The organism is Parablautia sp. Marseille-Q6255, assembly GCF_951230155.1.
Taxonomy (GTDB): domain Bacteria; phylum Bacillota; class Clostridia; order Lachnospirales; family Lachnospiraceae; genus Choladousia.
Genome location: NZ_CATNVD010000019.1, coordinates 1 through 57671, shown reverse-complemented (window position 1 = coordinate 57671; position 57671 = coordinate 1). Strand labels below are relative to the sequence as shown.

The window sequence follows — 57671 nt, the reverse complement described above, 5'->3', positions numbered from 1 at the left end:
GGGTCCCTGTCATTCCTGTCCCGGCAAAAGATTTCCGTCTACATCGTACTGCTTGCCAGTTGTCGGATCTGTCCATGCCACATACGCATCATCATTTCCGTAAATCGTTATATCGTCATCTCCTGTATTTCCTGCATCCGCTGCAGGCGTGCTGCCTGCGTCTGTCTGCCCGGTACTGCCTGTATCCGCTCCCTGCGGATTTCCATCTGCTCCGTTCGCGCCCGCGCCCAGACCGCTCAGATCAGCAGCAGCCGCATCCGGGTCTGCCGGATCTGTGGAAGTAATATACCCCTGTACACTTGCCGCCTTATCCGGGAAGTGCTTCACGATCTGGTTAAACGCGGCGTCCGCCTGCTTCGTATCTCCCTGGAAGTAATATGCCATCCCCAGATAAAGCAGTGCATCCGCATGATTTGCGTTTGTGCGCTCCGGGTCATTCTCTACTGCTTTTTTCAGCTGTTCTGCGGCTGTCGCATAATCGCCGCCCGCATAGGCCGTCGTACCGGCGGTATAATACTGCGTAAACAGACTGCTCTTTACCTGACCGCTCAGGGAATCATACAGCGTTTTTGCGTTATCTGTGAAATCCTCGCCATTTAAGTTCGCGATCATACTGGCTGCGCCCGCCTGGTCTCCTGTCACGTAGAGATTCGCGACTGCCATCAGATCCTCATAGCTTTGTGCCTTTGCAAGCGCATCGTCTCTGTCCTTTTCCGCAAGCTCGGCCTGCTCTACATAGCCGTCGATCTCGTCCTGCAGTTCCTGTACCTTTACAGACTCTGTGGCAAGCTTTGTATTTGCATCTGTCACCTGGCGGTTTGCCTCATCATTGACAGCCTGACGGTTCGCCGGCACGACGAGGAACCAGACGATCGCTCCGCCCAGCAGGATCCCCAGGATAATATTGATCATTGTAGCGATCGTAGAGCTGTCGCGGAATGTCGTCGGCTGAATGACCATCTCCGTACCGCTCATATAGCGCAGGGTGCCGGATATCCGGTCCTCCGTATCCTTTTCCTGCCGCTTGTACTTTTTCCCGAAGTTTGTCCCCTTTCCGGTCGCCTCCTCGATCTCCTGTATGTAGCGCAGTGTCGTTGTATTCGTTGTATCGATACGCGCCGCCTTTTTCAAAAGCTTTCTGGCGCGCTCATACTCCTGCCGCTTCATATACAGCAGCGCAAGGAGCTGATACGCCTTGACCAGCTTCGGATTCTGGCTGATCACCTTCTTCAGCTGGATGATCGCCATGTCCTCATTGTCCTCGCGACAGTACATCACGGACTGGTTATACTTGCGGATCGTCTGATTGATCGTATCAAGACGGTTTTTATTATTCTGGAGCTGATCCAGGTAATAGTCCGCCTGATTTGCCTCCGGCTGCAGATTTTTGCTGACTACCCACTCGCACAGCGCGGACACTGCCTCGCCCGTCTCATAATAACAAAGTCCGAGAAGGTTCCTTGCGTCTGTGTTGTTTTTGTTGAATTTCAGACTGCGCTTCAGACAGGTGATCGCTCCTTTCATATCCCTGATCAGCGCCTTTTCCAGCCCCTCATTATACAGCAGATTGGAAATCCGCACGATCCTTTTCTGGATCGTCACATCGGCTCCGCAGCCCGGACAGTAGTCGATCGCGGCCAGAGGGGTATTACAGTATATACACCTCATGAATTCCCCTGCCTTTTGTTCTTCTTTTCTTCCTTGAGCATTTCCTTCAGAATATCTGTCACATCCGTCAGATCGCGGCTGTAGATCGCATCTTCTGCCTCGTTGACGTCCATGCTCGGATGAAATTTCTTCAGTTCTTCCTCATAATTGATCATATGTAACTCTCCTTTTATCTGCGGGCGAGGATCGCCTTCAGCTCCCCGATCAGATACAGGGAACCGACACAAAACAGCATGCTGTCGCCGCGTCTTGCAAGTGCCGTTTCAAACGCTTCTGCGACGTCCTCCCTGACAAGGACCTCCGTCTTTGTATACTTTCTGAACTCATCTGCCAGCTCCTGTGCAGAAACGACACGCGCCCCTCCGACCTGTGTGACGACAATGGATATCGGAGAAGTGCTCTCACAGATCGTCCGGATCATTTTTTCATGCTCCTTCTCCACAACAGCTGAGAACAGCAGCGACACCGGTCTGTGCTTCTCCACATCGCTCATCGTGCGGATAAACTCATGGATCCCGTCGTCATTATGAGCGCCGTCAAATACAACGCCCGGCAGGACCGTCTCCATGCGCCCCTGCCACCTGGTCGCGGCGATCCCTCTGACCACCTGCTCATCACTGATCGTCCGGCACGGGTCGATCACCCGAAGCGCCGCCATCGCCAGAGAGCTGTTGGTGACCTGGTACTCAGCCAGATACGGCACAGTAACCTTCAGATTCTCATACAGCTCGGTCACTGTGTGCACGCCCTCCCCCGCGTCTGTATTCTTTTTATCATACCTGCTATTGAAGATAAAATCAATGCTTTTATCCGTTTTTCCAGTGATTTCACGCATAGAAGCATCGTAGCGGTATGCCGGAGCATGCAGCTTTTCTGCCTGCGCAAGGATCACCTGCTCGGACTGCGGATTGCGTCCGTCGTAGATGACCGGCACGCCTTCCTTTATAATGCCTGCTTTCTCTGCCGCGATCTTTTCCACCGTATCTCCCAGATACTCCATATGGTCGAGACTGATCGTCGTCAGTACGCAGGCAACTGGCTTTTCTACGAGATTCGTCGCATCCAGTCTTCCCCCAAGTCCTGTCTCCAGCACAAGATATTCGACCCGGGATGCGTCAAAGATCAAAAGCCCCGCAGCAAACAAAAGCTCAAAATACGCCGGATGCGCAAATCCGTCCCGCATCATCTCATCTACTTCTTTTTTGATACGGACAAACGCATCCGTAAACAGCTCATGCGACACCTGCTCTCCATTTATCTGGAAGCGCTCCGTGATATCGACCAGATGCGGAGAGGTAAAAAGTCCCGTGCGCTTTCCCGCAAGCGTCAGGATCGAAGATAAAAATGCACAGACCGATCCTTTTCCATTTGTCCCTGCCACGTGGATCACCTTCATCCGCCGCTCCGGGTGCCCGATCCTGCGCAGCAGCTCGCGCGTATTCTCCGGCCCGTTCTTTTTTGTAAACTTTGGTACTTCTTCTATGTAAGCAACAGCATCTTCAAAATTCATGTTCTCATTCGCCTCTTTTTCATTTTCCATTTCCTGCAATATGCCAGCGGCATCCTTAATCAATATACCACAGCACTCTTATTATTCAAGAAATTTTTTTCGCATCTTACGCCAAAATTCTGTAGATTTCCTTAAAATTTTTTTCAGGCGGATTCTGCTGTAGACACCCTATCTCATTAATGGTATAATGGGAACACTCAATAAACCGAAGCGCAGTGACCGGTGATTTTAGCAGGCATCCTGATCATGACAGTTGTGCCATACGTTCGCTGAACGAGCCGCAGCACCGCAAACGGGGAAAATCTAAACAAAAAAGGGGAATACTTTTATGAAAAAACAGTTATTCGCAGGACTTGTTACTCTTGGTGCCGTTTCCATGCTGTGCGGTTTTGACAGTGCTCAGACGGCAGACACGATCTCCTCACAGATGAGCGAGGCTGTAGCGGCAGCAAACAGCGCTTCCGCAGCCATCACAGCAAATCTGGATGCAGGCGTCGATATCAGCGATGGTGCGACTACCTCTACACTCGGCCTGAATGCTTCCGGAAATCTCAGCTATGACGCAGTTCTCGATCCGCTTTCCATGAAGATGGAGGGATCCTATGAGTTTTCCATGCTCGGCGAAGGTCAGTCCCAGTCCATGCAGCTGTATCTGGTACCGGACGAGACCGGCGCATATAAATCCTATTCTTATCTGGAGGATGCCGCTACCGGTGAGGGCACCTGGTATCTGCAGGAGGGTATGGCTGTAGAAGCGCAGGAGCTCACAGATCTTGTAAAGAGCGCTTCCGAAAACATGGGTGGATTTACAGATCTTGGCATTGAGCTTACACTGGCACCGGAAGCCGCTGATGTAGACGGTACAGAGTGCTACCTTCTCACTGCAACGATCGACTCCGCTTCCATCAGCTCTCTTCTTGAAAAGACCTCTGCTATCACAGGCGAGGATCTTACCGCGGATGAGGATATCGCACTGGCACTGTCCGTACTGGACGGGATCGCGCTGAATGTAGAATACTATGTTGATACGACTACCTTCCTTCCGGTAAAGATGCATATGGATCTCAACAGCAGCGACTTTTCTACCATTGAGGCGCTCCTGACTTCCGCTACAGGTATGGCTGCTGCCGAGGGCGCACCGGAGTCTACGGTTGGTCTTACTGTCAATGATGCTTCTCTTGACATCGTTATGTCATATGACACAGTATCTGAGATCACAGTACCGGAAGAGGCAGTTGCTTCCGCACAGAGCATAGATCTGGCTGCTGAGGCTGAAATGACTGCCGAGCTGGCTGAATCTGAGGCTGCTGACCTGGCTGCTGAAGTTGCTGAGACAGAGGCTGTCACAGAGGCTGTTACAGAATAAAACCGAAGCGTGTGCCGTCAGGCACAGTATCGTTTCTTCTTCAAATTCAAAAGGATGCTGCTGCGTATGATACATACACTGCGGCATCCTTTTTCTCTGCCCGGTCCTCTTGCGGTCTTCAGGCATTCTCCACGATCATCATATTCAGCTTCTGCCACTTCTGCATTTCCTGCTTCGTGATGAGGAGCTGTCTTTTTAATTCCTCTGTATGCTCCTGCGGCTTCAGGGTGACCAGACATCGGAATGCACACGGTACAAGATCCGCACTCGATATCCCGCACAGCAGACCGTCTGTTGCTTCACGCAGCTCCAGCGGATTGAATATATACAAAAGATCCTCCTCCAGCGTATTGTACTGATTCACAAATGTAAACCGGATCAGCATGTCGCTGTAAAGGACTTTGCCGCTGTAATACACATCACTGCTTTTTCCATTCGGCGTCACAGAACTGATGGACAGGCTTGCCTCATAATTTCCCGGCTCATTCTCCTTCTCATGGATATGGATAACGCCATCCTTCAGTCTCTTATATCTCCCGTCATAAAAATAAAAGTACAGCTGCCGGGCCTGAAAAAACGGACTCTTTTTTTCTGCTGCCACGAACGCCTCCCGCGTCGGCTCCGCGGCGGCCTGATAGTCGATCAGCTGTGCCGCCTCCACCTGGAGCGCCTGCGCGATCTCGCAGAGCGTCTCTATGTCCAGCGTGATCTCCCCGTTTTCGTATTTGCTGATGCTCGCCCGGCTCTTATGCACCATATCTGCAAGCTGCTGCAGCGTCAGCCCGCGGCTCTTGCGGTACATCCGTATCCGTGCTCCCGCGTGCCTGCTTACCTGATTCATATCCTTCTCTCCCTCCTGAAAAATCGCTCCCCGCTCCATCTGTGCAGCTGCTCTTTGGAACGGCGGCCGATGCTTCGCCAAAAAAGTTTCGTAAAAATATACGTTTCCTTTCCCGGCTTCTTTTTCTCCGCTCATCATACTTCATTTTTGTGTGAAATTCTACTCTGATTCAATTTTTTTAACATTTAATTTCTTTAGACGAAATTTTTTGTATTTGCTTTTCCGGGCGCACCTGATAAAATAGGGACTCAGAAATGAAGACAGAAGGGATGTAACATTATGAAAAAGAAAGGCAGCTTTACCGGTTCTCTCGGATTCGTGCTGGCAGCGGCAGGAAGCGCGGTCGGCGTGGGAAACATCTGGAGATTTCCATATCTTGCAGCAAAAGACGGAGGAGGACTGTTTCTGATCGTATATCTTGTGCTCGTCCTGACCTTCGGGTTCACACTGCTTGCAACTGACGTCGCGATCGGACGGCGCACGAAGCAGAATGCGCTCCACGCCTTCGGCGCGATCCGCCCCAGATGGAAATTCCTCGGATACCTGACCTTCCTCGTTCCGGCGCTCATTATGACGTATTATTCTGTCATCGGCGGATGGATCACAAAATATGCGGTCACCTATCTGACCGGACATGGTGATGATGCGGCAGCAGACGGGTACTTTACAGATTTTATCACCTCGCGCGTATCGCCGGTCTTCTTCATGCTTATATTTCTTGCCGTAACTGCATTTATCGTGTACCGCGGAGTAGAAAAAGGCATTGAAAAATTTTCCCGCTTTGTCATGCCCGGGCTTCTCCTGCTGATCATCGGCATTGCCATTTTTTCGCTCACCCTCTCCCACACGGACGCGGACGGCGTCACACGGACCGGGCTGCAGGGACTTGGCGTGTATCTGATCCCGGATCTCTCCGGCATGACGCCGCAGCGTTTCCTGGGAATATTGCTGGATGCGATGAGCCAGCTCTTCTTTTCTTTAAGTGTATCAATGGGAATTATGATCACGTACGGTTCCTACGTAAAAAAAGATGTGAATCTTGGCAGATCATTGGGACAGATTGAAATCTTTGATACCGGAGTGGCGTTTCTCGCCGGTATGATGATCATACCTGCCGTATTTGTATTCTCCGGGACAGACGGGATGGCGTCCGGACCGAGCCTTATGTTTGTCTCTCTTCCAAAGGTATTTGCGGAAATGGGAGCCGCCGGGACCATCGTCGGGCTCATCTTTTTTGTCATGGTGATCTTTGCCGCTCTGACCTCCTGCGTCTCCATTATGGAAACGCTCGTAGCCAGCTGCATGGACCTCTTTCACCAGACACGTCAAAAAATGAGCCTGATCATCGGCATACTGTCTCTGGCGGCCGCTGCCGTGATCTGCCTTGGATATAATGTATTTTATTTTGAGCTGACGCTGCCCAACGGTCAGAGCGCGCAGCTGCTTGACGTCATGGACTACTTAAGCAACAGCTTTCTGATGCCGGCGATCTCATTTTTGACGTGTATCTTTGTCGGCTGGATCATCAAGCCGAAATGGATCATTGAAGAGATGGAGGCGAGCGGGCACCGCTTTACCCGGCGCAGGCTCTATTCATTTATGATCCGCTATGTGACGCCTGTCATCATGGCTGTCCTGTTTTTGCAGTCGACCGGACTGCTGAATTACCTGTAACCTCATCTGGCACAGATTTTGCATAGCCGCTGGCGTATCTTCATATAGACCGATACGATGGTCGAGACGAGGATAATACCGGCGGCTATAATAAACACCTCCTGCACCAGCCACACAATATCGGACATCGATGCGAGCACGCCATTTTGCATAATAGACACCATCATCCGATACAGGTCGCCTCCCGGGAGCAGCGGGATCAGAAGCGGCACCTCCATGACGATCACTGGTGTCTTTCTCCGGCGCGCCTCCGTCTCCGCGATCGCAGCCGCCACCACAACTGCCTCAAACAGCCCCAGCAAAGCGGAGCCGTGCTGCTTTCCGACCAGAAAAATCAGCCAGGACAGCGCCCCGCCCCATCCGACTGTGATCAGCTTGCCGCCGCGCACGCCAAACATAAGAGCAAAGCAGACGGAACCAAGTCCCGCTGCCAGAATCTGTACTATCTCCTGTATTCCCATCCGGATCTACCTCCTGTCATCCTTCTCCGGTCGGTGCTCATCTGAGCCCTCCTCCCATCAACGTCATAGCTCCGATAAAGCCTGCTGCGATCGCGATCGTACGGATCAGCGATTCACACAGCCGCAAAAGTCCCGACATCGTATCTCCCGCAAGCATCTCGCGGATCGCATTCATAAATGGCAGCCCCGGGATCAGGAGCATGATATTTCCCATCATGGCAGGATCAATATGAAACGATATCCCGCATTTTTGTACGAGCGTCAAAAACAGACCGCCGACTGCGGAACATGCCGCATATCTGACGATCGCATTGGACACTGCCTGCTGCATCAGACGCAGCAGCAGACAGATCCCCATTCCGGTCACAGCCGCAAATACGGCCTCCAGTACTCCGCCGCTGTAAAATACGGCAAAGACAGCCGCCGTAGCTCCATAAAGCAGTATCTTAAACCAAAACGGCCATTCCCTGCTCCGGTCGATCTCCTCCAGCCTGCATTCGAGCTCCTCCACTCCGATCGGCGATGCGCACACCTCTCTTGCCAGCTGATTGACGAGCGCCACGCGCTGCAGGTTCGTATCATATCCGTAAATCCGCCTCGTCTGAGTCAGTATCGCTCCCTGAGCAGTATATACCGTAACAACGATCGAGGACGTGATCGTAAACACATCTGCGCGAAGAAACCCGTATGCCTGGAACATACGGGTCATCGTATCCTCTACACGGTTGATCTCTCCTCCGGACTTCAGGATCAGCTCTCCTGCGTCCAGCACACATTTTATGATCCGGTTTTCTCTTTGAAATTCCATGCCGGCCTCCATACCATATCTTTTCCAGCGCCTGTATCCGTCCGGCCCTGCCTTGGCCCGCACGAAACAGTCATGACTGAACAGATTCTAGTATAGATAAATTCTCTCCAGAATACAACCTGTTTTTATTTTTGTACTTTTCCTGCGCTTTGCCCGCCATCCCTGCCGGATAAAAGGAGCAAAAACACCTCCGAGCACACCGCGCACAGATTGCACAGCATGCCAAGGCCAAGGTTCCACAGCATGGTAAGCTGCGCCTCTCCCTTCGCAGTCCGGAAGATCAGCAGCAGATTCTCCCGCTGCTTTTCCCACCACTGTTCCCAGAAGGAAAAATCCGACCACTTTGTCGGGATCATATCCGCCGGGATCTGAAGATGGCGGAACACAAAAAAGCAAATGACCGCGGCCGCCCCGAGCGTTCCCGCCGCATACAGCAGCCTCTGAGCGGTGCGCGTACTGCATCTTATCTGTCCTGCGAGCAGGGATACCAGCCAGACTCCCAGAAGCAGCGGAAGCAAAAGGAGGAGATCCTGCGCCGCCGCATTTAAAAATCCTGTGTCCATGACCTTTCCATCGAGTCCGGACCGGATCAGAAACTGCTGCGCTTCCCCGCTTCCAGACCCGGACTGCGTCAGATATACCGATACCATATGAAGGACCGGACCGTCTTCTTCTGCCGCCTGCCGGATCATGATCCGGTCCAGGCTTTCTACAACGCCGCAGACGGTGTAGGCACGCTCGTCACACCACACGGTCTGTCCCGCTGCCTGCTGCGTCCCGAACAGTTCCTGTGCCGTCTGCGCATCCACAAAGCATCCCCGATCCTGATATGCAAGCATCCCGATCCCCGGAACGATCAGCTCCGGATTACCCTGTGTAAGCACAGTCTTTACCGTGCCCATACCGCCAGTCTCCCGACAGACAAGCTGCGCCGCATCCTGTTCACCCCAGAAGCAAAAGCCCTGCTCCTGTTCTTTTTCCTGCTCACACAGGCCGGCTGCCTGCTTCGTATCAAGCGCCTGCCCCTCCAGCAGGATCACCGCTGTATCAGAATATCTGCGCGCTGCTGTACAAAAACGCACCGCCAGAAGAAAAAAGAGTGCTGTGATAAACATTCCTGCGCATACCCTGATCCTCCTCATTTATCCTGCCTCCCTGCTTTCATACGCCTGCTCCATCCTGCCTTATTCCTGTACCCGTACACGACTGCCCTCATCCACTGCCTTATTAGAGCTGATAATGACCTCCTGCTGCGAGGTAAGGCCGCCCTGTGCAAGCGCCGCATAGGACTCATTTTTCTCCAGGACAGTCACGTCTACCCGGCGCGCCCGTATCTCCGTTCCCAATACAGAGTCATACTGCTCTGTCACAAGCACATAGGTCTGATTTTTTTCATCCAGACGAAGCGCAGACAGCGGCACGCAGACAGGGTAGGCCTCTGACTTTTTGCTGAATTCAAGCGTCGCGCCTGCCCCGAGCTCAAATACATCAGATTCCATGGGGATCTGGACGGTTATCTGATAAATATCTTCCTGACTCTCATCCTCTGTCACAGACTCCACCGGAAGCTCCTCCAAAACCTGCTTTTTTGAGCTGCCGCGCAGGGTCACAGAATCGCCCACCGCAATATATTCCTCCTGCTCCTTTGTCAGCTCGCCCTTAAACCGATAGCCCTTTGACAGGTCCGTAAGGAGCATGGCTGTCGTATCGGTCGTCTTCTCTCCTGTGATAACCTGGATTTTTGTGATCAGCCCATCGCAGGGAGCTGTGATCCGTCCTTCCTCCTGCTTTAGCTTCTCGAGCTTTGAAAGCTGCAGCTCCATCTGCTCATATGTAATCTCATTCATCCGGTCAGAGCTGTTTGATGCATCCGGGATACCGGCCTGCTGTACTGCCCGCCCGGATGTCACTGCCGCCTCATTGGCAGCGATCGCAGCATCCTCATATGCCTGCTGCGCTGCTTTTACATTTGCGATCAGCTGCTTTTCTGACTGCGCATTCTGGGCATTTCCTGCCTCCAGCCGCTCCTGCTGATACTGCGCAAGCGCCTTTTCTGCTTCCTGCTTCTGCGCAAGCGCCGTCTCCACCTTCTGCTGTGCTGCCAAAAGCTCAGAAGCGTAGCTGTCCCGGACAGACTGTTCAATCCGATCCAGCTCTTCTTGTGACGGCGCATCTGCGCCTCCTCCATCCATTCCTTCTATTATAATATCATCGGCTCCGTCCGCATCTGTATCTCCGTTTTCTCCGATGCTTCCGTCGGTCCCTGTACTTCCATTTCCTCCAATGCTCCCGCCGGTCCCTGTACTTCCATTTCCTCCGATGCTCCCGCCGGTCCCTGTACTTCCATTTCCTCCGATGCTCCCACCGGTCCCTGTACTTCCGTTTCCTCCGATGTTCCCGCCGATCCCTGTACTTCCATTTCCTCCGACGCTCCCATCAGTTTCTGCATCTGTGGCTTCTCCGCCTCCGACAATCTCTGCGCCTTCTATCGTAATGTCTCCTGCACCCGGCTCATTTTCTGCCGGCGCCCAATCCGGCGCTGCTCCCGGTCCTTCCTCCTGTGTATATGATTCTGTCCCGCTGTGTCCCACAGGCGCTTGCACATCGTCCCAGGCGCCATTTTCCGAAAGCTCCCGATCACCGGCAAAATCTTCTATAAGGAGTTCCTCTGGAGCATCCAGCTCTCCCGCACCATCTGAGGAACCGGTCCGTACCTCATCCGGCTCCTCCAAAAGGACCGGCGCATCAGGGACGGGATCTGTATCCTCCAGAGCAGGTGGCGCATATCCCCCCATCCGGGAAGCGTTATTGACCGCCTGCTGGAGCGCTGTATGGACTGCATTTTCGATCTTCCACTGTACCTGCGCCAGTTCCTGCTGCGCCTGAATATACGCCTGCGCCTTTTCCTCACAGGCCTGCTCGAGAGAAGCCTCCACGCTGCTGTCCTGCCCGGCACTCTCATTTTGATGCTTTTTCCGAAATCTCTTCAGCTCCTTCTTTGCCTCGTCCAGGGCTTCCCTGGCACGCGACAGCTGCACGCCCGCGCTGTGTGTCGAGAGTGCATACTGCTCCGCCGCCTGTGCCTGCTGGCTTGCCTTTTGCTGTGCGCTGACCTCCTTTTGGCTCTTCGCATCCCCGACCGTGAGCTGCTGCTTCTCCATCTCCTGCTGCTGCGCCAGTATCTTCTCCTCCAGAAGAGTCAGGTCGATCTCAAAGAGCAGGTCTCCCTTCTTCACCCGGTCGCCCTCGCTTACATAGATTGATTTTACCCTCTGGTCCGGCTCTGTCGTAACCGCAAGCTCCTGGTTCTGCGTTACCTTTCCCGCCACTGCAATATCATGCGTGATCATCTTGTTTTCCGGCCGCGCTGTCACTACCGCCGCCACACTCATCTGATCTGCAGCTCTGGAAATTACGGTAAAGCAGAGCATACATGCAAAAAAAGCCGCTGTGATACGCAACAATCTCTTCTTATCCAAAATACATCCTCCTGTTGTCTGTCATTCCTTCACCGCAGCAGCGGTAATTCCCTGCTCCAGATACTCCTGTCCCGAAAGAAACAGCAGCAGCGCCGGGATCAGCATCAGAAGCGCTGCGGCAAACCCCGCTCCGGCCTCCTCCAGACCGATCTCCGGCAGATACAAAGACAGAGGCCACAGCGCCTTTGTCTTTAAAAAGGTCATCGGCTGCTCAATCATATTCCAGGACTCCAAAAATCCGAGGATCGAGGCAGAAACAATACCTGCCGCGCCAAGCGGTATCCCGATCCGCAAAAAAATCTGCAGGTTTCCCGCTCCGTCGATCCGCGCTGCCTCCAGCACTGCCTCCGGGATCCCACAGAAAAACCGGTACATGATAAATACCGGGAAGGTAGAAAATACTGCCGGCAGGATAACCGCCCAGTGTGTATCAAGCAGGCAAAGGTCATCCAGCACCAGATACTCCGGAAGCATCAGCACCTGAAACGGCATCAGCATAAGGACAATGTAAAGCATTAATAAAAGCCGTTTCCCCGGAAAAGAAAAACGCGCCAGCCCCCACGCTGCAGGCACACCGAATACAATCTGCCCGATCAGGATGAACACAGAGATCCTCATCGAATTCCAGAACATCACAAAAAACTGCGGGGAATCGATCAGCACCTCGACAAGCGGCTGCAGAGTCGGCGCCTTTGGCACAAGAGACCAGGACGCCATCCCCTGCGCTCCGCCAAGCACAGACCCCAGATACTCCTTTAGCTCCCACTGCTGCATAAAGGCTCCGCCCACTGCAAAAACAATAGGAAAAAAAATCACTGCCGCAAGCAGAAAAAGCAGCGTATACACCAGCAGCCTTCCGGCACTGCCGCTGCCGCGCTCTTTTCTTTGGATTTTTCTCTTCCTGCTGCTTTTTCTTTTACTTTTACCACTGCCCTGCATCACACTTCGCCCTTTCTTTGCTCCAGTCATCCTTCCCACCGTTCCCCCGCGCTGCCTTTTCTCATACTATCCTTTCAGTTGCCCGCCGTTTTGCCGCTATACCTCACTGTCCCACGCCCTCTGCAAAAGCAGGATCAGTCCGAATACCAGCGCCGCATTGATCACCGCAGCCGCAGCGATCTTGTCAAAGGAAAGCTCACGGAACCAGTTATTATACAGATGCTGGATCAGATACATGCTCTGGTGCGGATAATCTCCTGCAACCAGCCACGCCTCCCGGAATACCTTAAAGGAATTTAAAAAGGACAGCACCGAGATCGTATACAGCGCCGGCTTCAGGTTGGGAAGTGTGATCTTCAGAAAGCATTTCCACTCTCCTGCCCCGTCCACACGGGCTGCCTCATAGATCGCAGTCGGGATACCGGACAGCCCTGCCATCCACAGCACCATATCATAGCCGATATTTTTCCACAGATAGCTGATCACGAGCACCGCAAATGCAGCATTACTGCCCATCCAGTTCACCGGCTCTGCACAAAAGCGTTCCAGCACCGCATTCAGCAGGCCATTTGAATGAAACAAAGCCTTCCAGACAAGCACTACAGAAGCCGCGGGGACAGCCACCGGCACCAGGAACATTCCCTTTAGCGTATTTTTCCCTGTCCGCAGCTTCTGCAGGACAACGGCCAGTACAAGAGAGAACACAACAAGCAGAGGAATACAGATAAAGGTAAACCGCAGCGTATTTTCCGCAGCCATGCGAAAGGCTGCGTTTGAAAACACCTCCCGGTAATTTTTCAGTCCCACCCACTGCTGTGTGACTGCACTCTGAAAGGAACGCTTTATTACTTCCAAAAAAGGAAGCAGGGTAAAGCAGAGGACTCCGACAAGACCGGGAAGCAGGAAGAGAAGCCCTGCAAACTCCCGCCTGACTGCCCTGCGCCCAGATAGCGGATATTTCTGAGTTTTCCGGCATACACGACCGGCTTTTCCTTTTTTTCTCATTCTTCCTCTTCCTGCCTTTATTCTGCCAGATACAGGTTCAGCTTCTGCATGACAGAGCTCACTGCCTCTTCTTCTGTACAGATTCCGTACATCGATTTTTTCGTTTCCGCGATCACCGTATCGCGCTGTACACGATCCATGTCCGCGCATACGGAAAGACCGTTTACTGCGTCCGTAAACGCATCCAGCTCCTCTTCGGACGGCCATCTGCAGAATATTGTGACAGGATCATCAATTTCATACGAGTCCTCCCCGTATGTCGTCTGTTCGATCTGCGCTACTGTCTCTTCGGATGGATGCAGTATACTGTCAAACAGCGCCTTATTGACCGGGAACCTCGAATAGGTACTGGCCTGTATTCCGCCCGCACCAAACAGATAGCGGATGAACTCCTGTGCGTGGTCTCCTGCCTTTGCGGTACTTGACATACCGATCATCGTATATGGGACAAAGACCGCGCCGCCTTCCTGCTCCGGGAAGACGAATACACAGCCTTCCGCTTCGTTTTCTATCGAAAGAAGAGAGATATAATCCATCATATCCCCAAGAGCCCCGACAGAAAGCTTTCGTTTTGCGCGCGCCAGATTGAATTTCGATTCAGATACGGGATAATCATCGTAATACGTCTGCTCTGCCTTCAGTGTCTCCTCGTACTCGCGGTACATCTGCAGCAATTCACTTTCACTGGCATCTGCATTTGCCTCCACATTCTGGTAAACATCCGTACACAGGGAGATGTACTGGCCGATCAGCGCTTCATTGAGTGTCCCGTCATCCTGTTTCCATCCCATGCTGTATACCGGATACAGACTTTCTGCCAGGCACGATGCACTGCTCCAGGAAAGCAGACCTGCCTCTTTGGAAAGCTCTCTCAGATTTTCCAAAGAGCCTTCCCCGCCAAGCTGTGCCGCCGTCTCCGGCGCTCCCGCCACAGCCACCATGGAAAACTGTACCGGAGCGGCATATACACTGCCGTCCTCCTTTTGCCCGGCATAGACGATATTTTCCAGCAGCCCTTCGGACTGGCTTACCTCACCCAGTATCCCGCTAATATCAGCCAGCACTCCCTGCTCCACATAGTCGTCCACGGGCATCCCGTCCAGTACCAGCACATCCGGCCCTTCTCCTGCCAGAATCTGTGTATTCAGCGTCCGAACCGCATCCGCGACAGTCACTCCATCCTCTGCGCTGATCCCCGTCTGATATTCTACATATATATCCGGATGCTCTGTCTGGAACTGAGATACCGCATGACGGACCGTATCATTTTCCTCAAGAGAATATACCGTCACCGTATCCGGCGGCACACTCTGTACATTATCCGAATAGGTAAATCGCAAAAGGGATGTCTGACCTGCATCCCCCATCGTCAGAACATAAAATGACCCGTCTGCCTCCTCCAGAGCCAGAAGCTGTGTCGATGGATCCCCGAGCGCTGTCATTTCACCATCTATGACCTGCTCTACTACACTGCCTTCCATGATATGTGAAAATATTCCTTTTGCCGTGCAGTAGTAGATCCGTCCTGCCCCGTCTCCTGCAAAGAGCACCGGACGTCCGAACGACGTCGTGATCTCATACGTTTCCCCCGAATCGAACAGTGCCTGCTCCAGGGCCTCATCCCGTGCAAGCGGCTCACCGGTATTCAGATCATACCGGAACACCTCTTTCCCTGCAACCGCGATCACTTCTTCCCCGCAGACTGCCATTGCATCCGCTCCGATATCGCCAAGCGTCTGCTCCACTTCTCCTGTCTCTCTGTCCCGGACAGAGAGCTCACCGCTGTACGACTGCGCTGCCACACGGCCATCCTGCGAAAACGCAAGGCTCCAGCTATTCGCATCCTCCGGCTGTTCTATCCTTTTCGCGTTCCCCTGCGCATCAAACGGAATATAATACTGCTTTTCTCCGTCTAAGGCGAGAGCCGCGCCGCCGCTGTCTTCGCAAAGCGCAATCGAAAGATAATACAGGCCGCCGTATTCTTCCGGCAGTCTGCCTGCCTTCTGCCACGTCTGCCCTGCGTCGCTGCTGTCCCACAGCGTCACGCCTGTCTGTCCTCCTCCCGTTACCAGACGCAGAACGCCCGCCTGCGTCTGTACAATATCGTATGCCATTTCTCCATCCGAAAGCTCTGGAAATCCTGCCTGCTCACAGACAAAACGTCCCATCGGCACTTCTTCGGCATATACACAGCCGGACAGCGCGTGAAACACTGCGATGCCGGAAAATACTGCTCCCACTGCTGTTTTTCTGATCCTTTCGCGCCACCTTTTCATCCAACTCCCCCTCTTCTTACCCTTTTCCTGTTTTCTCTCTTCCTGCGGCAGCCTTTATTCTGCCAGATACAGGTTCAGCTTCTGCATGATAGAGTTCACTGCCTCATCCGCGCTGATTTCCCCACTCATGCACCGCTTCACCTCTGTGATCACGGTGTCCTTTTTGATCTGCGCCGTATCCGCACATGTGGTAAGGGACTCTGCCATCTTGCGAAGCGCGTCCATCTCCTCCTGTGACGGCCATTCATACATAAGCTCTACCATATTTCCATCCGAATCACTGGAGGTAAGACCATAAGCGCCATCCTCAAACTGATTTTCCGAAAGGAGATTGTCAAATGATGTTTTATTTACAGGAAATCCAAGCCCCTGGATCTCATTCTGCGCATCAGCCGAAAGCATATATGCGACAAACTGTCCTGCGCGTTCCTGCTCTTTGGTTGTATTCAAAATACTGAGTATCACAGACGGATAGAATACATTCTCCTGCTGCATCGCAAGCGGCTGCACCTGGCAGGCCCCCGCTTCTGACTCTACAGAAAGGATTCCCGCATAGCTGATAATGCTCCCGAGTGAGCCGAGCTTGAGCTGTGTGCCGCCGCCAAGCAGATCCAAAAGTCCCAGCTGAACAAGATCGATCTCCGGATAAAACAGATCGGACCATGCAGAAAATTCCCCGTTCTCATACTTGCTCATCCGCTCCAGTGTCTCCTCAGAGGCTGCCGCGCGGTATGCGTCACTGACCGCCTTGACGCCATTTACAAATTCTGCAAGCTTTTCCTGATTGATCGTATGATCCTCGTTCTCCCAGCTTCCTGCACATACCGGGTAAAGGATCTCCGGCAGGTTCACAATATCAAACGCATCCAGTACGCCCTGCTGGGATGCCAGCGCTTCCAGCGACTCAAAGGTCGCATCCACCTTATTGTTCTGTGTCAGCCCTGTGATGACCTCCATACTGAACCTCGCCGGAACTGCCACAAGCCCTTCCTCCGTGCGGTATGCGTCCGTAATATTTTCCAGTAAGCCCTCTGATTTTGCTGCTTCTGCGACTACCTCAGACAGATCCATCAAAACGCCCTGAGATGCATACGTCTCCACCGACATGCCATCCAGCAAAAGCACATCCGGCCCATTCCCCGCCAGGATATCTGTATTCAGCGTACGCAGCGCATCTGCGACTGTCACACCGTCCTCACCGCTCATTCCTGTCTGATAATTAATATACGTATCAGGATATTTTTTCTGGAATCCCACGATCGCCTGCCGGATCTGCTGATTTTCCATCAGAGAGTATACCGTTAGCTCACGCTCCGGAACACTCGATATATCCGGGTCATACTCATATTTTAACAGCTTCGTTGTCGCGCCATCCTCTGATTCCAGCACGTAAAATGTCTCTCCGAGGACAGCCATTGCCAGCAGGCTCACGTTCGGAGCGGACAGGGATACAAGAGAGCCGTCTATGACCTGCTCGACCACATTTCCATCCATCATATGAGAAAAGATCCCCTGATCCATGCAGTAATACAGCCGCCCCTCCTCATCCTGTGAAAACAGGATCGGAGAACCTGTCGTAGTCGTCTGCATATAGCCCTCCGGCTTTGCATGGCTGCCTGTATACAGCGCCTCATTGAGCGCCTCATCCCGTGCAAGCGGCTCACCGGTATGCAGATCATATCGCTGTACCTCTTCATCCAGAAGTAAAAGCACCTCCTCGCCGCACACGCCAAATGCATTGACAAACTCAGAAACCATCTCTACCGTGTGCTCCCCCGTAGACGGGTCGATCAGAGCGGCACCATTATTATAGGTCAGTCCGATCAGCTCTCCCTGACCCGTATACTCCAGCAGCCGCAGATCGCCATCCTCCACGACCTTTTCCTGCACTGCCCCGGAATCATCAAAGGTCAGGAGGGAAATTTCCATATCAAATGCCTCCCCCTGCTGCGCCTCTCCCTGTTCCTTCATCACCACTGCAGCTCCGCCGCCGGTCGGTGAAAGCCTGACATCCGCCCAGAAAGCGGAAGCTGTCTCCTCTGCACAGTCCAGTGCATACTGTTCCTCCCACGACGCTCCCCCGTCTGTACTTTTGTAGACAGCATATTTCTCCTGTGTCTCTCCGATCACAGCAAGGCTTCCATCCTCCATGCGTTCTATATCCCGCGCAAACAGCCCTTCCGGGAGCGCTGCATCAGACTCCAGATAACGCCCGCGCGCCGCCTCTGTCTCTTCTGCCATAAGCGGCACACCCGGAAGTGTGCCTGCACATACGGCACCTGCCAGCATACCTGCCAGCGTCCGTTTCCATCCCTGTCTCATTCTTATTTACCTCCTCTTTTTTGTGCTTTCTGCTATTTCATTTCTGCATCAGTGTAGCACTGCTTTCTCTAAGCTTTCTCTAAACCCGTTAGTTTTTCCAATAAAATGTACATTTGTTATGCAAAATATGTTTTACATCTTTTATTATTTTTAATAATTTATTTTTTTCTTTATATTTTTATTGTATTTTTTCAGATATTACTTTATAATAATCAATATAGTAAATACATTAGAGATGAGCAAAACACATTGATTCAAAAGTAGAATTTGGCAGCCAGCTTCTATAAAGTTTGAGGTTGCGATTTTATGGCATAGCAAAGCTAACGTAAGTCCAAAACTTACGAAAACATAAGACTATGAGAATTTTTGAATCACGCAATTCGTTTTGCAGTTTTCAGTTTGCGATAAGACTGACCGGAATGGCTAGTGATTGCGGCAACTGCAACTGCCAGTAAACTGATATGGGCAAGTGTGTTTAAGTTTGTAACAGACGCTTTATTTCTTACCCACATCCGCTCCTGACCAGTATTTTTAAAACGCGAATTATAGCGTTCACATTCTGTGCGGAGTGAATAATTACTTTTAAAATATTTGCTGTCCCTATCAATGGAAAGTCTTAAATCATCAGGAAGGGTGAGATATTTCGTACAGCCACGATGCTTTTTATCATTATAGAAATTTTTGTGGTGGCATGGGCAAACGGTATCTTTACTTGATTTTAAAGGGCAACAAAACTTTTGGCGGGTACGACCACGATCGGAAAACTTACCATCCTTCCACATGGCAAGCCCTGCTTCACAAATGGGATTCCCTTGAGGAAGAAGTTTCGGATTTTTGGTATTACGTTTGTTTAATGGAATAATACATTCTCCATTGTAAAGTTCCTTAACCTGATTGTAGATATTTTTGACATCGTAACCTTTGTCGGCAAGGAATATGCAGTCCGTTATTGGTTGAAAGGAATGGGTATCAGCAAGGATATCCAAAGCAACGGTAGCATCATGAACTTCCGCGGTTGTGGTCATTTCATAAATAGGAAGACCTGAAATACAGTCTACAAGGACATGATTTTTATAGCCCCAATAGAATTCATATTTTTTCTCGTTCGTTTGATTGGATGCAGTGTGGACGCCGAGTCTACAATCTGAATCAGCCCTTGGTTGATTTTCGGGTTTAAACTTATTTGAGAGAAAAGATTTCGGATTATTCTGTGAAGTATTTGCAGAGACCGGGGTTGAATCTAAGCCAATAAAAGAAGTGTCTACGATACCTTCTTTGGAAAGGAGTAGCACTTGAGTTTTCATGATTTTAGAGAGAACTTCATTATCGAAATTTTTCAGGAAGCGATCAAAAGTCCAATAAGAAGGAAGCGGACGAGAAATATCAAAGCCACAAAAATGAGCAATCAGAAGATTATTGTGAAGATAATCGACAAGGTCGGAAATCATGGAGAAACCTTCACATTTCATGACAATAAAGGAACAAATCATAGCGTGATTTGAAAACCCTTTCCTTCCTGTTTTGGGGAATTCTGGAACAAAGGATAAATCAAGATTCAGAAAAAGAGAATCATAAAACTTTGCAACTGGTTGTGAAGTGAAAAGACGAATGTCTTTCAAAATTTCTTGACGATAGATAACAATCAGCTCCTTTCGGTGAATTGATTTTGACAACTTAATTGTACCATTTGGAGCTGATTGTTACTATAAATTTGAAGTGATAAATGAGGTTGCCATGCCTCGCAAACCCGCATAAATACTGAATGTGTGGAGTTTTGCTCATGGCTATAAATACATTATTTGGGAGGTGGTTCCGATGATAGCTGGATTTTAACTCTTATATCAGTCAAACTTAAAAGGAGAAAATACATGCTTAAAACATGGTTCTTTTTATTTATTTTTTCGATCATAATTCAGTGCATTTTTGCATATAAAAAATTTCCGCACTATATAGGCGGGTGCATTCCTCTTGCCTTTTTAGTCTTTGCTTTTTATATAGCCTGTCAACTTACTCGCATCGGAATGAACATAATGACAATACTTGCGTTTTTATTCCTCCTGTTTTTCTATTTTCTGTCTTTGAACTTATTTATTGGTATAAAAAATATACTACATACCGGTACTTATCGTCATCAGCACGTGAAAATTAACTATCGTTTTTATTAGAGAGGAGCTTTATGAAGCAGATAATACCCTTTTTTGTTATTATTCTAATATTTACATTGCTGCAGATTCTGTTAGCCAAAAGGAAAAAACCCAGGGAAAGCATAGTATTACCTCTTGTTTACCTTTTGCTGAGTATCAATCATATTATCAATGCTTTTTCTTTAGAAGTTCAACTGCAGCCTGACTACTATCGTGCCGCTGCCTTGTTTTTCCCCTGTATCGAGCTAATATTCGTTTATTTTATATTTTTTTACTACTGGTTATACAGACAAATATGACGCCAGCTCTCCCGCATTTTTAAAGACTTTTTAGAGATTCCTGTGATATACTTGTTTATTATCGGGAGGTTTCTTATGCGCATATTATTAATCGAAGACGACAAAGCGCTCTGCTGCTCCCTCTCCCTTCTTCTGGAGCAGCAGGGTTTTTCTGTGACCGTCTGCAATGACGGTGAGGAAGGGCTGTTTTATCTGATGGAAGACTGCCACGATCTCGTGCTGCTTGACCGGATGCTCCCGTCTCTTGACGGGATGGAGGTGCTGCGCCGGGCAAGACAGGCGCACTGCACGGTTCCGATCCTCTTTCTGACTGCGCTTGGCAGTCTCGATGAACGGATCACCGGACTTGACTGCGGAGCAGATGATTATATCGTAAAACCCTTTGCTTTTGAGGAGCTCATGGCGCGCATCCGGTGCATCTGCCGCCGGCCGCAGCGCCTCCATGAGACAGACGCGCTCACGTTTGGCGACCTGACCTTTGATGTACAGCAAAGCCTGCTGACCTGCGGCGGGAAATCCTGCACGCTGTCCAAACGGGAGGGAGCGCTGCTTGCCCTGTTCTTTAACAACCCACAGCAGACACTCCCCCGCGCCACGATCCTCGGCCGTGTCTGGGGACCGGAAAGCGAGATCGAGGAAGGAAATCTTGACAACTACATTCATTTTATCCGGCGCAGACTCAAATCAGTCGGCAGCACGGTGCAGCTAAAGACTGCGCGCGGCATCGGATACCGACTGGAGGCAACGCCATGACACAGCACACAAAAAAAGGGGCTGAAAAAAAACGCGGTCTCCTGCAGCATCTGAGCCTGCAGTCCTTCAGGCGCTTTGGCATGATACAAAAGCTCCACATACAGCTTACTGCGCTGTGTACAGCGATCACCGGACTGGTCCTTGCCGTGCTTACTGTGATCTGTCTGTCTATCTCAGAATCCGGCATACGGGGGCAGGAAGCGGCTGCCTTCCAGACTAATCTGAACACCTTGTATGAAAATCTCGAGGTACAGACAGCGCTCTCACACAACTGGATCCGTCAGATGGAATTTCACTATCAGTTTACCATCCGGCTCTTTGACAATGGGATACCTCTGTTTTATCAGCAGATTACAGAAGATGCTCAGATGGATGCTCTCGCAGAGCAGACGATCCGCACAGCGAGGCAGGAGCACGCGATCGATCTGGAGGATCCCTCATCTGCCGGAATGCTGGGACAGCATGCTGAATTTACGGTTTACGATAAAGCGGGGAATCCCTACAATGCGTCTGCCGCAGTCGTTCCGCGCGGAACAGGCGTACTAAGCGCAATCGTGCTGCATCCGCTCGCTCCTATGCGGGCGCGTATCCTTCACCAGAGGATCTCTTTTGCAGCTGCAGATCTGGCTGCCCTTCTGGCTCTTTGCATATTTTTCTGGTTCTTTACTGCACGGATGATCCGGCCGATCCAGGAAAACCGGAAAAAACAGATACAGTTTGTCGCTGCAGCTTCCCATGAGCTGCGCTCCCCTCTGACTGTCATCCTGAGCAATATCGCCGCCGTCCGCAGCCGCCTGATGCCGTGTGATGATACGTTTCTTGATACGCTGGATTCCGAGAGCAGCCGGATGTCGCGTCTGATCAACGATATGCTCCAGCTTGCCGGTGCAGATAATCATACCTGGAGCATGCAGCTCCAGGAGGCAGAGCCTGACACCCTGCTGCTTCAGACATGGGAAAATTTTGAATCCATGGCGCTGGCAAAGGGACTTCGCTTTGATATCGAGCTGCCGGAAGACAGTGTGCCGCCTGTCTGCTGCGATGCCGAACGCATCCGTCAGCTTCTCTCCATACTGATAGACAATGCGTTCAGCTATACGCCGCGCGGAGGACGTGTCTGTCTGTCTTTGTCCACAGATACGCCTGATTTCCTGGCAGGAGGAGCGCGATCTTCATCCTCACGGGATTCCGGCGCAAAGAGCTTCGCGCCGCGAAAAAATGCGCTTTACCTTTCCGTGATCGATAATGGTCCCGGGATTCCGGACGATTCAAAAGCTGCTGTCTTTGAACGGTTTCAGCGGCTTGATTCTTCCCGCCGCGATAAATCCCACTTCGGATTAGGCCTTTGCATCGCACAGGAGATCGCGCAGCTGCATCACGGACAGCTCCTGCTGACGGATACACCGGGCGGAGGAGCGACTTTTACCGTAGTGCTCGAATATTGACCGGCGGTTCTGCCGTATACTGCAGCAGGACCGCATACAAATAAATCGAGGGTACTGCAGCATACATAAAATCCGTATGTTGCAGTACCCTCATCTTATCTTAAAATAATATTTTCTTATCCTGCAGCCGCAGCGCTTTATTCCTTTTCCTTCATCACGCTTAAATAAGCCGGACGAATGATCTTATTCATACCGATCTGTTCCTCAATGCGGTGCGCGCTCCATCCAACGATACGTGCCACTGCAAAGATCGGCGTATACAGCTCTACCGGAATACCGAGCATCTGATACACAAATCCACTGTAAAAATCCACATTCGGGCTGACACCCTTGAAGATCTTGCGCTTCTTCGCGATCACCTTCGGCGCGATCTCTTCGATATTATTGTAAAGCGCCATATCCGCATCGCGGTGCTTGTCTGTAGCCAGCATCTCCACAAATTTCTTAAAGATGCGCTCTCTCGGGTCAGACAGCGAATAGACGGCATGTCCCATACCGTAGATCAGGCCCTTACGGTCAAAGACCTCTCCCGCAAGCATCTTTGTCAGATAAGCCTCGATCTCATCCTTATCACGGAAATCACGCACATTCGTACGGATATCCTCCATCATCTCCATAACCTTGATATTCGCTCCGCCATGCTTTGGCCCCTTCAGAGAAGACATTGCCGCTGCGATCGCAGAATATGTATCGGAACCGGAGGAGGTCACGACACGCGTAGTAAAGGTAGAGTTATTACCGCCGCCATGCTCCATATGCAGCATCAGTGCAATATCAAGCACATGCGCCTCGATCTCTGTGTACTCTTTGCCCGGGCGCAGCATCATCAGAAGATTTTCCGCCGCGGACAGCTTCGGATCCGGTCTGTGGATATACATGCTGTCATTATTCTCATAGTGGTTATATGCATGGTAGCCATATACTGCAAGCATCGGGAAGATACTGATCAGCTGGATACACTGGCGCAGACTGTTGGAAAGCTCTGTATTGGTCGCGTCATCGTCATAGGATGCCAGCGTCAGGATGCTCCTTGTCATAGAGTTCATAATATCCTTCGTCGGCGCCTTCATGATCACATCGCGCGTAAAATTGGTGGGAAGATTTCTTCCTTCCGCGAGTACCTTTCCAAACTCCTGGAGCTGCTGCTCATCCGGCTTCTCGCCAAATAAAAGGAGGTATGCAGTAGACTCAAATCCAAACTTATCCTTTCCAAGATCACGCACGAGGTTTTCGATATTATAGCCTCTGTACCACAGCTCACCATCGCACGGAACCTGCTCCCCGTTTTCCTTTTTAAATGAGATGATCTTAGATATATTGGTAAGACCTGTCAGGACGCCCTTTCCGGACTTGTCACGCAGCCCGCGGTTTACTCCGTACTCTTCAAATAATGTATCGGAGATCGTATCATTTTTTCTGCAAATATCCTGCTGCTGCTGTGCATACCGTAAAATGTTCTCTTCATATTTCATACGCATCGTCTCCTTTTCTCTGCTTCCCCGCCCCGAAGACGCCAGTCACAGCGCCCGGCGAGGCTGCGCCGCCTATTCGGAATGGCGGTCCGTTGCCAGCTCCATATTACGTGCGATCTTTCCCGCTACCCGGCGGAGCACGCACTTTTCTTCCTCTGTCACTCCCTCAAAAATAATGGCAGTCATCTCATCCCACATATCGCTGATGTGGCTTACCAGCCCGTCCGCTTCATCTGTCAGACGAAAATGCACACAGCGCCGATCCTGCTGATCCGGCACTCCCTCCAGAAGATGCATCTCCTGAAGGCGTTCCACAGACTGGGAGATATGTCCCTTGGTAAACTGATATTTTTCCCTGATATCTGTGGAGGTATCTCTGTCCCCGCATCTGTGCAGATAATACAGGATCTCCACATCAATCTTCCTCAGTCCGTATCTCTCCCGCAGCCCCTCCATCCTGCTGGAAAGCAGATGCTTAAACTGCGTCCCATGTAACAATACCTCTACTGACCCTTCCATGCTGCCCTCACAAACCGGTCCTGCCGGCCCTCCTTTGTGATTGTTTACTTTTAAACTAATATAGCACGGCTTCCCAATTTTGGCAAGCATGCATTTATTTACAAGTTTTTAAACAACTGTTATAATATTTTTAAATCTGAATATGGAGGTATCCCTATGAAAAAACATACCAGGAAGCTTCTGATCCTGTTTCCGCTCCTGATCTTCCTGCTGGCCTTCCCGGCCTCTATACAGGCAGGCGCTGCGTCACAGCCGGCACAGATCACCAGCTGCAAGCTGATCTCTTCCAAAAAAGTCCGGATCACAGCTTCCATCAAAAATCCCAAAAAGATCAGAGGTAAAAGGTGCTACCTTTTTGCACTTTCTCTTTCTGACAAAAAGATCAAAAAGAACATGAAGCCTGTACAGTCCATGAAAAAAGCGAAAAAAATGACGTTCACGGTCCCGCTTGACGCCGCGAAGCCAACGAGCCGGATGTACTCCCGTTTCGTACTGGCCTCCAAAAATGCAGACGGCACCTACTCCGTGATCAGCAACGCGCGCTACATTTCCAATCCGAAAAAAGCCGCGTCCTATAAGTATGCGTTTCCGACCGCTGCCTCCAAAAAGGGACTGCAGGTCAGTGCTGATATGCTCGAGGATGCCGAAGAGCTCAATGTAAACCATGCTCTGATCAACATCGTATTCACCGATCTGATCGCAGCTGCGCATGAACAAAACGAGGCGCTCTCCATCCCGTATACGTATCAGGGCAAAACATACTGGTTCCGACGCGGGACCGTATCCAGCTACGACAGACAGCTCACCGCACTTTCTGAGCATGGAGCGGTCGTAAGCGCCGTCCTCCTGCTTGGCTGGAGGGATGATCTGACACACCTGATCTATCCGTCCGGACGGGAGAGCGGTCACAGCTTTTATGCCTGGAATACCTCACAAAAGTCAGCGCGCAGGCAGCTGGAGGCTGCGATCTCCTTCCTCGCCTCCCGCTATACGACTGCAGCGGCACAGCACGGCCGGATCGTCAACTGGATCGTAGGAAATGAAGTCAACAACTACAAGGTCTATAACTACGCAGGCGCAAAGACACTCACACAGTATGCGCGCATCTATGCAGACGCCTTCCGCCTGACATACAATACCGTAACCAGCGTCTATTCCAAAGCGCGCATTTATATTTCGCTGGATCATCTGTGGAATACCAACACCGTGCCCGGTACCTTTGCAGCCAGAAAAATGCTGGATGCCTTCGCCTCCGCATTAAAGAGTCAGGGAAATATCCGCTGGAATCTGGCCTATCATCCGTACAGCTCTCCGCTGACAGAGCCCAGATTCTGGCTCAATACGAACGGGCAGATCACAGATTCCCCAAGCACTCCGGTCATCAATATGGGAAATATCGGGATCCTGACAAAATACATCCGCCAGAAATACGGAAGCAGCACACGCATTATCCTCTCTGAGCAGGGGTACACCTCGCGTCAGTGGGGCAGCGATGTTCAAAAAGAGCAGTCTGCTGCGATCGCCTACAGCTACTACCTCACCGAGTCTGACAGCATGATCGATTCCTTCATCATGAACCGTCATGTGGACCACAATGTCGAGGTCGCACAGGGACTAAGCCTTGGCCTTTGGACAACAGATACCTCCTCGGGACGGCAGGAATGGGCCGGGACGAAAAAGGATTCCTGGAATGTCTTCAAATATATGGACACGAACCGTTCCACACAGGTCACCGCGCCATCGCTCTCCGTGATCGGCATCGACAAATGGTCAGACGTGATCCCGCATTTTAATAAAAAGCTCTACAGCAAAACACAGATCGCCTCCGCACCGTTAAGACAGGTTGCCGGATATCAGCGCAGCGCTGCAGTACCGTCAGGCTGGAAGCAGTATGGCGCCTCCTCCGGTATGTCTTCTGCCGGAGGAACACTCCGGGTCACGCACGATGCAGGGCGCAACCGCAACAGCCTGTGGGGCTTTGTACAGAAATTTGACAAAAAACTGAACTTCAAAAAGCATCCGATGTTTTACACGACCCTGCGGGTAAATGGCTCCACCGCCTCACAGGTATGCGTCAAGCTCCGTTTTTACAGCGACCGCAATATCCTGGAAAGCTCCTGTATCATCCCTGCAAATACGCCGGTACACCTTGGCGTCTCCCTTGCAAACTGGAAATACCGCAGATCTGTGACAAAAATACAGGTCACAATAGCCCCGGTAAGCGGCGGCTGGAACAGCAATGCTTCCCTCGAGATGACCCTCCCGGTCAGAGGAAAATCCTGACTGGCTTTTTCCATATGAGCTGCTCCAAAAGCCAGTCCCGCCTCTTCCTCACTCCGGGATCTGCCTGCCCGTCTCATCAATAACGTATCCGCTCCACCGGATCATCTCCGAGACAGGCACCAGCTCATACCCCTGCGCCCGGATCTCCCGGATCAGGGGATCCAGGGCCCGGATGAGGGGATCGGCTTCATTATGCAAATGTATAATGGAGCCGTTTTTTAATTGCGCAGCCTCCACAATACTCTCCACGCCATAATTTTTCCAGTCCTGCGAATCCACATCCCACTCCACTGGCAGATATCCGCTTTGCCCGATCACCTGCAGCAGCCGGTCACTGTAAGCGCCGTAAGGAGCACGGAATACCTTCATCTCTACGCCTGTCATACGATGTACCGCCTCATGCACCGTCTGGATCTCCTGCTGGATCTCCCGCTTTTCCATAAAGGTCATATCCCTGTGGCTCTGACTGTGATTGCCCAGATCATGCCCGGCTGCGGCGATCCGCCTCACGTCCTCCGGGTACTGCTGTGCCCACTTCCCTGTCACAAAAAAGGTCGCCTTCACGTCATGCTGCTCCAGTATATCGAGGATCGCCTGGGCGCTTGCGCTGCCGCCATCCAGATCAAAGGTCAGCGCCGCCCGCTTTCCTCTCTCAGCCACGCTGCACACAGGACTGCTCCGGCTCTCCTTTACCACTCCCGCCGTACTGTTCACAGCCACACTCTTTTGCCCGGTCATATACGCACCGGCAAAAAAGACAGCCGAACACAGGCATAAAAGCCCCACGCCCCTGAACCGGTACCACGCGACCGGTATCTTTTTTTCTTCCATATCTTTCTCCGCCCGTTCTTTCTTATGTAACTATATGAGCTTGCGGAGGATATCATGCCATCAGGCAGCGCCGGATAATTTACAAATATATTCCATCCCTCTTAAGAATCTATTCATTTTCTTTGCCGAAATCTGTGATATAAATAGAATATATCAAACAGACCGCAGGAGAACGATTTACATGCGGCACAGCACATATTATCTTAGAAAGGCAGGGAGAGCTATATGAAAAAGAACCTTTTGCGAACTATCCTGACCGCAGGGATCGCCAGTATGCTTTTTGCACTCACGCTGACGGCTCAGGCAGCGTCAGACCGGTGGCAGAGTACGACTGCACGAAATGCAGAAAATAATATACAGATCAGCTTTCGAGATGTGCAGGTAACACTTCCGGAGAGCTGGGCAGGTAAATGCCAGATGGGAGCATCCAAGAGCAGCGTCACCTTTTATCAGACAAAATCCCGCAAGCTCTGGACCGAAGAGCTCGGCTACGCGAACGGCGGCCGCCTCTTCAGCATCTGCTTCTCTGACGATGACAGCTATACCGACGAGCCAAGCTACATGACGATCGGAAGCACCTCCGAGGGCACGTATTACGCGTCCTTCCCGACGGATCTGCAGGCATACACCAAAGACACCGCCGCCTACGAGGAATTTTCTGCCATGACAGCTGATATGGAATGGGTGAAGTCACACATCGCGCTCACAGTAGACAGCAGTATAAATACAGGAACCGACGGCGACTACATTTTCCCGCAGAGCTCCACTGCATATCTGAGCGCCGGTGATCTCTCCGGCATGAGCGCCGATCAGATACAGATGGCGATCAATGAGATCTATGCGCGCCATCACCGGAAATTTGTGCTCCAGGATGTTCAGAATTACTTTAATTCCAAATCCTGGTACAGCGGAACCGTTGAGGCAGAGGACTTCGATGTAAGCGTCATGAATGCTTATGAGGGCGCAAACGTTGCCCTCATGGTAGAACAGCTAAACAAGACAGCTGCTTCCAGCGAAACCGTCACGATCCTCCCCTCCTCTACAAAAGATGCCTACGGGATGATCATCGAGACAGGAGACGGATACTTCCGTGTCCGCATGGAGGACGGCAGCACAGTGCAGTTCTGGTATGACGAAGCCCGCCTTGGCGATATGGGACTCTCCAAAGACAGCTTCCAGGTCGGCGCAGTCACAAGCCTCGTATACGATACAGAATCCTACGAGGCCGTCAATATCCTGATCTGGTGACAGAGTGTAAACATAACCGCTATACACTGCATGCAAAAATCCGGAAGGACTCCCAAAATAAGGAGCTCTTCCGGATTTTTCTATGCACAGAGCGAAAATATCGCTCCATTGTCTCTTTTCCTGTTTTATCTCGTATATTCTCTGGCTGCTGCTTATACGGCGTCAATTCCTTATTGCCTGATCTCTGTCATAGCTGACCGCAGATCTCAGTCCCGGAATGTGATCTCGCCTGTCTTGTCATCCATTGATTCAACGATCGCCAGCGACTCCAGATGGATCCCTTTGGAACGGATGATGTCCCCGCCAACCTGAAAGCCCTTTTCGATCGCGATCCCGGCTCCGACCAGTGTCGCTCCGGACTCTTCTACCAGCTCGGCAAGCCCCTCAAGCGCTTTTCCATTTGCCAGGAAATCATCGATCAGCAGTACCTTGTCTCCCTCTCCGAGAAATTCCTTAGATACAATAATATCATACACTCTGCCGTGTGTGAAAGATTCTACACGGGATTTGTATACATCGCCCGCAATATTTTTGGTCTGGGTCTTTTTTGCAAAAACGACCGGCACATGGAACTCTTCTGCAACGACACATGCGATGCCGATTCCGGACGCTTCGATCGTAAGGATCTTATTGATCTCCTCTCCCTCAAATCTGCGTTTAAATTCTTTTCCCATCTCGCGGAACAGCGCTGTGTCCATCTGATGATTCAGGAAACTGTCAACCTTCAGCACGTTGCCTTCTTTTACTTTCCCGTCCTTGCGGATCCTGTCTTTTAATAACTGCATACTGTACCTCCATATGAATATTCGTTTCCGTATATTTTTTATTTTCACTTATGTTATTTTTCTATTGTACTGATAAACGAAGCAGGTTGCAACCCTTTCCCTGCAAATTTTTCTGTTAAAGGCTTTTGCAGCTGTCCTTCTGCATTGCCTTTTGCATTTATGACAGGATCTCTCGCGCCTGCGCCATGCGCTGTGCAAACTGCTCATAAAAATCCTGCCGCGTATCATACGGCTTCATATAAAAAAGCTTCAGTAAAAAGAGATTCGTATTCTTGCGTTCCTCATCCTGTCCGCTCTGCTGCAAACGGTTTTCGACGTCTTCCAGAAAATAATGCCACTCATTTACAAACGCTTCGTATCGTACAAGATCGGGCGTGTCGATCCATTTGGAAACCTTTACCTTTGTCTTGTTCTGCGCCGGGCACTCCTGCACCTGCAGAAAATACCGAAAAGAACGGCCGCCGGATGCAGACTCCTCATAATACCTGCCAAGCGGAAACAGTCTGCAGATCCCCGGACGATATGGATGGATACTGCATCTTCCCTCCTCATTTAAAAAACCGCACGATTCCTCCCGGCCGCTCATTTTCAGATTAGGCAGGATGATCCCGTCCACTACGTTCAGCTCAAGCTTGTCGGTCAGAAGCTCCAAAAAGCTGCGCGATGTCCCTGCCACCAGGCGGAACACATCGAGCGGGTCGAGGATTACGGATCCTCCCATCCCGCGGCAGCACGAGGAACACCCGCGGCAGCCGCCGCAGCCTGCCTTTACCATGTCATTTTTGCTGTATAATCTGCCGTCTGAGATCTCCTCCAGACTCACCTGTCGTTTCATATGTCCTCCTTACCTGCTCCTTTGTCTCCCGCGAAGCTTTTGTATCTGCCTGTTTGCCGATATGACACATGCGGCGGCTTTGTTCCTGGTTTATGCCGGATCTACATGCACCATAATGTGCTTGACCTGATCAAACTGTTTTTCGATCCCGTCGTGTACACACTGGGCGATCCCGTGTGCTTCCCGAAGCGGCAGATCTCCATCTGCCATAATGTCCACATCCACATAGATCCGATTTCCGAAGGTTCTCGTCCGCAGAAGGTCGATCCCCTCTACCCCGGGCTGCTCCAGCACAAAGCGGCGCAGCTCCTCTTCCAGCTGCGGGTCACACGCCGTATCTACCATTTTGTCAATTGCATCTTTAAATATATCATATGCCGCCTTCAAAATAAACAGGCAGATCACCACACTTGCCACAGGGTCAAGTACCGGGAAGCCCATCCGCGCGCCCAGTATACCGGCAAAGGCGCCGATCGACGAAAGAGAGTCTGACCGATGATGCCACGCGTCTGCCATCAGTGCGGAGGAACGGATCTTTTTTGCATAAAACCGCGTATACCAGTACATCCACTCTTTGACTGCCACGGATACGACTGCCGCGATCAGCGCCGCGATACCCGGCACTGCCAGATCCTGGTAATTGCCGCTTGCGATCTTCCGGATGCCCTCTATGCCGATGCCTGCGCCTGTAAGCGCCAGCACAACGGCGAGCAGGACCGCAGCTACACACTCCATGCGCTCATGGCCGTACGGATGCCTGCTGTCTGCCTCCTTTCCTGAGATGCGGATACCGATCATGACAATGATCGTACTAAATACGTCTGACGCTGAATGCACTGCATCGGAGATCATCGCCCCGGATGAGGCCAGAATACCTGCCGCAAGCTTTCCTGCTGAAAGCAGCACATTGACGAGAATGCTGACCTTTGAGACATGCATCGCAGTCTGTTCCATCTTGCTGATCTGCTGTTCCTTTTGTTTTAATTTTCCCATAATTATCCTCCCTGGATATTGCTGTTCCATATGACCTGCCTGTATTGATGCTCTTCCTGTTATATTACGCACCCGGGCAGGTACCTGTGCGTCTGTGCCGCGCAGGATGAAGAGTGCACGCAGCGTCATATCACAACAGGGCATCTGCGGAACGTCCCTGTTTCGATGTCCCGCAAATGCCCCGTTCTGGTTCATCCACTGTCAAAAAGACCCGGCAGCACACTGCTTCGGCGTGCCGCCTGCTCATCCTGTTCTGTTTTTCCGGCTCCTTATTTTACCTGGATCAGTTCGTACTGATCGCTTCCCAGACCGATCTTTACCGCATGCGCAATGCAGGATTTCCAGTTTGTCTCCGGCGCCACCTTTCCAAAATGATCACGGTGGTCGTGCTCATGATGCGCAACTGCATCGCCGAGCACGCTCTGTTCGATAGACGGCTGTGCATTTACCGCATCCGCACACGCCACATCCAGAGCAACCGGGTCAAAGGATGCAAACATTCCCACATCAGGAACGATCGCCGCATCATTTTCCGCATGACAGTCGCAGTTCGGCGATACGTCCATAACAAGGCTGATATGAAAATGCGGACGATCCTGGCAGACTGCCTTGGAATACTCTGCGATCTTGCAGTTCAAAATATCATTTGCCTCATAGGTTCCCGGCTGAATCGCATCCTTGGGACAGACGGCAATACAGCGGCCGCAGCCAACGCATTTGTTCCAGTCGATAGTAGCCTTTTTATCTGTCACAGAAGGCGCTCCATGCGCACAGATCCTGATACAGCGGCCACAGCCGATGCACTGCTCCTGCTCTACATACGGTTTTCCCTCACTGTGCATCTCCATCTTTCCGGCCCTGGAGCCGCACCCCATGCCGATATTTTTTAAGGCGCCGCCAAAGCCTGTCATTTCATGTCCCTTAAAATGAGACAGCGAGATGAAGATATCCGCATCCATGACTGCCCTTCCGATCTTTGCCTCTTTTACATACTCTCCGCCCTCAACCGGAACGTGTACCTCATCCGAACCCTTGAGTCCGTCCGCGATCAGCACATGACAGCCGGTCGCATACGGCACAAAGCCGTTTCCGTACGCAGAGTCAATATGGTCGAGCGCATTTTTTCTCCCGCCGACATACAGTGTGTTGCAGTCTGTCAAAAACGGCTTTCCGCCCAGCTCTTTCACTACATCTGCCACTGCCTTTGCATAATTGGGGCGCAAAAATGCGAGATTGCCCGGCTCCCCGAAATGCATCTTGATCGCCACATACTGATCCTCAAAATCAATCGTTCCGATCCCTGCCTCGCGGATCAGCCTCTTTAGCTTCTCCAGAAGATTATCCCCCATATTTACACGCAGGTCTGTGAAATATACCTTTGATTTTTCCATTTTGTATACCTCCTCGTATCCCGCGGCACACTGCCGCCCTGTCATCCTTTTGCTTTTGCAGTTCCTCTCTCCTGCGCTACAGACGAAACACTGCATCTGCGCCAAGGAGCTCACAGTCCTCCTCCTGATGGGTCACAACAAGAAGAGTCCGGCCCTTCCTGTACTGCAGGATACTGCAAATCGTCCTTCGCTTTGTCTGATCATCAAGCCCCGCAAACGGCTCGTCCATGACAAGAAGCTCACAGGGAGCGGCGAGCGCTCTCGCTATTGCCACGCGCCGGCGCATGCCTCCGCTCAGCCTTAAGACCGGTCTGCCCCAGGCTTCCTGTTCCAGCAGACTTGAGAGGATCTCCTCTGACTGCGTTGCTCCCCCGCCCCGCTCCTGGGCTGTCAGCCTGACATTTGTCAGCGCATCCGCAAATTCCAGCAGACGGTCCTCCTGAAATACAGCCCCGATCCGTATGCCCGCATGCTTTGCGCTTCTCATCTCAGAGCGCTGCTTTTTACGCTGACCCTCGTACTCTTGTGCCGACGCCCCGGCACATGCTTCCCGTGTCTTAGCATCACAGAGGATCCTGCCTGCATCCGGCTGCTCAAGCCCCATCAGAATCCGCAAAAATGTCGTTTTCCCAATACCGGAAGCTCCTGATAAACAGTATATACCACCGCACTCCATCTGTACAGTAAAATCCTCAAGTACCGCCCTGCCCTCATACGCTTTTGAAATATGCTCCAAACGAATCATTCCGACGCCTCCTGACACGCTGCACACCCTCGCCGCACATCAAGCAGAGAAAGCAGCCGCAAAAACAAAAGCTCAAACAGCCTGCTCACCAGTATGATGACAAGCGTCCAGGCAAACAGCTCTGCCGTACTCAGATAGATCTTTGCCATGTACAGCTTTTCCCCGATCGACAGATCCGGTACACCGATCACCTCAGCCGCCACACCAGATTTCCACGCCATTGCCAATGCCACCTGGCTTCCTGAAAACAGGTGTGGAAACAGCGCCGGCCAGTAAATGCAGCGAAAACGGCGCAGAGTTCCCATACGGTACACCTGCGCCATCTCAAGCAGCTTCGGATCTGCGCAGCGCACGCCCGCGAGCGTATTCCGGTAGATCACAGGAAACACCACAAGAAAACTGATCAGCACAGACAGATTTTCTGAACCGATCCAGATCAGTGCAAGGATCACGAACGAAGCGACCGGTACTGCCTGCAGGCAGCCCACTGCCGGCTCCAGAAATTCGGCCAGCAGGCGAAAGCGCCCTGCTGCCATACCGCCAAGCACCCCGACAGTAAATGCTATCAGAAAGCCTCCGCAGATCTTTGCCGAGGAATGCAGGACCGTCATCCAGAACTCTGCCTCCGTCACCTGCACGGCCAGTGCCCGGCACACCTGTACCGGGCCGACAAACACGATCGGCTGACCGATCTGCCGCGCTGCAAACTGCCACAGCAGCAGCCAGACCGCCACGATCCCGACTGTCCTTATCCCCTTTTTCATACGCCTCGATCTCTGCACTCTCTCAACCTCTGCATTTCTGCTGCCGGACCGCACATGTCTGCACATCTGCATTATTCCGGCATATAATAAAAGTCTTCCTCCGGAAGCGCTCCGCCTACCGACTTCGGATCCATCTCATGCAAAGCCTCCAGATAGCCGCCCAGCTTTTCCTGCATCTCCCTGCCCTTAATGCAGACAATATTGCACAGCGGAACCGCCTTCTGCGCTATCGCCGCGCTCGGGACGATCTCAAGCTGCTCGATCAGCCCGGCTACTTCCTCCAGGTTCTCATTCGTATATGCCGCCGAATATCCATGATCCTCCAGGAACCCCTCTACGGCCTCCTCATGATCCTCCAGATACTCTGTGCGCACGACTGTCACACCGGTCACCAGGCTGCTTCCGCCCTCCTCCTGCAATGCGTCCCATTCCTCTGTCAGGTCAAGCGCGATCCGAAGCTTCTCATTCTTCGACTGAGCCACGGTGACAAAGGGCTGCGGCAGCAGACCCACCGCATGCTCATCCTCTGCAAGCACAGAGACAACCTCTGCCGCCTCAGACTTATACTCCAGCTTTACATCCTCTGTTGTCAGGCCATGCTGATCGAGCAGATACCGGATCACAAAATCAGGCGAGGTTCCTTTCCCGGTCAGATACAGTGTCTTGCCCTTCAGATCTTCGACAGAGTGGATCGTATCTCCCATCTCTGTCACATACAGAACGCCGAGCGTATTGATATCGACAGCCTTTACACCGCCCTGCGTCTTGTTGTACAAAATGGCAGCCACATTCGCCGGAAGCAGTGCAATATCTACCTCCTCATTGAGTACCATTGCCATCAGCTCATCCGCCGCTGTGACCATCGTTGTCTCATAGGAATTATTCTCGGTGCGGTCAGATACCGGTACGCCAAGCGACGCGATCCCCATCGTGGTCGGTCCCTTCAGTCCCCCGACCCTCACCGTCTCTTTTGCAGAAGCTGCCGTCGCAGCTGCAAGCACACTCGCAAGAAGCACTGCAGATATCGCCAGATTCTTTTTCTTCATAGCCGTTCCTCCTTTTTATGCTTCGAGCAGAAACGCAAGGTAACCTTTCTTTGCCTCGTATACGTCAGACTTGCTTGTAACCTCCATCGGCGCATGCATGTTCAATACTGCGACGCCGCTGTCGATAACCTCCATGCCGTACAGTGCGGAAATGTATGCGATCGTTCCGCCTCCTCCGACATCGACCTTTCCAAGCTCTGCCGTCTGGAAGGCTACGTTATGCTTCTCAAGCAGAGCACGGATCCCTGCAAAATACTCTGCGTTTGCATCGTTGCTTCCGCTCTTTCCGCGTGCGCCTGTATACTTGTTAAATACCAGTCCCTTTCCAAAGTATGCGCTGTTTTTCTTTTCAAAATAAGACGCATACAGCGGATCGTACGCAGCGCTTACATCAGAAGAGAGCATCCGGCAGCGGCTCAAGCAGCGGCGCAGATCCAGCTCACTGTACTCGCCCAGACAGTTCATCAGCTCTGCGACTGTATTTTCAAAGAACCGTGACTGCATACCCGTTGCCCCGACGCTTCCGATCTCTTCCTTGTCTACCAGCAGACAGCAGCAGGTATAATCCTGCGTATCCACAGCAAGCTGTGCCTCCAGAGAAGTGTATGCACATACGCGGTCGTCCTGTCCGTATGCCATGATCATGCTGCGGTCAAGTCCGCAGTCTCTTGACTTTGACGCCGGAACGATCTCCAGCTCTGCTGAGAGAAAGTCATCCTCCTCAATATCGTATTTTTCTTTCAGGATCCCGAGGATATTTGCCTTTACAGCCTCTTTCTCCTTCTTTTCCGCAGCGTCCCCGTCTTCTGATACGAGCGGACGGCTGCCGATCAGGATATCCAGATCCTCGCCCTCGATCACAAGACGCGCTTTTTTCTCAAGCTGCTCTCCGGCCAGATGGATCAGAAGATCTGACACAAAGACAACCGGATCGGACTCCTGCTCCCCGATGCAGATATCGACCACTGTGCCGTCCTTCTTTGCCACGATACCGTGAATAGCAAGCGGGATCGTCACCCACTGATACTTCTTGACGCCGCCGTAATAGTGCGTGTCAAGGTAGGCAAGCTCTGTATCCTCATACAGCGGATTCTGCTTCAGATCAAGGCGCGGCGAATCAATATGCGCTCCAAGGATCCGCATTCCCTTTTTCAGCGGCTTTCTGCCGATATGGAACAAAGAGATCGCCTTCTCCATAAATACTGCATACACCTTGTCGCCGGCGGACAGCTTTTTCCCTGACTGGATCACTTCATTCAGATCCTCATAGCCATGCTCCTTTGCAATGCGCACAGCCTCTCTTACACACTCGCGCTCTGTCTTTCCTGCATCCAGAAATGCGCGGTAGCGCACAGCGAGCTCCTCAAGCTCCTTTAACTGCTCCGGTGAATATGATTTCCAAGCATTTTCCTGTTTCATCGTAATATCCTCCTGTCATTGTATCTGATTTTACACTGTTTTTTGCGGCTTTTACGCCGCACACTCCGTTTTCCGAAGCTTTTATCCTTCTTTTTGTATCTCCTTTTGCCTTTGCTGCAATTCCCTGAAAAACTGCACGGTAAACGGGATACAGATAAAAAATGAGATCGCATCAGCAAGCGGCTGTGACAGCTCCACGCCCTTCATGCCGAAGAAATACGGCAGGATCAGCACCAGCGGCAAAAATACATACCCCTGTCTGGCTGATGCGAGCAAAGTCGCCACCTTCGACTTGCCGATCGTCTGAAACGTCATATTGCAGCATGTCGCAAGCGGCAGAAACGGCATCGCTGCGCACTGCATCCGCATCGCCTCCGTACCGATCTGTACGACCTGCGGGTCACTGTCAATAAACAGCCGGATCATCTGCGGCGCCGCCCAGAAGCCGATCGCACCGAACAGGACCATAAAAACAGTCGCTGTCCGCGTCATAAAAAGAAACGCCTGTTTTACACGGTCATACCTTCTGGCGCCGTAATTATATCCGGCCACAGGCTGATATCCCTGCCCAAAGCCGATCACTACAGAAAAGATCAGCATAAATACCTTTGTGACGATCGCCATCGCCGACACGGCAGAGTCTCCATACGCAGCAGCCTGCTTATTCATTGCGATCATCGCCACGCTCGCCAGACCCTGCCGGAAAAATGACGGCATCCCGTATGAGGCGATCTGAACGTAGCGCTTCAGCGTGCGTGACGCGTTGCGCAGATTCAGCTTCGCGATCGTGCGCCCGCTCACAAACATATAGAGAAGGATGCCAAAGCTGACTATCTGACTGAGCGCTGTCGCTATAGCTGCCCCGGCGATCCCCATATGAAAAACAAAAATAAACAGCGGATCCAGAAAAATATTCAGCACGCCTCCGAATGCGATGCCGACCATCGCAAACCGCGCTTTTCCTTCCGCACACAGCATCTTATTGAGCGTCAGCGAGCCAATGAGAAACGGCGCCGCATACAGAATATACTGCGCATATTCCATGGCGTACGGGCGGATCGTCTGCGTCGCTCCAAGGAGCGTCACGAGCGGGTCGAGGAACACGACTCCGCATACTGCGATGATCACACCCAGAAGCAGGGAAAAATAAAATCCGCTCGCTGCCACTTCAGATGCAAGCCGCTCCTGCTTTTCTCCCAGCAGCCGCGACATCCAGCTGCCTGCTCCCATGCCGATCAGAAAGCCGGCTGACTGGATGATCCCCATCAGGGACATCACAATCCCCACTGCCCCCGATGCACTCGTGCCAAGCTGGGACACGAAGTACGTATCTGCCGTATTATAGATCGCCGTCACCATCATACTGATGATCGTCGGGACTGCAAGCGACAGGATCAGACGGGAAACCGGCTGCTCTGTCATTTTTTTATACTGGGCGTCTTTTAGATCCATGCCACACCTCCGTTCTCCCTGCGCAGGCACGCTGCGTCTGCGCCGTTTTCCTGATCTGTTTTTCTCTGTCCGGATCTCGTTTTGCCGATCAGCAGATTTCTGCCCCTGCCGGCATCTTCTTTTCCGGCACCATCAGTGAAAGCTCTCCGTTCTCATCCTCCGCGCACAGGATCATGCCCTCAGAAAGCACTCCGGCCAGCTTCGCAGGCTTCAGGTTCACCAGCACCATAACCTTCTTTCCGACCATTTCTTCTGCTGAGTAGTGCGCCTTGATGCCGGATACGATCTGACGCACCTGGCTGCCGATCTTCACCTTGGAGCAGAGCAGCTTTCTCGATTTCTTTACTTCCTCACAGGCGATGATCTCACCCACCTGGAACTGCATTTTTTCAAAATCATCAAATGTGATCTCTTCCTTTGGCTCAATATCGATCACGCTCTCCTGCGCTTCATCTGCTGCACTCTTCTCCTCTGCGCCTTCCTGCTCCTGAGCGTTTCCTGCATCTGTCTGCCCGAGCGCTGCGAGCTGCGCTTTCTGCAGCTCTTCTGCCTTTGCCAGGATCTCTTTGATATCCAGACGTGCAAACAGGATCTCCGGCTTGTCTGTTACCTTTGTGCCGGATGTATACAGGCCATACTGATCCATACGCTCCAGTCCGCGCTTTTTCGCATGTAGCTGTGCCAGGATCTTTGCAGAGGTCTCCGGCATAAAGGATTCCAGCAGCTCTGCTCCAATGCTGATACATTCCGTCAGATTGTAGAGTACCGTAGCCAGACGGTCCTGCTTCGTTTCATCCTTTGCAAGCGCCCACGGCATGGTCTCATCAATGTATTTATTGCAGCGTTTGAACAGAGTAAAGATTTCACTGATCGCATCTGCCACACGCAGCTGATCCATCTTCTTTGCCGCATTTACCGGAACTGCAAGAGCTGCTGCCCTGAGCTCCTCATCCACCGGCTCTGCCGCGCCGCGGTTCTCCACCACGCCGCCAAAATACTTATTGGTCATAGAAATCGTACGGTTCACAAGATTTCCAAGTGTGTTCGCCAGATCCGAATTCAGACGCTCGACCATAAGCTCCCATGTGATCACACCGTCATTTTCAAACGGCATCTCATGCAGAACAAAGTAGCGCACCGCATCCACGCCAAACATATCAGCCAGATCATCTGCGTACAGTACGTTGCCTTTTGACTTGCTCATCTTGCCCTCGCCCTGCAGCAACCACGGATGTCCGAAGATCTGCTTTGGAAGCGGCAGATCGAGCGCCATCAGGAAGATCGGCCAGTAGATCGTATGGAAACGGATAATATCCTTTCCGATCAGATGCAGGTCTGCCGGCCAGTCCTTCTTAAACTGCTCTGTGCTCTCGCCGTCACAGTCATAGCCGATCCCCGTGATATAGTTGGTCAGCGCATCCAGCCATACATACGTCACATGCTTCGGGTCAAACGATACCGGAATGCCCCATTTAAAAGAGGTTCTCGATACACACAGATCCTGCAGACCCGGAAGCAGGAAATTGTTCATCATCTCATTTTTTCTCGATACCGGCTGAATAAACTCCGGATGCGTATTGATATGCTCGATCAGGCGGTCTGCATATTTGCTCATACGGAAGAAATAAGCCTCCTCACTCGCCGGCTTTACCTCGCGTCCGCAGTCCGGGCACTTCCCGTCCACCAGCTGCGACTCTGTCCAGAAGGACTCGCACGGCGTACAGTACAGTCCCTCATACGAGCCTTTATAAATATCGCCCTGGTCGTACAGCTTCTTGAAAATCTTCTGTACCTGCTTCTCATGATCCTCATCCGTCGTCCTGATAAATTTGTCATACGATGTATTCATCAGATCCCAGATCCGTTTGATCTCGCCTGCGACACGGTCCACATACTCCTTCGGTGTGATGCCCGCCTCCGCAGCCTTCAGCTCAATCTTCTGCCCGTGCTCATCCGTCCCTGTCTGAAAGAACACATCATATCCCTGCGCACGCTTAAAGCGCGCGATGCTGTCTGCAAGGATCGCCTCGTACGTATTGCCGATGTGCGGCTTGCCTGAGGTATAGGCGATGGCCGTTGTCATATAATACTTTGGTTTACTCATCTCATTTCCTCCTGTCCTGTCTGATAATTTTCCCATGCAATAAAAAACGCCCGGTCTTCTATCGATCCAGAAGACGAGCATGCCCGTGTTACCACTTCTTTTCATCTGCACCTCACAGTGCAGACCTCAACGAGTACTTCTTATTCCATACTCTGCCGCTGTAACAGGCGGACCTGTCATAGCCTGACAGCATACTGCTGCTTGGCTACACTCCTCCAAATCCATCTTCTGCACACGCTCCTGCATCCCTTCTCAGCGCCGGGATTCTCTGTAGCACTCCTGTATGCATACTCTCTTTCTCATCGGATTTCTCTATTATTTAAGTTACCATACTGCGAATTTTCTGTCAAGACGCCCGGCCGAGGATGGACAAAATATTTGCTGCCATTCGTCCGGCCATCCGGGCAAAGGAGCTGCCGCGCAGCTGATATCTCCGCATACGCGGCTAAATCCCTGCATAGACTGTCTTAAAAATATCTGCGGGAGTATTCATATGGAACTCCTTTTATCCAGACTGAGATCACTTATCCACGGGAAACGCCCCGACGCTCCCCGATCCGGCGCTCCCAAAAAGCCGTTTCCCGGAGCGCTTCCTCTGACTGCTCTTATCCTCGGCGCAGTGCTTCTGCTTCTTATCCTACGCCTTTTCGTCAAAGCACCTCCCGGCTTTCTTCTCACCGAGGATAAAAAATTTGAACAGTTTACAGAAAACATCTTCCGAAACGAGATGAGCGGCAGCACGCTGAACCTGCACTACACGATCGCAGATCCCGCTGCTTATCAGATCGATACCGCCGAGGTCTCCCTTGGAAATGCCAGCCTTGCCGCCCGGCAGCAGGCGATCGCATCGACAGAAAATTATCTCAATACCCTGAAACAGTTTGATCCCGACAAGCTCTCCGAAAAGCACCGTCTTACCTATGAGGTTTTCCGCGCCCATCTGGAAACAGAGCTTGCTGCCGCGGATTATCTTCTGTATGATGAGCCGCTTAGTCCGACCCTTGGCATCCAGGCACAGCTGCCGGTCCTGCTCGCAGAGTACACCTTCCGGACCAGACGTGATATAGAGGACTATCTGTCCCTGCTTTCCCAGATCCCGGATTACTTCTCTTCCATCCTATCTTTTGAGCGTGAAAAGGCTGCCGCCGGGCTGTTTATGAGCCGCGCCTGTGCGGATGAGGTAGTAAAGCAATGTAAAGAATTTATCCAGGATCCGCAAAAAAACTATCTGATCACTATTTTTGACGAAAAAATAGACGCCATACAAAATCTCTCGGCAGATGAAAAGATTTCCTACAAAAGCCGCAATCAGTCAATCCTGACCGGGTATGTTATCCCTGCCTATCAGGAGCTCAGCGCGAAGATCGCTTCTTATGCGGGAAGCAGTACAAATACACAGGGGCTGTACCATTATCCGCAGGGGAGCGCATATTATCAGTATCTCGTAAAGAGCACGGTCGGAGATGACCGCCCGATTGAAAAGATCGAAGAGGCGATCAAAAAACAGGTAGTCGAAGACTTTACAGCGATCCAGCAGCTCGCAGCATCGCGGCAGCCTGCAAAAAAGGAGTCCTCTGATACGCAGGCGCAAAGCAATGAGCCAGATTCTGATGCGCAGGCGCAAAGCGATGAGCCGGATTCTGATACACAGGCGCAGCGTACCGATCCGATCGCTGAAGAGGTATGGAGCGCTGGAGTCATGCGCATGCTGCCGATCGACATGGCTGTATTAGAAAGCTGTGACCCCACGCTGCGCGCCCGCAGCAGCGCAGAAACGAAAAGCGAGGCTTCCGGCACCTCCATTCCGGCCGCCATGCTGGCGGAGCTGCGGGAAAAGATCACAACCGATTTTCCCGTCCTCCCGGACGTCTCCTGCGATATTAAATATGTACACGAATCCCTGCAAAAATATTTAAGCCCTGCCTTTTATCTGACGCCGGCAATTGATGATTACCAGAATAATGTCATCTATATTAACCCGGACAATAATTATGACAGCATCGAGCTTTTTACCACACTGGCGCACGAGGGATACCCCGGGCATCTCTATCAGTCGGTTTACTGGAACGCGACACAGCCGGATCTTTTGCGCACGCTTCTTGACACGGGAGGCTACACCGAAGGATGGGCGACCTACGTTGAGATGTACGCCTTTGGTCTGTGGGAGGAAGACCCTTCCCTGGCTGCGCTGTATCAAAAGAACCGTTCTTTTACGCTTGGGCTCGCCTCGCTGCTTGATATCGGGATCCATTACCGCGGGTACTCCTTAAATGACGTCACTGCCTTTCTCTCCAAACTCGGTTTTTCGGAGGATACTGCGCAGATGCTCTACCAGAGTATCCTGCAGGCGCCTGCCAACTACCTGAAGTACTACGTCGGATATCTGAATTTCTGTGACCTGCGCGATGATGTTGCCGCCGTACAAAAGGACCGCTTTTCTCTGCGGGAATTTCACCGTATGATCCTTGAGACCGGACCTGCGCCGTTTTATATCCTGCGCCAGGAGATCAGCCGCAAGGTGATCCATCCATAACTTACCGCTCTGTGCTACACGAACCATACCGGGAGGTCCTATGCAGTTTATCTTATATGTTTCACAGCTGATGATCCCTTTTCTTATTTTTTATATCGTAGCGCTTGGACTGCTGTCCAGGGTACCTGTATATGACAGCTTCATCCGCGGAGCCCGCGAGGGGATCCGCACCGTTGTCCGCATCGTTCCCACACTGATCGGGCTGATGATCGCGACCGGCGTCCTGCGCGCTTCCGGGCTGCTCGACTTTCTGGGCGCCTGGATCGGACACTTTACGCAGCAGCTTCACTTTCCCGGCGCCCTTGTCCCGCTGACTATCCTGCGCATGTTTTCTTCCAGCGCTGCAACCGGGCTGCTTCTTGACCTTTACCGGGAATACGGGACAGATTCCAGCATCGGACTGAGCGCCTCTCTTATGATGTGCTGTACGGAGACGATCTTCTACACGATGAGTATCTATTTTATGACTGCAAACATAAAAAAAACGCGCCACACCTTGTGTGGCGCACTGCTTGCAACAGCCGCGGGGATCGCAGCCAGCATCTTTCTTGCCGGGCAGATGTAGACACGCATCTGCCCTTCCCGGCGCTTTCTCACTCTGCAAATCTTCTGCTCTATTCTTTTTCTGTCTCCTGCGCAGTCCGGACCCGGCGCGCCTTCTCCTCCGGCGCATCCTGCGCGTCTGCTGCCTGCTCTCTCGCGATATGCTGCTGCAGGCGCATCTCCTTTTCCTCTGTCACGATCTCCCAGTGGATCAGTACAGCCAGGATCGCCCGGAGGATCACGATCCCTGCCACAATATAAATCTCCTCCAGATTCCTGACAACCACGGTACGCAGGATCTCGCTGCCAAGCTTGAATTCAAGCCCCATCGCCAGGCCTTTTGCAAGTACGATCTTTGTATCTGACCTGTGCCGCACATAATTGATAATCCCCTGAATGCCGGATGCGGTAATAACCCCGACTCCTATATACTCAAAAAGCATCATCGCAAGTCTGATAAACCCATGAAGTATCATTTCCAGTGTTTCCATAACCATCTCCCTTTCCTCCCCAAAGCTGATGACAACCGAACGCTGCACAGTGACCGAAACGGTCCTCTCCTGCTGCGATATTTTTATATTACCTGCTGGCAAAAGCTTTTGTCAAGCGGCTTTTCCAGAGGAAATCTGTCGAAAAGCCGTCATGAAATACTAATTGCAGTGCCTTTTCTTTTATGCTATACTAATGTGACATCTTTTGGCGGAAACAACACAGCAGAATACAGGCCATGTTCATATAATTACCGGATGCTTCTGCATCTGGGTACAAGGAGGATATTATGGGAAAAATAGCGATCGTGACTGACAGCAACAGCGGGATCACGCGGGCTGAGGGGGAAAAGCTGGGCATTTATGTGATCCCCATGCCATTTTATATTAATGAAAAATTATACTATGAGGATATCACCCTGTCTCAGGAGGACTTTTATCATTTTCTAAAGGAAAATGCGTCCATCTCTACTTCGATGCCGTCTCTTGCAGATATGACGGAGCTTTGGGACCGGCTGCTTGCAGACTATGAGGCAGTCATCCATATCCCCATGTCGAGCGGACTGAGCGGCTCCTGCGGCGCTGCCCAGATGATGGCAAGAGATTACGAGGGAAAGGTATTTGTCGTGGACAACCGCCGGATCTCTGTGACACAGAAGCAGTCTGTACTTGACGCAAAAGCGCTTGCTGACGCCGGCTGGAGCGCGGCTGACATCAGACAGTATCTGGAGGAAACTGCTTCAGATTCCAGTATTTATATTACACTTTCTACTTTATATTATTTAAAAAAAGGCGGTCGGATCACTCCTGCTGCCGCTGCACTCGGTACGCTTCTGCGATTAAAACCGGTACTCCAGATCCAGGGCGAGAAGCTGGATGCCTACGCAAAGAGCCGCACAATGAAATCCGCCCGTCAGACTATGCTGGATGCGATACAAAAAGACTGTACGGAACGTTTCGGAGATCCCTCCGCTTCCAATATGAATATCATGGTCGCTTATTCTGGTATCGACAGGACAGAGGCAGATTCCTGGCGTGAAGAAGTCCAGGCAGCTTATCCGTCACACTCTATCATGTTTGATCCGCTCTCTCTGAGCGTCTCCTGTCATATCGGAGACGGTGCGATCGCGATCACCTGTGCAAAAAAACTGACGGATGAGGTGCTGCACCGGTACGAATAACGGTCTTCATCTGATCATTTCAAAAAAAGAACCCCTCCACGGCTGCCAGGGCCTTTGTGGAAGGGTTCTTTTTTGGTTCATTCATGTCCGGGCGGATCACTCATGTACCTTTCTTTTTTTCTTTTTATAGATCACTGCCGTTATCAGTATGAGCGACGCTGCCAAAAGCGCTGTGTATAAGCCGATCGGCGTATCGTCGCCTGTCGTAGCTGCAGTAGAGGATGAGGCTTCTCCATTTCCTGAGATCGCTCCCCAGTCGCCGAAATTATTTCCGCCTCCCTGGAAGATATTATCCCATCCATCCGGTGTAGATGTTCCATACACCGAATTGAGCAGAACCGTCTGCACCTCTCTGCGGTCCTTCGTAAATGCCGCGGTCGAATTGATCATACGGATCTCATAGCCGAACGCCTCCTGCGCGGCAGGCTGTATCACATTGCCGTCCTTATCCACCTCTGCCACATAGATCGTGGTATCCTTTGTCGTGCCGAGGTTCAGGGAAAGTTTGAGCGTAAGCTCACTCTGGTCTTTGAGCTGCAGAGGGATCGGCTTTGTATACAGCTGCGTAAACTGATCGTCTTTAAAGAGTCCTGCATAAAAGGTCTCTGTCACCTTCTTCGGAGTTTCCCCTTCATAAACGCGCTTCGTCAGATACAAGGTCACCTTTGCATCCTTTTTGGACACCTGCTGATTGGTGATCGTGACCTGTTTGCTTTCACTCTTTGCGAGCTTCACCTGCGGAGTGTCCACAGAAATGTCATACTGGAACTGCTCGGACGAGGTCTGAAGCTTGCCGTTTTTGTCTACCTCTGCAATATAATACGTCACAGCCTTATCTCCAGAGAGCAGGATCCTCACCTTTTTGCTGGCAGAGGAAGTATTCTGCAGGGAAAGCGGCACTACCTTCTTCGGACTTCCGCTAAATTCCGGATTATCAAAAATACCTGCATAGAAAGTCCCTGTCACATTTGCCGGTTGTCCTGACTCATCTGCCACCTGCTTTGTAAGAGTCAGCAATGCCGTATAGCAATACCCGGATGGAAGCGCATCGTACGTATCCCGGATCGTGACACTGTGCTCTTTCGAACTCATCTTGATCTTTCCGTTATCCGTATAGCTGGTCGTACAGCTCTTTTTCGAAACAGGGATCCCGTACTCATTTGTCTGTGCAATATAATATACCCCATTGTGCTCCAGATTTTTAAATACGGTTGTCCCGCTCAGTCCGGACATTGTGACTGTGTGCACATCGCTGACCTTCCTTGTGCGCGCCTCATCTGCAAACAGAGCCACGTAAGAGGTCGTTTTGCGCCGCGCATATACCTGATGACTTCCGGCGTATACCTGTTTTTTTACTGTAAGCTTATAGCCGTCTCCTTCCGGCGCAGTCTTATGCTTCATTGTGACGACAGTCGTCTTTCCTGCTTCCGGTGTAAACTCCACATCCGCGACAGGAGCGTACCCCTTTGGAGCGCTGATCTCAGAAAGCAGGTACGTCTCTCCCGCCTTCAGTCCGCTGAGCTTCAGATCTTCCTTTCCAGAGACGTAAATCTTCTGGCCATTTGCGGTGATCTGTTTGCCGTTTTTATCCTTAACGATCAGACGCACGCCTGACAAAGGCCTGTCCTTTGAGTCTACGATATGGAGCGCAACCTCTGAGGACTTTATCCGGTTTGTGATCGTCGCCTTTGTCACCTTCTGTATACCGGTCGTTCCCTCCTGTTCACAGGAGATCGTCACCTCATCAGACGGCGTACACTCGATCGCATAGGGATAGGAGGGCGCCTCAGGATCGATCACCGCTCCATTTTGATCCGTCTCTGACAGATAGTACACAGCCTCGGCAGCGCTTACCTTCAGTGAGGTCTTTACTGTCACTGTGCTTTTCTCGTTCATGGTAAATGTAATATCTGCAACCGGAGCTGTTCTTTCTTTATCTTTATACAGTCTGGCATAAAATACCTCTGAGGTCGCCAGAGCGCTGTCGTCTGCATTTTTTACCTGCTTGGTAAGCTCCACGTCAGCCATATAATAAAAGCTTCCGGACGGGAACTCTCCCTTTTTGTGATCATACAGAAATACGGCCTGCGTATCCGCTGCCTTTATCTCCAGAGCGTCAAACAAAGGCGTACCCTGTGCACTTGTCAAAACCTCTCCGCACTCATTTACTGCAAGGATATAGTACGCGGACGGCGCCGCAGCGCTGCCGGATACTCTGTCATAGTCTTTAAATGTCACCACGCCGCTCTCCTGCTGATCTGGCAGGAACGGTACCTCCGTCACCTCGCTGACACGCTTTGTACCGGCCTTATCCTCAAAGACGGCCAGATAGTACTCCTGTCGTACCTGCTTATCTGCAGTCAGGAGCACGCCGTTGTACAGCGCCTTTGCAGAAACCGAAAGCGTTCTGCCTCCTGTGCTGACAGGAAGATTCTTTACCTTCACCTGCGTCTGTGCATCTGTCTTTATTTCAAATGAAAGATCCTTTGTGATCACGTATCCGGCTTCTGCAGAAAGCTGTGACAGCGTATAGACGCCCGCGCTCAGTCCGGACAGGACGACCGGCATACCCGCATAGTGGATATAGTACGGATTGCCCGCCGCATCACGCACCGTCTTTCCAGCCTTATCCCTGACTACAAAAACAGCATCTGTGATCGGAGCTGTTGTCTCTGCCCCGGACGCATCCGCTTTTACTGCCGTAAGCACTGCTGTGCCGTTTTGCGCTTTGTCCGACCGATGCAGCCGGATCGTGCCTGTATTTCCTGACATTTCTACCACAGAATCCGGGCTAAATGCAACCGCCCCTTCTTCATTGACCGTCAGATAGATCCTCGGCACGGCAAGATAGTCCCCCTGTCCCGGGAGTCCTGAAACCTCCAGGTAATAGATCCCGTTCACCTGCAAAGACGCTCCCACATTGACTGCCTGCGCAAAGGCGTCTGTGGCCGGTACCACCTCTGTATTCTTTGCTGTATGGACCGTACCGTCCTCATTGAGTATATCCTCCGCCGCCTTTACTGTGATCTGTCCGCCCGTCAAAGCGGCTCCCTGTGCATCTGCCAGCCGGATCTCCAGCTGTGCCCCCTGTGTGGAGTAATAAACGGGCGAATCACCAAAATACTCATACAGGTCGAGCAGCTCTTCCGACTGCGGCTCAGTTGCAGACTCGCTCTGCGCCTCCGTCACAGTCTCTGTTTCCGTCTCACTCTGTGCTTCTGTCACAGTCTCTGTTTCTGTTTCCGTCTCACTCTGCGCTTCTGTCACAGCCTCTGTTTCTGGCTCCGTCTCGCTCTGTGCCTCTGTCACAGCCTCTGTTTCTGGCTCCGTCTCGCTCTGCGCTTCTGTCGCAGTTTCTGTTTCTGGCTCCGTCTCACTCTGCGCCTCTGTCGCAGTTTCTGTCTCTATTTCGCTCTGCGCCTCTGTCGCAACCTCTGTTTCCATCTCGCTCTGTGTTTCTGTCACAGCCTCTGTCTCCGCCTCACTCTGCGTCTCCGGCGTTCTCGCTGTGGCAAATGCAATATGTGTCAGCTCATCTGCTTCCTCCGATACCTGGATCGAGTCTGCATATACCGCTCCGGCAAGGTCGGACTGAAGCCGTACGTCCGCTTCGGGAGCGAGATATGTTCCCTGAAGACCTGCTCCGTTTGCAAGCGTGACTGTTCCCTGATACGCGGCAAATCCATCTGCTTCCAGCGCAGCAAAATTGTACAAAATGTCACCCGGCTGCCCTGCCTCATATGTGACAGGAGCGCCTGCGCTCATCAGCTCATATCCAGAAAAGCTCAATGCCTGATCCGCCGATGCTGCAATGATATTTACTACATAATATTTTTTGCTCACATCAATGGAATGGTTCTCAAATTTCTTCTCAAGCTGGAAGAGATCGAGTTTGCCATCCTTGTCCGCATAAATATTAATAACGCCTACCTCAGAGCCGGACTGCGCATTCGCAAGCTTTTTGGAAAATCCTTCTAAAGACGAAACGATCGCTGTGCCCTCACTGTCCCGCGCAATGTCCTGTCTCTCCAGTACAGACTCCGGCCCTTCTACTGTTTCCGCTGCAAGCAGATAATCAAGTGCTCCGGAAAGTCCTGACGTAATATCCGCAGAAGAAAACTTGCTTCCATCATTTTTTCTCCGCGATGGTTCTGTTTCTTTCTCCTTCTTTTTGTCCTTTTTATCCTTCCGGGAGGTCTCCTCCTGTGTCTGTGCTTCTGTCGGCGCCTGCGTCTGGCTTTCTGTCGGTGCCTGCGTCTGACTTTCCGTCGGCGCCTGTGTCTGGCTTTCTGTCGGCGCCTGCGTCTGTGCTTCCGTCGGTGCCTGCGTCTGGCTTTCCGTCGGCGCCTGCGTCTGGCTTTCTGTCGGCGCCTGCGTCTGTGCTTCCGTCGGTGCCTGTGTCTGGCTTTCCGTCGGCGCCTGCGTCTGGCTTTCCGTCGGTGCCTGTGTCTGGCTTTCTGTCGGCGCCTGTGTCTGACTTTCTGTCGGCGCCTCCTTCTCCTGCGCAGCCGTTTCCGATGCCTGCTCTGAAGAAGGCTCGCCCTGCCCCTTCTTTCTCTGCACGGTATCTTCCTGCATTGTCTCCACCTCAGGCACAGTCTCTGCTGTCACCGCAGCTGTGCTGGCTGATAAAAGAAGGGATGCTGCCATTGCTGCAGCAGCTATTTTCCGAAATCTCTTATACATATAGAAATCCTCCCTGTTTTGGAATTATGACTGATTTTTCTATACTGACTCTAACTCACCTTACAGTATAGTACATCCGACTTTTCAGGTAAATAGAAAGATTCTTAAGAAATTCCTCACTTTCTTCTATATTGTTACAAAATCGCTGTGAAATCTCCTGCGTTCCCCTTTCTCTTTCTTTTATTGCAAACTTATGAGTTGCCAATTTTAATTGACATTTTATTGCAAAACCAGTATACTAAACTGCAACGACCCTGGTATACAGACTATTTTCCATACGAAAGAGGTGTTTTATCCGTGTATTCCCTGTTTTCATCCGATGTCCGACAGCTAAATTCCCTGTACAACCGTCCGCAGTTCTCCTTCGTTTTTCTCTATGGACGATATGGTACCGGGAAAACAAGGCTTGTCCGGGAATTCTGCCGGGAAAAACGCACGCTGTTTTTCTCTACGCCGGAAGCAACTCCGGACAGACAGCTGCAGACCTTTCATCACGAGGTCATCCGTTGTCTGAAGCCGTCTAAAATCCCCGCCGCATTCGCCAACTGGGAGCAGGCGTTTTCCTGTGTTTCAGACCTTTCTTTTACACACCGGACCGTGCTCGTGCTCGACGAATTTCAGCGCCTGATACAGAATGTGCCGGATTTTCTGGATGCGCTGACACATGCCGTGCACCACATTTTCCCGTCAGGAAAGGTTTTTCTGATCCTGACCTGCTCTGCGCCCGCTTATGCAAAGAAGCTGATGGAAGCTCCCGTCACACCACCTTTTGATGCGATCACTGCAAGAGCCTGCCTTGACAGTGTTCCCTTTTATACGTGCCAGCCTCATTTATCTGCTTATACGCCAGCCGAGCAGGCCGTTCTTTACGGGATCACCGGGGGACTGCCTGCCAATCTTGAACGGCTCGATCAAAACCGTACTGCAAGAGAAAATATCCTGGAGCTGTTTTTTTATCCGGATGCTCCTCTTCTGTTTGCACCGCAGACCTACCTGCATACCGAGCTGCGCGAAATCTCCACCTATAATCAGCTTCTGGAGATCATAGCCAATGGCTGTACCAGGCTTGCAGATATTGCCGCAGCCGCCCGGACAGGCACAAACAAATGCGCAAAATATCTGAGCACACTGATCGAGCTTGGTATTTTGCGCAAAGAATTCCCGGCTATCGGTGATCTGCAAAAAAAGGTACGGTACGTATTTTCCGACCAGATGCTGCGCTTCTGGTACCGTTTTATCTATCCCAATACCAGCGGAATTCTCTCCGGAGACGGGGCACGCATTTACGAGGAGGAGGTTCTGCCGCATATGCACACCTATCTGCTCCCGGTATTTGAAATCCTGTGCGCTGCCTATCTGGAGCGCCTTGCTGATACGGGTCAGACGCCGTTTGTCTATCATCATACCGGCGCATGGTGGTGCGGAGGCACAAAACGAGAGCCGTTTTTCCGCATCCCGCTGGTAGCATCTGACGCTGCTCATACTGTTCTTGGCACCTGCCACTGCGACCATGCTCCGGCAGGTATTTCCTGCCTGGAGGATCTGATGAGACCGCTCGAGCCCTTCGGAGATAAAAAGCGCTACTGCTGCATCTTCTCCGCATCCGGCTTTACCCCCGATCTAAAAGAAGCCGCGGCAGAAAAGGACAATGTGTGGCTTATTGATCTTGAAGATATCACCGCGTAATAAAAAACCTGAAAAAATCCCCAAAGCCTGGATATGCTCCAAAGGCTGCGGGGATTTTTCCACTTATAGCTGTTCTGTTTTTCCTGTTATTTTGTGCCGAAAATACGGTCTCCGGCATCGCCAAGCCCCGGTACGATGTAGCCGTGCTCGTTCAAATGATCATCCAGCGCACCAATATAAATATCCACATCCGGATGTGCCTGCTTCATTGCCTCTACACCCTCCGGCGCAGCAATAATGCACATAAAGCGGATATTCTTTACACCCTTTTCCTTGAGCATCTGGATCGCTGCGATCGCAGAACCGCCCGTTGCAAGCATCGGATCCACTACAAAGATCTCGCGCTCCCCAGAATCTGCCGGAAGCTTGCAAAAGTATTCCACCGGCTTTAAGGTCTCGGGATCGCGGTACAGCCCGATATGTCCTACCTTCGCTGCCGGTATCATGGCAAGCATACCATCTACCATGCCAAGTCCTGCGCGCAGGATCGGCACAACGGCAAGCTTCTTGCCACTCAGCTCCTTGACTGTCGTTTTGCAGATCGGCGTCTCGATCTCTACATCCTGAAGCTTCAGATCGCGCGTTGCCTCATAGCACATATACATCGCGATCTCACTGATCAATGCCCTGAAATCTCTGGAACCTGTGTCACATCTGCGGATCAGTCCGATCTTATGCTGAATCAGCGGATGATCCATAACCTTTACTTTCTGCATTAGTTCATCAACTCCTCTTCATTTAATTGTACTACCAGCTTTGTTATCAGAACCTCAAGCTGAGCAAAACACTGCCCATAGTCGACCAGCGCCCCGCCATACGGATCCATGACCTCCCAGCCTTCTGCGACGTACTGATTCAGCACAAAAATGCGGTCCTCATCTACGTCAAATTCGCTGATCACCTTCTGCCGTACACTCTCGCGCACCGTCAGAATCAACGTCCGTTCATCAAAATCCTCCTGCACAAGCGGATCACTCATGTGCTCCTTCATCGTAAGGCCGTTGCTCACAAGCACTGCCTCTGCTTTTGGATTGATCGGCTCAGGAAACAGCACCACTACCCCTTTGGAGGTGATAGCAAGCTCCTCCAGAAGATATTTGCTCTGTAGGATCGCTTCCGCCATCGGTCCGACAGCCGTATCCCCATTACTTACAAAAATCAGTCTATCGTACTTCTTCAATGCTTTTGCTCCTTGTCCTAAAAAAATACAGTCTCCATGGCATTTTGCGGCGATATTGCCTGCTGCGGCATGCCCTTTTGCGAAGCTGCCCCCGCTATACCGGGATGATCTGATGGCCCGCAGCCTTGATCAGGCGGTTCATGATCGCCTGTCCCATCTGCGGTGTGTCAAATGATTCAGAATAGATCACCGAGACATCCATCTCGTCAAATTCCCGAAGGATCGCATACAGATGATGCGCGATCGAGCCCTCATCCTCCCGGGAACCGATGGACTTTACAATACTGCCATGATAGCAGGCAGAGGACTCGTCCGTCCCGATCACACCAACTGACTCCCCCCGCGCAGCATGCTGCGCCGTCAGCTCATTGATCCGCTCCCGCACGAGATCTGTCTCGCCCTCGACAATGTACAGCTGCGCCTTCGGTGCATAATGACGGTACTTCATCCCCGGCGCCTTGGGATGGATCTGCGCATCATCCGCAGTAAGCCCCCGGTCCATCTCCACATCCCCGAGCACTGCCGCGAGCATCGCTTCATTAATATAGCCCGGTCGCAGGATCGTAGGCACACCGTCTGTAAGATCCACGATCGTAGACTCCAGTCCGATATCAGCAGCGCCTCCGTCAATGATCATGTCGATCACGCCATCCATATCCTGTGCTACGTGCTGTGCGGTAGTCGGACTCGGTCTGCCGGATGTGTTCGCGCTCGGAGCCGCAACATAGCCGCCGCCTGCGCGGATCAGCGCGCGCGCAACCTCATTGGCCGGCATCCGCACTGCCACAGTATCCAGGCCGCCCGTCGTGGCAAGCGGTACCTCATCCGATTTTTTCAGGATCATCGTAAGCGGCCCCGGCCAGAACGCATCCGCCAGCCGCTTCGCCTGCACAGGCACCTCTGCCGCTATCCGATATATCGCCTCCCAATCCGCAATATGCACGATCAGAGGATTGTCGGACGGTCTGCCCTTTGCACTGTAAATCTTTGCAGAAGCTGTCTCATCCAGCGCATTCGCTCCCAGACCATATACAGTCTCTGTGGGAAATGCCACCAGACCGCCCTGCTTCAGGATATCGCCTGCGCGGCGTATCCCCTGCTCATCAATCCCGTCACGCATCACTTCCATAACCGTCTTCATAAACGTTCTCCACCTTTCTGACATAGTATAACACTTTATGGTCTGTTTTGAAACTAATATCTATGTTTTTTTGTATTTTCCGTATGCAATCTTTTTTATTTGTGCTAAAATAACAATAATTTATCTATATCAACGGAGGGATGAAAAATGAACGAAGAAAACCTGACAACACCAGTGCCAGAAGAGGCCCTGGCGCCTTCAGAAATAACCGAGACAGTGTCCGCCGATGAGACAGCAAAAGCAGCTGCTCCATCTGAGACTATGGCGGATTACGAGGAAGCGATCGCTGCCTCCATGAAACCGATCCACGAGGGCGATATCCTCACCGGAACTATCATTGGCGTATCAGACGAAGAACTGACCGTTGACCTCGGCATTTATACAGACGGCGTGATCCGCTTAAGCGATGCGAGCGACGACCCTTCCTTTACCTTCCATAATTTCGAGGTGGGACAGGAAGTATCCGCGACAGTGATCCGACGCGACAACGCACAGGGACGGATCCAGCTCTCCCTGAAAGCGGCAGCGGCAGTGCTTGGATGGGAACGCCTGGTCCAGCTGGAGAAAGAGCAGTCTAATATCACTGTAAAGATCAGTGAAGCAGTAAAGAGCGGCGTGACTGCTTACGTAGAGGGAATCCGCGGATTCATCCCGGCATCCAAGCTCGCTCTGACATATGTCGAGGATCTCGATGCGTGGGTCGGACGCGAAATCGAGGTGCGCGTCATCACCGCTGATCCGGAAGACAAAAAGCTCGTACTTTCCGCAAGAGAGATCCTGCGTGAAAAAGAGGAGGAAGAGCGCAGGGCACGCATCTCCAATGTACAGGTCGGTCTTGTCACAGAGGGTACAGTAGAATCCCTGATGCCTTACGGCGCATTCGTAAATCTCGGCAACGGTCTGTCCGGTCTTGTACACGTATCCCAGATCAGCCAGCAGCGCATCAAACATCCAAAGGCTGTCCTGGAAGAAGGTCAGAAGGTCAAGGTCAAAATCATCGCCGTAAAGGACGGCAAGATCAGCCTGAGCATGAAAGCTCTGGAGGATGTAGCTGCAACAGAAATCGAGGAAGAGACCTTCGAGCTGCCGGAAAGCGAAGCAGCAACGACTTCTCTTGGAGCATTGTTTAAAAATATCAGGCTTTAATATCCGTTTTCACGCTTTTCCCAACATCGTATTGTCACAAAAAGAGGATGCTGCTTCCACTGAAATCAGTGGTTTGCCGCATCCTCTTCTCATCGGCGCAATACCATCAGCACCTGTCTCTTCTTTATGTTTATGGCAGCTCCTTTTTCCTCAGGATACTGGCGCAGCCTTTGTATCCTCCAGATACGCCAGTATCCCGTCACAGACTGCCCGCACTGCCTGATCCTGATACTCTTCCTTCTGCAAAAGTGCTTCCTCCTGCGGATTCGTAAGAAAGCCGCACTCGACAATTACCGTGACTCCCTTTGATCGCTTCAATATGTAATACGTTGCATTTGCCTTCTGCACGCGCGGACGGGCGATCGCAAGCTGCGTATTCATGCTGTCCTGAATACATTTCGCAAGCCGCTCTCCCTGTGCGGAATGTTCATAGTAAAACACCTGCGGCCCGCAGACAGAACTGTCCTGCGCATAGCTGTTCTGATGGATGCTTACTGTCAGGATCGGATCCTCCGCCTCAATGATCGCGCACCTGCGCTGCATATCCTGTGCCTTTTTATTGGACTCCCCCTCATCGTACAGTCCTTCATCCGAGTCACGCGTCATCACAACACGATATCCCTCCTGTTCGAGCAGCACGGCAAGCTTTTTCGCATAGATCAGGTTCAGCGTTTTTTCCCTGACTCCGCTTACACCGATCATGCCGGGATCACTGCCCCCGTGTCCGCTGTCCAAAACGATCGTTCCTTTTCCCTCGCCGCGCGTCCCGGCTGACTCCTCTTGCGCACTCCCATCCGCCTGTGCTTTCGCTCCATTTTGGGTGGAGGGCTGCGTATTTGTGTAGTCCAGCACCTCCTCGACCTGCATTCTGGCCGCATAACGCGGAAGGTAAAATGCTGCGGCAAAGAGCGCCACAAGCATCACATACTGGAGGATCTTAAGCTCTGCTTTTTCTTCCTTCCTTTCTGAATCGCCCACAAACAGTCTCTCCACATCTGCCATCAGCATATTATATGAAACTATCTGTGTTTTTTATACTTTTGTATTGTTTCCTTTCTGCGCAGTACAAAATACACACTCAGCCCGAGAAGGATCAGACCGGAGATACTCAGAAGGAGGAACCACAGCGTCATATTGGTGTCATCGCCTGTTTTTACTCCCAGGTCAGATGCGCCCGAAGCCGGATCCTTCTCTGCTGTGCTGCCAGTCTGCTCTTTGCCATCATCTCCGTCTCCTTTGCCATTTCCTCCTTTATGTCCGCCATTGCTTCCATCGTCCTCTTTGTGATCGTCACTCTCACTGTCCGTCTGATCCTCTTCTTCACGATCTTTATGATTTTCAAACAGAACGTCAGCCGTACCGTCTGCAGGAATGACACCCGTATCTCCTGATTTTATTACGGTATATCCCTCATTATCGCTTTCCCGGACGGTATAGGCTGTACCGGCAGGAAGTCCTGCGGCAGTCACACTCTCCCCGTGTCTGAGTGTAAATACAGCAGTACCATTTTCAAAATACATGTCTGCGTATGTTCCGTTCACGGAATCATCCCCCAGATCCACGGTAAAGGTGAACGCATAACTGGTATCTCCGCCCTTGCCGGACACTTTTTCCGAAACGGTCAGGCTTCCCGTCTTATGATCCGGTTCCTGCGGAACGTTTTTCTGCTTCCGGTCATAGTAAACTTTAAGAACCAGATACCTCACTTCACCATTTTCCTGCTGCGCCGGTTCTGTTACCACTCCGCTCATAACAGACCTGCTGCTGTTTACAGAATATCCCTCATAAACCTTCGCATAAACCGTCTCTGTCATTAATATAAATTCTCCGCGACACAATATAGCATACTTAAAAAGAAATTTCTACACGATCCGCACTATTTTTACCCTAAAAAACCCAATAAAAAAGGGGCCTTACAGCACATCATCCATAAAGTGTAATACGATTTTAGCCAAAGTGTAATCTACTCAAAGAAAGGAAGAAACATTATGAATCAGATCGAAAAACTATTTAAATTGTGGAATGATGAACACGCTGACGCTCCAGGCATACAAAAATTATATTGTACCTTTAACCATATCCACTTAGAGTATAATTATCATTGGCAAAAATAAAGGGAAGAGATCGAAACCTCTTCCCAATCATACAGATTTATCTTATTGTTTAATTGCTGAGAAAAAACATAAGGAGTCTGTATGATGAGTTCAATG

The 57671-nt window shown here is 51.5% G+C and carries 43 protein-coding genes, 1 pseudogene and 1 riboswitch; of the genes and pseudogenes, 11 read left to right on the top strand and 33 right to left on the bottom strand.

Going from position 1 to position 57671, the window contains the following annotated elements; all coding sequences use genetic code 11:
- Positions 1-9: 9 nt before the first annotated feature.
- From QOX44_RS14910 to QOX44_RS14900, 3 genes are read right to left on the bottom strand one after another with little or no spacing between them, the layout of a single operon-like run.
- A complete protein-coding gene (locus QOX44_RS14910) occupies positions 10-1668 on the bottom strand; it encodes a tetratricopeptide repeat protein (RefSeq protein WP_283684252.1) in 1659 nt (552 codons plus the stop codon).
- The gene (locus QOX44_RS14905; RefSeq protein ID WP_283684249.1) at positions 1665-1823 is read right to left on the bottom strand and encodes a hypothetical protein; all 159 of its coding nucleotides are present in this window, start codon (positions 1821-1823) and stop codon (positions 1665-1667) included. Before QOX44_RS14905 ends, QOX44_RS14910 begins: the two co-directional genes overlap by 4 nt.
- Positions 1824-1837: 14 nt before the next feature.
- Positions 1838-3178 (bottom strand): bifunctional folylpolyglutamate synthase/dihydrofolate synthase, encoded by a 1341-nt coding sequence (locus tag QOX44_RS14900; protein ID WP_283684247.1) that lies wholly within the window; start codon positions 3176-3178, stop codon positions 1838-1840.
- A 328-nt stretch (positions 3179-3506) separates the two neighbouring features.
- On the opposite strand from QOX44_RS14900, the gene QOX44_RS14895 reads away from it, so the two are divergent.
- Positions 3507-4544 carry a DUF6612 family protein gene (locus QOX44_RS14895; protein WP_283684245.1) on the top strand — a complete coding sequence of 346 codons (1038 nt, stop codon included), beginning with the start codon at positions 3507-3509 and terminating at the stop codon, positions 4542-4544.
- A 118-nt stretch (positions 4545-4662) separates the two neighbouring features.
- Here the strand turns inward: QOX44_RS14895 and QOX44_RS14890 are convergent, their stop codons facing one another.
- Positions 4663-5523 (bottom strand): helix-turn-helix domain-containing protein, encoded by an 861-nt coding sequence (locus QOX44_RS14890; protein WP_283684244.1) that lies wholly within the window; start codon positions 5521-5523, stop codon positions 4663-4665.
- A 141-nt stretch (positions 5524-5664) separates the two neighbouring features.
- Between QOX44_RS14890 and QOX44_RS14885 the strand changes: the two genes are divergently transcribed.
- Complete coding sequence (locus QOX44_RS14885) at positions 5665-7059, top strand: sodium-dependent transporter (RefSeq protein WP_283684242.1); 1395 nt, start codon at positions 5665-5667, stop codon at positions 7057-7059.
- Between the two features lie 2 nt (positions 7060-7061).
- On the opposite strand, the gene QOX44_RS14880 is transcribed toward QOX44_RS14885, so the two are convergent.
- The 9 genes from QOX44_RS14880 to QOX44_RS14840 form a co-directional block, all read right to left on the bottom strand.
- Positions 7062-7520, bottom strand: a complete 459-nt coding sequence (locus tag QOX44_RS14880) for a threonine/serine exporter family protein (protein ID WP_283684240.1) — start codon at positions 7518-7520, stop codon at positions 7062-7064.
- Positions 7521-7557: 37 nt separating this feature from the next.
- Positions 7558-8328 carry a threonine/serine exporter family protein gene (locus QOX44_RS14875; RefSeq protein ID WP_283684239.1) on the bottom strand — a complete coding sequence of 257 codons (771 nt, stop codon included), beginning with the start codon at positions 8326-8328 and terminating at the stop codon, positions 7558-7560.
- A gap of 125 nt (positions 8329-8453) precedes the next feature.
- Entirely contained in the window at positions 8454-9470 is a 1017-nt protein-coding gene (locus tag QOX44_RS14870; RefSeq protein WP_283684237.1) for a hypothetical protein, read from the bottom strand.
- A gap of 42 nt (positions 9471-9512) precedes the next feature.
- Positions 9513-11807, bottom strand: a complete 2295-nt coding sequence (locus QOX44_RS14865; protein ID WP_283684235.1) for a biotin/lipoyl-binding protein — start codon at positions 11805-11807, stop codon at positions 9513-9515.
- Positions 11808-11828: 21 nt separating this feature from the next.
- Positions 11829-12776, bottom strand: a complete 948-nt coding sequence (locus tag QOX44_RS14860; protein WP_283684233.1) for a carbohydrate ABC transporter permease — start codon at positions 12774-12776, stop codon at positions 11829-11831.
- 66 nt (positions 12777-12842) lie between these two features.
- Positions 12843-13751 carry a carbohydrate ABC transporter permease gene (locus QOX44_RS14855; RefSeq protein WP_283684231.1) on the bottom strand — a complete coding sequence of 303 codons (909 nt, stop codon included), beginning with the start codon at positions 13749-13751 and terminating at the stop codon, positions 12843-12845.
- Between the two features lie 17 nt (positions 13752-13768).
- Entirely contained in the window at positions 13769-16027 is a 2259-nt protein-coding gene (locus QOX44_RS14850) for an extracellular solute-binding protein (protein WP_283684229.1), read from the bottom strand.
- Between the two features lie 54 nt (positions 16028-16081).
- Positions 16082-18349, bottom strand: coding sequence for an extracellular solute-binding protein (locus QOX44_RS14845; protein ID WP_283684227.1), 2268 nt, complete (start codon positions 18347-18349; stop codon positions 16082-16084).
- 371 nt (positions 18350-18720) lie between these two features.
- Positions 18721-20022 (bottom strand): transposase, encoded by a 1302-nt coding sequence (locus QOX44_RS14840; RefSeq protein ID WP_283684225.1) that lies wholly within the window; start codon positions 20020-20022, stop codon positions 18721-18723.
- 845 nt (positions 20023-20867) lie between these two features.
- On the opposite strand from QOX44_RS14840, the gene QOX44_RS14835 reads away from it, so the two are divergent.
- Together QOX44_RS14835 and QOX44_RS14830 are read left to right on the top strand one after the other, a co-directional pair.
- On the top strand, positions 20868-21545 hold the full coding sequence (locus QOX44_RS14835; protein ID WP_283684223.1) for a response regulator transcription factor: 678 nt from the start codon (positions 20868-20870) through the stop codon (positions 21543-21545).
- Positions 21542-22990, top strand: a complete 1449-nt coding sequence (locus QOX44_RS14830) for a sensor histidine kinase (protein ID WP_283684220.1) — start codon at positions 21542-21544, stop codon at positions 22988-22990. Before QOX44_RS14835 ends, QOX44_RS14830 begins: the two co-directional genes overlap by 4 nt.
- A 137-nt stretch (positions 22991-23127) precedes the next feature.
- Here the strand turns inward: QOX44_RS14830 and QOX44_RS14825 are convergent, their stop codons facing one another.
- Both QOX44_RS14825 and QOX44_RS14820 read right to left on the bottom strand, forming a co-directional pair.
- Positions 23128-24462 carry a citrate/2-methylcitrate synthase gene (locus QOX44_RS14825; RefSeq protein WP_283684219.1) on the bottom strand — a complete coding sequence of 445 codons (1335 nt, stop codon included), beginning with the start codon at positions 24460-24462 and terminating at the stop codon, positions 23128-23130.
- 72 nt (positions 24463-24534) lie between these two features.
- A complete protein-coding gene (locus tag QOX44_RS14820; protein WP_283684217.1) occupies positions 24535-24981 on the bottom strand; it encodes a MarR family winged helix-turn-helix transcriptional regulator in 447 nt (148 codons plus the stop codon).
- Between the two features lie 156 nt (positions 24982-25137).
- Between QOX44_RS14820 and QOX44_RS14815 the strand changes: the two genes are divergently transcribed.
- Positions 25138-27264, top strand: coding sequence for a DUF5722 domain-containing protein (locus tag QOX44_RS14815; RefSeq protein ID WP_283684215.1), 2127 nt, complete (start codon positions 25138-25140; stop codon positions 27262-27264).
- Between the two features lie 48 nt (positions 27265-27312).
- On the opposite strand, the gene QOX44_RS14810 is transcribed toward QOX44_RS14815, so the two are convergent.
- The gene (locus QOX44_RS14810; RefSeq protein ID WP_283684213.1) at positions 27313-28095 is read right to left on the bottom strand and encodes a polysaccharide deacetylase family protein; all 783 of its coding nucleotides are present in this window, start codon (positions 28093-28095) and stop codon (positions 27313-27315) included.
- A 225-nt stretch (positions 28096-28320) separates the two neighbouring features.
- Between QOX44_RS14810 and QOX44_RS14805 the strand changes: the two genes are divergently transcribed.
- Positions 28321-29343 (top strand): YARHG domain-containing protein, encoded by a 1023-nt coding sequence (locus QOX44_RS14805; RefSeq protein WP_283684212.1) that lies wholly within the window; start codon positions 28321-28323, stop codon positions 29341-29343.
- Positions 29344-29549: 206 nt separating this feature from the next.
- On the opposite strand, the gene QOX44_RS14800 is transcribed toward QOX44_RS14805, so the two are convergent.
- The 10 genes from QOX44_RS14800 to metG all read right to left on the bottom strand — a co-directional run bounded on the left by QOX44_RS14800 (position 29550) and on the right by metG (position 40877).
- Entirely contained in the window at positions 29550-30128 is a 579-nt protein-coding gene (locus tag QOX44_RS14800; protein WP_283684210.1) for a xanthine phosphoribosyltransferase, read from the bottom strand.
- A 157-nt stretch (positions 30129-30285) separates the two neighbouring features.
- Positions 30286-30963: a YkgJ family cysteine cluster protein gene (locus QOX44_RS14795; RefSeq protein ID WP_283684209.1), complete on the bottom strand. Its 678-nt coding sequence runs from the start codon at positions 30961-30963 to the stop codon at positions 30286-30288.
- Between the two features lie 90 nt (positions 30964-31053).
- On the bottom strand, positions 31054-31956 hold the full coding sequence (locus QOX44_RS14790) for a cation diffusion facilitator family transporter (RefSeq protein WP_283684207.1): 903 nt from the start codon (positions 31954-31956) through the stop codon (positions 31054-31056).
- 163 nt (positions 31957-32119) lie between these two features.
- Positions 32120-32213, bottom strand: a riboswitch (NiCo riboswitch).
- Positions 32214-32225: 12 nt separating this feature from the next.
- Complete coding sequence (locus QOX44_RS14785; RefSeq protein WP_283684205.1) at positions 32226-33347, bottom strand: DUF362 domain-containing protein; 1122 nt, start codon at positions 33345-33347, stop codon at positions 32226-32228.
- 76 nt (positions 33348-33423) lie between these two features.
- A complete protein-coding gene (locus tag QOX44_RS14780; protein WP_283684202.1) occupies positions 33424-34092 on the bottom strand; it encodes an ATP-binding cassette domain-containing protein in 669 nt (222 codons plus the stop codon).
- Positions 34089-34856 carry an ABC transporter permease gene (locus tag QOX44_RS14775; RefSeq protein WP_283684200.1) on the bottom strand — a complete coding sequence of 256 codons (768 nt, stop codon included), beginning with the start codon at positions 34854-34856 and terminating at the stop codon, positions 34089-34091. The genes QOX44_RS14780 and QOX44_RS14775 overlap by 4 nt, the downstream gene beginning before the upstream one ends.
- A 71-nt stretch (positions 34857-34927) precedes the next feature.
- Positions 34928-35902 carry an ABC transporter substrate-binding protein gene (locus QOX44_RS14770; protein WP_283684199.1) on the bottom strand — a complete coding sequence of 325 codons (975 nt, stop codon included), beginning with the start codon at positions 35900-35902 and terminating at the stop codon, positions 34928-34930.
- Between the two features lie 15 nt (positions 35903-35917).
- Positions 35918-37321: an aminopeptidase gene (locus QOX44_RS14765; protein WP_283684198.1), complete on the bottom strand. Its 1404-nt coding sequence runs from the start codon at positions 37319-37321 to the stop codon at positions 35918-35920.
- A gap of 81 nt (positions 37322-37402) precedes the next feature.
- The gene (locus QOX44_RS14760; RefSeq protein WP_283684196.1) at positions 37403-38773 is read right to left on the bottom strand and encodes an MATE family efflux transporter; all 1371 of its coding nucleotides are present in this window, start codon (positions 38771-38773) and stop codon (positions 37403-37405) included.
- 88 nt (positions 38774-38861) lie between these two features.
- The gene (metG, locus tag QOX44_RS14755) at positions 38862-40877 is read right to left on the bottom strand and encodes a methionine--tRNA ligase (protein ID WP_283684194.1); all 2016 of its coding nucleotides are present in this window, start codon (positions 40875-40877) and stop codon (positions 38862-38864) included.
- 493 nt (positions 40878-41370) lie between these two features.
- On the opposite strand from metG, the gene QOX44_RS14750 reads away from it, so the two are divergent.
- Positions 41371-43410, top strand: coding sequence for a DUF885 domain-containing protein (locus QOX44_RS14750; RefSeq protein ID WP_283684192.1), 2040 nt, complete (start codon positions 41371-41373; stop codon positions 43408-43410).
- A gap of 40 nt (positions 43411-43450) precedes the next feature.
- A complete protein-coding gene (locus QOX44_RS14745) occupies positions 43451-43975 on the top strand; it encodes a spore maturation protein (protein ID WP_283684190.1) in 525 nt (174 codons plus the stop codon).
- A gap of 160 nt (positions 43976-44135) precedes the next feature.
- On the opposite strand, the pseudogene QOX44_RS14740 reads toward QOX44_RS14745, so the two are convergent.
- Positions 44136-44444 (bottom strand): annotated as a pseudogene (locus QOX44_RS14740) (DUF1622 domain-containing protein); the annotation flags it as partial.
- Positions 44445-44731: 287 nt separating this feature from the next.
- Between QOX44_RS14740 and QOX44_RS14735 the strand changes: the two are divergent.
- Positions 44732-45622 carry a DegV family protein gene (locus QOX44_RS14735; protein ID WP_283684189.1) on the top strand — a complete coding sequence of 297 codons (891 nt, stop codon included), beginning with the start codon at positions 44732-44734 and terminating at the stop codon, positions 45620-45622.
- A 96-nt stretch (positions 45623-45718) separates the two neighbouring features.
- On the opposite strand, the gene QOX44_RS14730 is transcribed toward QOX44_RS14735, so the two are convergent.
- Entirely contained in the window at positions 45719-50308 is a 4590-nt protein-coding gene (locus QOX44_RS14730) for a collagen-binding domain-containing protein (protein WP_283684188.1), read from the bottom strand.
- Between the two features lie 297 nt (positions 50309-50605).
- Between QOX44_RS14730 and QOX44_RS14725 the strand changes: the two genes are divergently transcribed.
- Entirely contained in the window at positions 50606-51994 is a 1389-nt protein-coding gene (locus QOX44_RS14725; RefSeq protein ID WP_283684186.1) for an ATP-binding protein, read from the top strand.
- An 86-nt stretch (positions 51995-52080) separates the two neighbouring features.
- On the opposite strand, the gene upp is transcribed toward QOX44_RS14725, so the two are convergent.
- From upp to QOX44_RS14710, 3 genes are all read right to left on the bottom strand, one after another.
- Positions 52081-52710, bottom strand: coding sequence for a uracil phosphoribosyltransferase (gene upp / locus QOX44_RS14720; protein WP_283684184.1), 630 nt, complete (start codon positions 52708-52710; stop codon positions 52081-52083).
- Entirely contained in the window at positions 52710-53174 is a 465-nt protein-coding gene (locus QOX44_RS14715) for an arsenate reductase/protein-tyrosine-phosphatase family protein (protein ID WP_283684181.1), read from the bottom strand. The genes upp and QOX44_RS14715 overlap by 1 nt, the downstream gene beginning before the upstream one ends.
- A gap of 94 nt (positions 53175-53268) precedes the next feature.
- Positions 53269-54315 carry an L-threonylcarbamoyladenylate synthase gene (locus QOX44_RS14710; protein WP_283684180.1) on the bottom strand — a complete coding sequence of 349 codons (1047 nt, stop codon included), beginning with the start codon at positions 54313-54315 and terminating at the stop codon, positions 53269-53271.
- Positions 54316-54462: 147 nt separating this feature from the next.
- Between QOX44_RS14710 and QOX44_RS14705 the strand changes: the two genes are divergently transcribed.
- Positions 54463-55461, top strand: a complete 999-nt coding sequence (locus QOX44_RS14705) for a S1 RNA-binding domain-containing protein (protein WP_331488425.1) — start codon at positions 54463-54465, stop codon at positions 55459-55461.
- 150 nt (positions 55462-55611) lie between these two features.
- Here QOX44_RS14705 and QOX44_RS14700 read toward each other — a convergent pair whose 3' ends face one another.
- The gene (locus tag QOX44_RS14700) at positions 55612-56439 is read right to left on the bottom strand and encodes an N-acetylmuramoyl-L-alanine amidase family protein (protein ID WP_283684178.1); all 828 of its coding nucleotides are present in this window, start codon (positions 56437-56439) and stop codon (positions 55612-55614) included.
- 41 nt (positions 56440-56480) lie between these two features.
- Positions 56481-57275: a DUF7601 domain-containing protein gene (locus QOX44_RS14695; RefSeq protein ID WP_283684176.1), complete on the bottom strand. Its 795-nt coding sequence runs from the start codon at positions 57273-57275 to the stop codon at positions 56481-56483.
- Positions 57276-57671 lie beyond the last annotated feature (396 nt).

Coding starts and splice junctions, on each gene's coding strand:
- QOX44_RS14875 (WP_283684239.1), bottom strand. CDS start 8,328: ATGGAATTTCAAAGAGAAAACCGGATCATAAAATGTGTGCTGGACGCA.
- QOX44_RS14855 (WP_283684231.1), bottom strand. CDS start 13,751: ATGAGAAAAAAAGGAAAAGCCGGTCGTGTATGCCGGAAAACTCAGAAA.
- QOX44_RS14880 (WP_283684240.1), bottom strand. CDS start 7,520: ATGGGAATACAGGAGATAGTACAGATTCTGGCAGCGGGACTTGGTTCC.
- QOX44_RS14895 (WP_283684245.1), top strand. CDS start 3,507: ATGAAAAAACAGTTATTCGCAGGACTTGTTACTCTTGGTGCCGTTTCC.
- QOX44_RS14830 (WP_283684220.1), top strand. CDS start 21,542: ATGACACAGCACACAAAAAAAGGGGCTGAAAAAAAACGCGGTCTCCTG.
- QOX44_RS14800 (WP_283684210.1), bottom strand. CDS start 30,128: ATGCAGTTATTAAAAGACAGGATCCGCAAGGACGGGAAAGTAAAAGAA.
- QOX44_RS14870 (WP_283684237.1), bottom strand. CDS start 9,470: ATGAGGAGGATCAGGGTATGCGCAGGAATGTTTATCACAGCACTCTTT.
- QOX44_RS14745 (WP_283684190.1), top strand. CDS start 43,451: ATGCAGTTTATCTTATATGTTTCACAGCTGATGATCCCTTTTCTTATT.
- QOX44_RS14710 (WP_283684180.1), bottom strand. CDS start 54,315: ATGAAGACGGTTATGGAAGTGATGCGTGACGGGATTGATGAGCAGGGG.
- QOX44_RS14860 (WP_283684233.1), bottom strand. CDS start 12,776: ATGACTGGAGCAAAGAAAGGGCGAAGTGTGATGCAGGGCAGTGGTAAA.
- QOX44_RS14775 (WP_283684200.1), bottom strand. CDS start 34,856: ATGAAAAAGGGGATAAGGACAGTCGGGATCGTGGCGGTCTGGCTGCTG.
- QOX44_RS14825 (WP_283684219.1), bottom strand. CDS start 24,462: ATGAAATATGAAGAGAACATTTTACGGTATGCACAGCAGCAGCAGGAT.
- QOX44_RS14905 (WP_283684249.1), bottom strand. CDS start 1,823: ATGATCAATTATGAGGAAGAACTGAAGAAATTTCATCCGAGCATGGAC.
- QOX44_RS14765 (WP_283684198.1), bottom strand. CDS start 37,321: ATGAAACAGGAAAATGCTTGGAAATCATATTCACCGGAGCAGTTAAAG.
- metG (WP_283684194.1), bottom strand. CDS start 40,877: ATGAGTAAACCAAAGTATTATATGACAACGGCCATCGCCTATACCTCA.
- QOX44_RS14770 (WP_283684199.1), bottom strand. CDS start 35,902: ATGAAGAAAAAGAATCTGGCGATATCTGCAGTGCTTCTTGCGAGTGTG.
- QOX44_RS14885 (WP_283684242.1), top strand. CDS start 5,665: ATGAAAAAGAAAGGCAGCTTTACCGGTTCTCTCGGATTCGTGCTGGCA.
- QOX44_RS14695 (WP_283684176.1), bottom strand. CDS start 57,275: ATGACAGAGACGGTTTATGCGAAGGTTTATGAGGGATATTCTGTAAAC.
- QOX44_RS14890 (WP_283684244.1), bottom strand. CDS start 5,523: ATGATGAGCGGAGAAAAAGAAGCCGGGAAAGGAAACGTATATTTTTAC.
- QOX44_RS14760 (WP_283684196.1), bottom strand. CDS start 38,773: ATGGATCTAAAAGACGCCCAGTATAAAAAAATGACAGAGCAGCCGGTT.
- QOX44_RS14790 (WP_283684207.1), bottom strand. CDS start 31,956: ATGGGAAAATTAAAACAAAAGGAACAGCAGATCAGCAAGATGGAACAG.
- QOX44_RS14845 (WP_283684227.1), bottom strand. CDS start 18,349: ATGAGACAGGGATGGAAACGGACGCTGGCAGGTATGCTGGCAGGTGCC.
- QOX44_RS14735 (WP_283684189.1), top strand. CDS start 44,732: ATGGGAAAAATAGCGATCGTGACTGACAGCAACAGCGGGATCACGCGG.
- QOX44_RS14805 (WP_283684212.1), top strand. CDS start 28,321: ATGAAAAAGAACCTTTTGCGAACTATCCTGACCGCAGGGATCGCCAGT.
- QOX44_RS14910 (WP_283684252.1), bottom strand. CDS start 1,668: ATGAGGTGTATATACTGTAATACCCCTCTGGCCGCGATCGACTACTGT.
- QOX44_RS14850 (WP_283684229.1), bottom strand. CDS start 16,027: ATGAAAAGGTGGCGCGAAAGGATCAGAAAAACAGCAGTGGGAGCAGTA.
- QOX44_RS14780 (WP_283684202.1), bottom strand. CDS start 34,092: ATGATTCGTTTGGAGCATATTTCAAAAGCGTATGAGGGCAGGGCGGTA.
- upp (WP_283684184.1), bottom strand. CDS start 52,710: ATGCAGAAAGTAAAGGTTATGGATCATCCGCTGATTCAGCATAAGATC.
- QOX44_RS14815 (WP_283684215.1), top strand. CDS start 25,138: ATGAAAAAACATACCAGGAAGCTTCTGATCCTGTTTCCGCTCCTGATC.
- QOX44_RS14730 (WP_283684188.1), bottom strand. CDS start 50,308: ATGTATAAGAGATTTCGGAAAATAGCTGCTGCAGCAATGGCAGCATCC.
- QOX44_RS14810 (WP_283684213.1), bottom strand. CDS start 28,095: ATGGAAGAAAAAAAGATACCGGTCGCGTGGTACCGGTTCAGGGGCGTG.
- QOX44_RS14785 (WP_283684205.1), bottom strand. CDS start 33,347: ATGGAAAAATCAAAGGTATATTTCACAGACCTGCGTGTAAATATGGGG.
- QOX44_RS14820 (WP_283684217.1), bottom strand. CDS start 24,981: ATGGAAGGGTCAGTAGAGGTATTGTTACATGGGACGCAGTTTAAGCAT.
- QOX44_RS14705 (WP_331488425.1), top strand. CDS start 54,463: ATGAACGAAGAAAACCTGACAACACCAGTGCCAGAAGAGGCCCTGGCG.
- QOX44_RS14750 (WP_283684192.1), top strand. CDS start 41,371: ATGGAACTCCTTTTATCCAGACTGAGATCACTTATCCACGGGAAACGC.
- QOX44_RS14835 (WP_283684223.1), top strand. CDS start 20,868: ATGCGCATATTATTAATCGAAGACGACAAAGCGCTCTGCTGCTCCCTC.
- QOX44_RS14795 (WP_283684209.1), bottom strand. CDS start 30,963: ATGAAACGACAGGTGAGTCTGGAGGAGATCTCAGACGGCAGATTATAC.
- QOX44_RS14900 (WP_283684247.1), bottom strand. CDS start 3,178: ATGAATTTTGAAGATGCTGTTGCTTACATAGAAGAAGTACCAAAGTTT.